The 57,671-nt window shown below is 53.5% G+C and carries 47 protein-coding genes, 2 pseudogenes, 1 CRISPR repeat array and 1 riboswitch (2 of these 51 cut by a window edge); of the genes and pseudogenes, 25 read left to right on the forward strand and 24 right to left on the reverse strand.

What is annotated here, in order from left to right:
• From B5E65_RS05300 to B5E65_RS05325, 6 genes are all read right to left on the reverse strand, one after another.
• On the reverse strand, positions 1-55 hold the 5' end (the start) of the coding sequence (locus B5E65_RS05300) for an OadG family transporter subunit (protein WP_158098522.1). Its footprint begins 371 nt before the window's first position; only the first 55 of its 426 coding nucleotides appear in the window; the start codon lies at positions 53-55; its stop codon lies beyond the left edge, outside the window.
• Between the two features lie 198 nt (positions 56-253).
• On the reverse strand, positions 254-1,717 hold the full coding sequence (locus tag B5E65_RS05305; protein WP_087170728.1) for an ABC transporter permease: 1,464 nt from the start codon (positions 1,715-1,717) through the stop codon (positions 254-256).
• A complete protein-coding gene (locus B5E65_RS05310; RefSeq protein WP_087170729.1) occupies positions 1,704-3,161 on the reverse strand; it encodes a COG1361 family protein in 1,458 nt (485 codons plus the stop codon). Before B5E65_RS05310 ends, B5E65_RS05305 begins: the two co-directional genes overlap by 14 nt.
• Positions 3,162-3,189: 28 nt before the next feature.
• Positions 3,190-3,972 (reverse strand): ABC transporter ATP-binding protein, encoded by a 783-nt coding sequence (locus tag B5E65_RS05315; RefSeq protein ID WP_087170730.1) that lies wholly within the window; start codon positions 3,970-3,972, stop codon positions 3,190-3,192.
• Between the two features lie 17 nt (positions 3,973-3,989).
• Positions 3,990-4,787, reverse strand: a complete 798-nt coding sequence (locus B5E65_RS05320) for a YdcF family protein (protein WP_087170731.1) — start codon at positions 4,785-4,787, stop codon at positions 3,990-3,992.
• Between the two features lie 202 nt (positions 4,788-4,989).
• On the reverse strand, positions 4,990-6,168 hold the full coding sequence (locus B5E65_RS05325; protein ID WP_087170732.1) for a phosphopentomutase: 1,179 nt from the start codon (positions 6,166-6,168) through the stop codon (positions 4,990-4,992).
• Positions 6,169-6,362: 194 nt separating this feature from the next.
• Between B5E65_RS05325 and pyk the strand changes: the two genes are divergently transcribed.
• The gene (gene pyk / locus B5E65_RS05330) at positions 6,363-8,105 is read left to right on the forward strand and encodes a pyruvate kinase (RefSeq protein WP_087170733.1); all 1,743 of its coding nucleotides are present in this window, start codon (positions 6,363-6,365) and stop codon (positions 8,103-8,105) included.
• Positions 8,106-8,115: 10 nt separating this feature from the next.
• Entirely contained in the window at positions 8,116-8,568 is a 453-nt protein-coding gene (locus tag B5E65_RS05335; protein WP_087170734.1) for an S-ribosylhomocysteine lyase, read from the forward strand.
• 89 nt (positions 8,569-8,657) lie between these two features.
• Here B5E65_RS05335 and B5E65_RS05340 read toward each other — a convergent pair whose 3' ends face one another.
• Complete coding sequence (locus B5E65_RS05340; protein WP_087170735.1) at positions 8,658-9,587, reverse strand: RICIN domain-containing protein; 930 nt, start codon at positions 9,585-9,587, stop codon at positions 8,658-8,660.
• A gap of 263 nt (positions 9,588-9,850) precedes the next feature.
• Here B5E65_RS05340 and sfsA point away from each other — a divergent pair, with 263 nt between their 5' ends.
• From sfsA to B5E65_RS05365, 6 genes are all read left to right on the forward strand, one after another.
• Positions 9,851-10,567, forward strand: coding sequence for a DNA/RNA nuclease SfsA (gene sfsA / locus B5E65_RS05345; RefSeq protein WP_087170736.1), 717 nt, complete (start codon positions 9,851-9,853; stop codon positions 10,565-10,567).
• A 248-nt stretch (positions 10,568-10,815) separates the two neighbouring features.
• Positions 10,816-11,928, forward strand: a complete 1,113-nt coding sequence (locus tag B5E65_RS05350; RefSeq protein ID WP_087170737.1) for a sodium ion-translocating decarboxylase subunit beta — start codon at positions 10,816-10,818, stop codon at positions 11,926-11,928.
• Between the two features lie 15 nt (positions 11,929-11,943).
• A complete protein-coding gene (locus B5E65_RS16695) occupies positions 11,944-12,072 on the forward strand; it encodes a hypothetical protein (protein ID WP_275532859.1) in 129 nt (42 codons plus the stop codon).
• 34 nt (positions 12,073-12,106) lie between these two features.
• Positions 12,107-12,196, forward strand: a riboswitch (Fluoride riboswitch).
• A gap of 65 nt (positions 12,197-12,261) precedes the next feature.
• On the forward strand, positions 12,262-13,449 hold the full coding sequence (locus B5E65_RS05355; protein ID WP_087170738.1) for a cation:proton antiporter: 1,188 nt from the start codon (positions 12,262-12,264) through the stop codon (positions 13,447-13,449).
• Positions 13,450-13,529: 80 nt separating this feature from the next.
• Positions 13,530-14,024, forward strand: a complete 495-nt coding sequence (locus B5E65_RS05360; RefSeq protein ID WP_087170739.1) for a MarR family winged helix-turn-helix transcriptional regulator — start codon at positions 13,530-13,532, stop codon at positions 14,022-14,024.
• The gene (locus B5E65_RS05365; RefSeq protein ID WP_087170740.1) at positions 14,021-15,358 is read left to right on the forward strand and encodes an MATE family efflux transporter; all 1,338 of its coding nucleotides are present in this window, start codon (positions 14,021-14,023) and stop codon (positions 15,356-15,358) included. The genes B5E65_RS05360 and B5E65_RS05365 overlap by 4 nt, the downstream gene beginning before the upstream one ends.
• 926 nt (positions 15,359-16,284) lie before the next feature.
• Here B5E65_RS05365 and B5E65_RS16850 read toward each other — a convergent pair.
• The 6 genes and pseudogenes from B5E65_RS16850 to B5E65_RS05390 form a co-directional block, all read right to left on the reverse strand.
• Positions 16,285-16,392 (reverse strand): annotated as a pseudogene (locus tag B5E65_RS16850) (tyrosine-type recombinase/integrase); the annotation flags it as partial.
• Positions 16,393-16,431: 39 nt separating this feature from the next.
• The gene (locus tag B5E65_RS05370) at positions 16,432-16,992 is read right to left on the reverse strand and encodes a hypothetical protein (RefSeq protein WP_087170741.1); all 561 of its coding nucleotides are present in this window, start codon (positions 16,990-16,992) and stop codon (positions 16,432-16,434) included.
• Positions 16,993-17,011: 19 nt separating this feature from the next.
• The gene (locus B5E65_RS05375; protein ID WP_087170742.1) at positions 17,012-17,389 is read right to left on the reverse strand and encodes a hypothetical protein; all 378 of its coding nucleotides are present in this window, start codon (positions 17,387-17,389) and stop codon (positions 17,012-17,014) included.
• Positions 17,390-17,521: 132 nt separating this feature from the next.
• Positions 17,522-20,287, reverse strand: a complete 2,766-nt coding sequence (locus B5E65_RS05380) for a protein kinase domain-containing protein (RefSeq protein ID WP_087170743.1) — start codon at positions 20,285-20,287, stop codon at positions 17,522-17,524.
• Between the two features lie 88 nt (positions 20,288-20,375).
• Complete coding sequence (locus tag B5E65_RS05385) at positions 20,376-21,569, reverse strand: hypothetical protein (RefSeq protein WP_087170744.1); 1,194 nt, start codon at positions 21,567-21,569, stop codon at positions 20,376-20,378.
• Positions 21,570-22,292: 723 nt separating this feature from the next.
• Positions 22,293-23,417 (reverse strand): WYL domain-containing protein, encoded by a 1,125-nt coding sequence (locus tag B5E65_RS05390; protein WP_087170745.1) that lies wholly within the window; start codon positions 23,415-23,417, stop codon positions 22,293-22,295.
• Between the two features lie 190 nt (positions 23,418-23,607).
• On the opposite strand from B5E65_RS05390, the gene B5E65_RS05395 reads away from it, so the two are divergent.
• The 12 genes from B5E65_RS05395 to B5E65_RS05450 all read left to right on the forward strand — a co-directional run bounded on the left by B5E65_RS05395 (position 23,608) and on the right by B5E65_RS05450 (position 38,474).
• Complete coding sequence (locus B5E65_RS05395; RefSeq protein ID WP_206406279.1) at positions 23,608-23,988, forward strand: hypothetical protein; 381 nt, start codon at positions 23,608-23,610, stop codon at positions 23,986-23,988.
• A 101-nt stretch (positions 23,989-24,089) separates the two neighbouring features.
• Positions 24,090-24,320, forward strand: a complete 231-nt coding sequence (locus tag B5E65_RS05400; protein WP_087170746.1) for a hypothetical protein — start codon at positions 24,090-24,092, stop codon at positions 24,318-24,320.
• Positions 24,321-24,375: 55 nt separating this feature from the next.
• Entirely contained in the window at positions 24,376-24,738 is a 363-nt protein-coding gene (locus B5E65_RS05405; RefSeq protein ID WP_087170747.1) for a hypothetical protein, read from the forward strand.
• A 1,086-nt stretch (positions 24,739-25,824) separates the two neighbouring features.
• Positions 25,825-27,315: a Cas10/Cmr2 second palm domain-containing protein gene (locus B5E65_RS05410; protein ID WP_087170748.1), complete on the forward strand. Its 1,491-nt coding sequence runs from the start codon at positions 25,825-25,827 to the stop codon at positions 27,313-27,315.
• Positions 27,316-27,318: 3 nt separating this feature from the next.
• A complete protein-coding gene (locus tag B5E65_RS05415) occupies positions 27,319-29,316 on the forward strand; it encodes an RAMP superfamily CRISPR-associated protein (protein WP_087170749.1) in 1,998 nt (665 codons plus the stop codon).
• A gap of 13 nt (positions 29,317-29,329) precedes the next feature.
• Positions 29,330-30,598, forward strand: a complete 1,269-nt coding sequence (locus tag B5E65_RS05420) for an RAMP superfamily CRISPR-associated protein (protein WP_087170750.1) — start codon at positions 29,330-29,332, stop codon at positions 30,596-30,598.
• The gene (locus B5E65_RS05425) at positions 30,595-30,963 is read left to right on the forward strand and encodes a hypothetical protein (protein WP_087170751.1); all 369 of its coding nucleotides are present in this window, start codon (positions 30,595-30,597) and stop codon (positions 30,961-30,963) included. The genes B5E65_RS05420 and B5E65_RS05425 overlap by 4 nt, the downstream gene beginning before the upstream one ends.
• A 2-nt stretch (positions 30,964-30,965) precedes the next feature.
• Positions 30,966-32,807: a TIGR03986 family type III CRISPR-associated RAMP protein gene (locus tag B5E65_RS05430; RefSeq protein WP_087170752.1), complete on the forward strand. Its 1,842-nt coding sequence runs from the start codon at positions 30,966-30,968 to the stop codon at positions 32,805-32,807.
• A gap of 6 nt (positions 32,808-32,813) precedes the next feature.
• Positions 32,814-34,127, forward strand: a complete 1,314-nt coding sequence (locus B5E65_RS05435) for a TM1812 family CRISPR-associated protein (protein WP_087170753.1) — start codon at positions 32,814-32,816, stop codon at positions 34,125-34,127.
• A gap of 101 nt (positions 34,128-34,228) precedes the next feature.
• The gene (gene cas6, locus B5E65_RS05440) at positions 34,229-34,972 is read left to right on the forward strand and encodes a CRISPR system precrRNA processing endoribonuclease RAMP protein Cas6 (RefSeq protein ID WP_087170754.1); all 744 of its coding nucleotides are present in this window, start codon (positions 34,229-34,231) and stop codon (positions 34,970-34,972) included.
• A 268-nt stretch (positions 34,973-35,240) separates the two neighbouring features.
• Positions 35,241-35,690: a CRISPR direct-repeat array (repeat unit 33 nt; unit sequence GATGCATCCTACACCCCTCACGGGGACAGTAAC).
• Positions 35,691-36,104: 414 nt separating this feature from the next.
• Positions 36,105-37,391, forward strand: coding sequence for a zinc ribbon domain-containing protein (locus tag B5E65_RS05445; RefSeq protein WP_087170755.1), 1,287 nt, complete (start codon positions 36,105-36,107; stop codon positions 37,389-37,391).
• 141 nt (positions 37,392-37,532) lie between these two features.
• On the forward strand, positions 37,533-38,474 hold the full coding sequence (locus B5E65_RS05450) for a helix-turn-helix transcriptional regulator (RefSeq protein ID WP_242957483.1): 942 nt from the start codon (positions 37,533-37,535) through the stop codon (positions 38,472-38,474).
• Positions 38,475-39,155: 681 nt separating this feature from the next.
• Here the strand turns inward: B5E65_RS05450 and B5E65_RS05455 are convergent.
• The 5 genes from B5E65_RS05455 to B5E65_RS05475 are packed head-to-tail and all read right to left on the reverse strand — an operon-like array spanning position 39,156 to position 42,701.
• A complete protein-coding gene (locus B5E65_RS05455; RefSeq protein WP_087170756.1) occupies positions 39,156-39,440 on the reverse strand; it encodes a DUF6809 family protein in 285 nt (94 codons plus the stop codon).
• Between the two features lie 25 nt (positions 39,441-39,465).
• Positions 39,466-41,037 (reverse strand): ATP-binding protein, encoded by a 1,572-nt coding sequence (locus tag B5E65_RS05460; RefSeq protein WP_087170757.1) that lies wholly within the window; start codon positions 41,035-41,037, stop codon positions 39,466-39,468.
• Between the two features lie 32 nt (positions 41,038-41,069).
• Positions 41,070-42,185 (reverse strand): tyrosine-type recombinase/integrase, encoded by a 1,116-nt coding sequence (locus B5E65_RS05465; protein ID WP_087170758.1) that lies wholly within the window; start codon positions 42,183-42,185, stop codon positions 41,070-41,072.
• Positions 42,175-42,414 (reverse strand): helix-turn-helix domain-containing protein, encoded by a 240-nt coding sequence (locus tag B5E65_RS05470; RefSeq protein WP_087170759.1) that lies wholly within the window; start codon positions 42,412-42,414, stop codon positions 42,175-42,177. The genes B5E65_RS05465 and B5E65_RS05470 overlap by 11 nt, the downstream gene beginning before the upstream one ends.
• On the reverse strand, positions 42,411-42,701 hold the full coding sequence (locus B5E65_RS05475; RefSeq protein WP_087170760.1) for a hypothetical protein: 291 nt from the start codon (positions 42,699-42,701) through the stop codon (positions 42,411-42,413). The genes B5E65_RS05470 and B5E65_RS05475 overlap by 4 nt, the downstream gene beginning before the upstream one ends.
• 200 nt (positions 42,702-42,901) lie before the next feature.
• On the opposite strand from B5E65_RS05475, the gene B5E65_RS05480 reads away from it, so the two are divergent.
• The 5 genes and pseudogenes from B5E65_RS05480 (at position 42,902) to B5E65_RS05505 (ending at position 49,291) form a co-directional block, all read left to right on the forward strand.
• Positions 42,902-43,114, forward strand: a complete 213-nt coding sequence (locus B5E65_RS05480; RefSeq protein WP_087170761.1) for a helix-turn-helix domain-containing protein — start codon at positions 42,902-42,904, stop codon at positions 43,112-43,114.
• A 384-nt stretch (positions 43,115-43,498) separates the two neighbouring features.
• Positions 43,499-44,177, forward strand: a pseudogene (gene fsa / locus B5E65_RS05490) (fructose-6-phosphate aldolase).
• Between the two features lie 450 nt (positions 44,178-44,627).
• Positions 44,628-45,710, forward strand: a complete 1,083-nt coding sequence (locus B5E65_RS05495) for a HipA domain-containing protein (RefSeq protein ID WP_087170762.1) — start codon at positions 44,628-44,630, stop codon at positions 45,708-45,710.
• A gap of 282 nt (positions 45,711-45,992) precedes the next feature.
• Positions 45,993-47,618: a hypothetical protein gene (locus tag B5E65_RS05500; RefSeq protein WP_087170763.1), complete on the forward strand. Its 1,626-nt coding sequence runs from the start codon at positions 45,993-45,995 to the stop codon at positions 47,616-47,618.
• The gene (locus tag B5E65_RS05505; RefSeq protein ID WP_087170764.1) at positions 47,615-49,291 is read left to right on the forward strand and encodes a site-specific integrase; all 1,677 of its coding nucleotides are present in this window, start codon (positions 47,615-47,617) and stop codon (positions 49,289-49,291) included. Before B5E65_RS05500 ends, B5E65_RS05505 begins: the two co-directional genes overlap by 4 nt.
• A 1,289-nt stretch (positions 49,292-50,580) precedes the next feature.
• Here the strand turns inward: B5E65_RS05505 and B5E65_RS05510 are convergent.
• The 6 genes from B5E65_RS05510 to B5E65_RS05535 all read right to left on the reverse strand — a co-directional run.
• Positions 50,581-52,008, reverse strand: coding sequence for a sulfatase family protein (locus B5E65_RS05510; protein WP_087170765.1), 1,428 nt, complete (start codon positions 52,006-52,008; stop codon positions 50,581-50,583).
• 13 nt (positions 52,009-52,021) lie between these two features.
• A complete protein-coding gene (locus B5E65_RS05515) occupies positions 52,022-53,944 on the reverse strand; it encodes a hypothetical protein (RefSeq protein ID WP_087170766.1) in 1,923 nt (640 codons plus the stop codon).
• A 13-nt stretch (positions 53,945-53,957) separates the two neighbouring features.
• Entirely contained in the window at positions 53,958-54,785 is an 828-nt protein-coding gene (locus B5E65_RS05520; protein ID WP_087170767.1) for a carbohydrate ABC transporter permease, read from the reverse strand.
• Positions 54,786-54,797: 12 nt separating this feature from the next.
• Positions 54,798-55,706 carry a carbohydrate ABC transporter permease gene (locus B5E65_RS05525; protein WP_242957484.1) on the reverse strand — a complete coding sequence of 303 codons (909 nt, stop codon included), beginning with the start codon at positions 55,704-55,706 and terminating at the stop codon, positions 54,798-54,800.
• Positions 55,707-55,778: 72 nt separating this feature from the next.
• Complete coding sequence (locus B5E65_RS05530; protein WP_158098523.1) at positions 55,779-57,122, reverse strand: ABC transporter substrate-binding protein; 1,344 nt, start codon at positions 57,120-57,122, stop codon at positions 55,779-55,781.
• A 137-nt stretch (positions 57,123-57,259) separates the two neighbouring features.
• Positions 57,260-57,671 carry the final stretch of a sensor histidine kinase gene (locus B5E65_RS05535; RefSeq protein ID WP_158098524.1) on the reverse strand. The gene runs 1,304 nt beyond the window's last position, so the window shows 412 of its 1,716 coding nt (coding positions 1,305-1,716); its start codon lies off the right edge, out of view — the gene reads right to left on this strand; its stop codon occupies positions 57,260-57,262.

Here is a 57,671-nt window from a genome sequence, read left to right on the forward strand (position 1 = left end):
GGTCACTGGGTTCCGGCTCGATCGCCAGCAGAGCGGGGATAAAGGATGTTCCCATAGAACAAGCCTCCTTTTGAGAATGGGACTGTAAAACAATATCTTGTAACATTATAAAAGAAAAAACAGTGTGTTGCAAGACCCATCAGGATTTTTTTAACAACCTGGACAAAAATCACAGACGGACGTATAAATTTGCGTTTCACGCAAAAACCGGGACCCCGAACGGGTCCCGGTTTTCATTGTGCAGACTGGCCGATTACTCGTGGCGGATCGCTTCCAGCGCGCTGATCTTGGTAGCGCGGTGGGCAGGCCACAAACCGCTGAGCACACCCACCAGCATGGAGAAGCCAAGGCCCAGCAGAACCAGCCAGGGCGGGATGATGGACACATCCCCGCCCATACTGGCCATACCGCCCATCACACTGGTAAGGCCGCTCAGGTCAATGCCCTCGCCGCCAAAAAAGGCCACAATGGCGTTCAGGTTGTTGAGCACGGCAGATGCCGCGAAGCTTAACGCCACACCGATGGCGCCGCCCAGCAGGCCGATACTGCCCGCCTCCACCAGGAACAGGGTACGGATCTTGCCCACCTCGCAGCCCAGCACCTTCATAACGCCGATTTCCTTGGTGCGCTCGTAAATGGACATCATCATGGTATTGGCGATATTCAGCGCCGCCACCAGCAGCGCTACCGCCGCGGTGCCGCCCAGGATCATCTGGCTCTTGGCTACGCTTGCCTGCATTTCGTTGCGGATCTGGGTCATGGAGTTGGTCTGTTCGTAACCGATGTCGTGAAGCCAGTTTTCCACTTCTTCCACGTTGTCCACATCGTCTACCTTTACGTAGACCTCCCGGTAACCGTTGTCCTGCTCCCGCATGACACCGCCGGAACCGCCGATGATCACCGAACTGCCGGAAGAAGAATTTTTCTTGCCGCTGAGTTTCTGATAGGCCTGTTCCAGCATCTTCATATCGGAGATGCGCATGGCGATACCGGATTCCGTAAAGTAATGTTTGGAGGTATCGGAAACAAAGGTTCCCATTACCACCAGCTCAAAGTCCTGGGTCTTTTCATTGCCGTTGGAGTCATAGGCCATCAGGCGCAGCGTGAGTTTGTCTTTCTCCACGTCCACAAAGGGCGGGACCGGATTGCCCAGAGAATCGGTCTCCCCTGCCCAGCGCTGACGCTTGCCGCTGTTCCAGCTTTTGCGGGTGTCCTGGAATCCATACCCCATGTTGGCGCCTACCAGCACAGGGATCTTCTTCTTGCCCAGGTTCAGGTCATCCGGAATCCAGCTGCCGCTTTGCAGCTGGAACTCCATCGCCTGCAGCGCGGTCATGTTCACGCCATAACTCTCGTAGAAATAGGCCTCATACCGTTCATTTTTGCCCGCATAAATGCTGGCGTTAATTTCATTGGATGAGTAGAACGGCGTGGCAGCCACCACATGCTCCTGCGCACGGATGGTTTCCAGCATTTCATCGTCCAGCTTGGGGGTTTCCCCTACCGAGCCGTAGGCATAGTTCCAGATCTGGATCTGGGTCAGGTCACCCCAGCTTTGCAGCATTGCCTCGTTGTTGGCATTGCTGGCAATACCCAAGCTGATCAGCACGATGATGGCGAAGGTGCCCACCACCACGCCGATCACAGTCAGGGCCGTGCGGCCCTTGCGGCGGCGCAGGTTATCCGCGCTGAGCCGCAGCAGATCAGATATCTTCATCGCTGTCCTCCAGCTGCGCCAGCTTGGCGGCCTTCTTCTTGCGCACGATGACCACAGCAGCCACACCGCCGCCGATCACCACAACCGCCAGGATGATCCAGACAAACACCGGCACACCGCCGGAAGGCTCTTCCACTTCGCCGCCCATGGTGGGATCCATGCCGGGGTCGATCCAGATATCGCCGCCGCCCATGTTCTCTTCCACGGTGCAGCTGAAGGTCTTTTCCAGGGTGATGATCTCGCCCTGGGCATCCTCGTAGCTGAGTACAATGGTACCCTCAATGGTGCCGGCTTCGTTGGCCATCAGGGAGAAGTCCACCGAGTTTTCGGTACCGGCAGCCAGGTTGCCCAGATACTGGCTCTGGCCGGGGTTGGCCATGTTGCCCTTGAGTTCTGCGGACAGGTTGTTGATCTGCATCTTGCCCTTGTTGACAAAGGACAGGGACAGATAGCCTTCCTCGCCCACCATCATGGTTTCCGGAGCTTCCAGGCCGGTGATTTCAAAGCGGTCGGGCTGGGTAACCGGAACAGATACGCTGGTGGAGCCGTCGGTTGTGGGGGCCGCACCGGTGTTTTTGCCCTTGCCGGACAGGCCCACCGAGAATTTGGCCACGCCGCCGGTAAAGTTGGCGCCGGGCAGAATCTTGTAAGTAACCTGACGGGTGCTGCCGGGGGCCATCTCGCCCAGGTAGACGTTCAGGTTGCCGTTGGCCAGAGTAACGTTTTCATCGTTGATACCCAGGGTGACCATAACGTCGCTGAGGTTTTCGCCGCCATCGGTGGCGTAGATGGTCAGGGTCAGGTCAAAGGGCTCGCCGGCCGCCACGCTGGTGCCGCCGAAGTTGGTTTCTTTCAGGATCAGGCCCGGGGTCTTGGGCTGCGGGGTAGCCGTGGGCTCCGGAGTAGGCTCCGCGGTGGGCACCGGAGTGGGCGCCGGGGTAGGCTCAGGCAGCTGGCACTCGGAGATGGTGAAAATATGCGATTTGCCGCCGATAACCACCTCAATAGTGTTAGATGGGCCGTTATATTTAATATGGTCAAAAACAACAAAGCCCTCTTTGGCGGTATCAATAGTTCCTCCCTGCTGGACGAAGTTCGAGCCCTTCATCTCTGCAGTAGGCGCTTGCCAAGTGCTACCTGCTGTGTAGCTATAGTACACTTTAAGGACAAGTTCCGACTGATACAGCTGAACATCGGTGGTCGGAGTAAACGTTTTGCCATCTTCTCCTCCCATCGTGCCAATCTGGTAAGAATCGACCGAGGTCACGGCAAACTGCTCCGCCTGCGACTGGGAATCATCCTGCGGCTGGGCATCGGCGGCAACGGGCGTGCTGTCCGCCGCGGCGCCCTCTTCGGCAAATACGGGGGTAACGGCGCACAGGCTGCACAGCAGCGCCAGCGCCAAGAATACGCTCAAGATTCGGCTCATTTTCTTCATGGTCATGGTTCCCTCTCCTGTTTTTGTCAGCTTATCAGCTATGCGCCGGTACGGTGGTCTGGGGTTCCGCCGGCGCAAGGTCCACCAGATCTTTAAACATTTCGGCACGGCTGAGGCGGCGGGTCTCCTCGTCCACCACCACGTCGCTCTGCACCTTGCCGTCCATAATGGTGATCACCCGGTCGGCACAGCCTGCCAGCTCCCGTTCATGGGTGACCATCACAAAGGTTATGTTGTTCTCCCGCGCCATCTGCAGGATGCGGTACAGCACCTGCCGGGTGGTGGCGGAGTCCAGGTTGCCGGTGGGCTCGTCGGCGAAGATCACCTTGGGTTTTGCCACAAAGGCCCGGGCAATGCCCACACGCTGCTGCTGGCCGCCGCTCATCTCGGTGGGCTTGTGATTGGCCCGTTTGACCAGGCCCATCTTTTTCAGTTCTTCCTTGGCCAGCTTGAGCCGCGCCTTGCGGGGCATCCCCTTGAACATCAGGGGCAGCGCCACGTTTTCCGCCGCGGTCAGGTTGGGCAGCAGGTTATAACTCTGGAAGATAAAACCCAGATGCGCCTGGCGGAATTTTGCCAGTTCGTTCTCGGTCATGGCGCTGATTTCGTGTTTTCCGATGAACACCTGCCCCCGGGTAGGCTTTTCCAGCCCCGCCAGCTGGTTGAGCAGCGTGGATTTGCCGCTGCCCGACGCGCCGACGATGCAGCAGACCTCCCCCGGCTCGATGGCAAGGTTTACATCGTTCAGGGCAATTACCTTTTCGTTGCCCACCCGATAGACCTTGCTCAGGTTCACGGTTCGGATAATGGGAGCCATCGCTTCACCTCAGTTTCTTAAATCAGTGACAAGATCCCCACAAACGGATGCATCCATCCGGTGAGCGAGGACTTGAATACCCAATAATACAGCACCGCGAATACCTCGCGGAAATAGCAGGGCATCACCGAAATCGGGCTGATGCCCGCCGGCAGGGTGCGCACCTGCGAAAAGCCCGCCTGCCGGGCATAGCACCCGGCGCGGTAGCAATGAAACGCGTTGGTAACCACCGCCACCGGCACGTCGGCGGAAAGGCCCGCCTGCTCCAGCAGGGCGCGGGCGTTGCGCAGATTTTCCTCGGTGGAGGTGCTGGTATCGTCCACCAGGATCTGCTCTTCCGGCACACCTTGCGCCACCAGATAATCCCGCATGGCCTGGCCCTCGGGCAGGGCCTCGCCGTTGCCCTGGCCGCCGGTAGTGACGATCAGCGTTTCCGGATGCTGCTGCCAATAGGCCAGCGCCGCGTCCAGACGGCGGCGCAGTACATCCGACAGGCGCTCGCCCCGCAGGGCGGCCCCCAGCACGATCACGGCCTGTTCATCGCCCTGTGGCTGATTGGAATACCCGCTTACCGCCACAAAGGCGAGCAGCGCACAGAACAGCCCTACGCCGCAGAAAAACAGATTGCGCAGCACACGCCCCACCCCCACCGCGCAGAACGCATCAATGGGGTCATGGAACAGCGCGTAAATCCACAGCATTGCCGTGATGCCGTAGATAACCAGAATTCCGAAATTGAAGTTGGAGCGAAAGGTGCGCAGCACGCTGTCGCCCAGAAAGAGGACGGCAAGCGCCCAGATAATGTACAGTTTCACCTTGTGAATACCCTTTCCTCCCCTGTGTGCCGACCAGCCGGTCGGCGAAGTGTTCAGTTACAAAACGATTAAACCCGGCGAATTATTTCACCGGTCTCTGGAAACACTGTACAAAAATGTAATCCTTTTTTGTCGGTTTTCACCAATAAAATAAAATGCGTTTCCTCCCTCCGGGGAGAGAGGAAACGCAGATAGCTATCGGTCAGCGGCGGATTTCCGGCCACAGGCTGGCGCCGGTGGTCAGCGGAGTTTCCACATCCAGATAATCACAGACCGTGCGGGCGATGCTGGCAAAGCTCAGGCGGGTGCCCAGATCCACACCCGGACGCACCGGTGCGCCGGTGATCAGCAGCGGCACATACTCGCGGGTATGATCGGTGGTCTTGGTGTAGCCCGGATCGCAGCCGTGGTCGGCGGTGATGAGCACCAGATCCTCCGGCCGCAGCTTGCCCAGCAGTTCGGTCAGGCCCTTGTCAAAGCGGGTGGCTGCGTCGGCGTAGCCGTCGATGTTGCGGCGGTGACCGTACACCATATCAAAGTCCACCAGGTTTACGAATGCCAGGCCATTGAAGTCCCGGTCGGCCAGCTCCAGAGTAACCCGCATACCGTCGTCGTTGTTTTTGGTGCGGATGGTTTCGGTATCACCCTGCCCGGCAAAGATATCGTGGATCTTGCCCACCGCGATCACATCCCGGCCGGCGGCTTTCAGATAATCCAGCATGGTGGGGGCAGGCGGCTCCAGCGAGAAGTCATGCCGGTTGGGGGTGCGCTTGAAATCCGCGGCGCAGGTGCCCACAAACGGGCGGGCAATCACGCGGCCCACGCCATGCTCGCCCCGCAGCATATCCCGGGCGATCTGGCAGTACTCGTACAGCTGCTCCACCGGTACCACGTCCTCATGGGCGGCCACCTGGAACACGCTGTCGGCCGAAGTATAGACGATCAGGGCCCCGGTGCGCATATGCTCCTCGCCGTAATCCACCAGCACCTGGGTACCGGAATAGGGCTTGTTGCAGAGCACCTTGCGGCCGGTGCGGGCTTCATACTCCGCAATTACCTCGGGCGGGAATCCGTCCGGGTAGGTGGGCAGGGCCCGGGGGCTCTCCACGCCGGCGATCTCCCAGTGGCCGATGGTGGTGTCCTTGCCGTTGCTGGCCTCCTGCAGACGGGCGAACGCCCCGGCGGGCGCATCGGTCTTTTCTCCGCAGGTTACACCGTCAATATTGAACAGGCCCAGCCGCCGCATCTGCGGGGTATCGAACGCCGGGCTGGCTGCAATGCTGGCCAACGTGTTGGAACCCTCGTCGCCAAAAGCGGCGGCATCCGGCTCCGCGCCGATGCCAAAACTGTCCAGCACAATCAGAAATACGCGTTTTGCCATATATTTTACCTCCTTACAGGCAAATTGTGTGGAAATCGACTGTATTATACCATATTAACCCATGAAAAGAAAGACTATTGCCCGAACGCTTGTACAGCCCCTGTTTTTCGTTTATAATGAATCCGGATATTTCCGCCCGGGCCACTGCGGCCCCTGAGGAACCTATATATAAAGTAAGAGGAGGACAACAAAGTATGCGCAAAACCAAGATCGTCTGCACGCTGGGCCCTTCCACCGACAACGAGGAAGTGCTGCGCGCCATGATCGAAAGCGGCATGGACGTAGCCCGCTTCAACTTTTCCCACGGCTCTCACGAGGAGCACAAGCGCCGGTACGAGACTCTGGACCGGCTGCGCCGGGAACTGGGCAAGCCGGTGGCTACCCTGCTGGATACCAAAGGCCCGGAGATCCGCCTGCGTCAATTCAAGGAAGGCAAGGTTCAGCTGACCGCCGGGCAGGAGTTCACCCTGACCACCCGGGATGTGGAGGGCGACGGCACCATCTGCGCTGTGACCTACAAGAACCTGCCGCAGGACGTGAAGGCCGACGGTACCATTCTGCTGGATGACGGCCTGATCGGCATGACCATCCTGGAGGTAAACGAAACCGACATCCTGTGCCGGGTAAACAACAGCGGCCTGATCAAGAACAACAAGGGCGTGAACGTGCCGGGCGTGAGCCTGTCGCTGCCCTACCTGAGCGCCAGGGACAAGGACGATATCCTGTTTGGCGTGGAGATGGGCTTTGATTTCCTGGCGGCCAGCTTCACCCGTACCGCCGCCGACATCCAGGACATCCGCCGCCTGCTGGACAGCAAGCAGTCCCGGATGCGGATCATCGCCAAAATCGAGAACCGGGAAGGCGTGGACAACATCGACGCCATCCTGTCCGCTGCCGACGCCATCATGATCGCCCGTGGCGACATGGGTGTGGAGATCGACTTCACTGAAATTCCGGTGATCCAGAAGGACATCATCTACCACAGCTTCTCCAGCGGCAAGCCGGTGATCACCGCCACCCAGATGCTGGAAAGCATGATGGAGCATCCCCGCCCCACCCGTGCGGAGATCACCGACGTGGCCAACGCCATCTACGACGGCACCTCCGCCATCATGCTGAGCGGTGAGACCGCCGCCGGCAAGTACCCGGTGGAAGCCGTGCGTACCATGGCCGCCATTGCCCAGCGCACCGAAAGCGACCACAACTACCTGTCCCGGATGCGCAAAGCCCCCAACGCTCATCATCTGAGCATTGCCGCCGCCACCGCCCACGCTGCCTGCACCACCGCCTCCGACCTGAAAGCCGACATGGTGATCACCGTGAGCAAGAGCGGCGAGACCGCCCGGCTGCTGAGCCGCTGCCGGCCGGAACAGCCCATCATTGCCTGCGTAATGGAAGAACAGGTGCAGCGTCACCTGGCGCTGTCCTGGGGTGTAATTCCCCTGCTGATGCCCTACGCCCGCAACACCGACGAACTGATCGACTTCTCGATACAGGTTGCCCAGGAGGCCGGTCTGGTGCAGGACGGCGACCTGGCCGTTCTGACGGCCGGCGTGCCGGTGGGCATCAGCGGCACCACCAACATGATCAAGGTACACCTGGTGGGCGACTCCCTGCTGACCGGCGTGGGTGTGGGCAAGCTGGTGTCCAAGGGCCCCCTGTGCGTCTGCCGCAATCTGGAAGAAGTACAGGCCAAGTTCCATGCCGGTGATGTGCTGGTAGTGCCTTTCACCAACAACGACATGCTGGAATACATGCGGCAGGCTTCCGCCGTGATCACCGAGGATCCGGGCCTGAACAGCCACGCGGCTATCGTGGGCCTGACCCTGGGCAAAGCGGTGATCGTGGGTGCGGCAGGCGCCACCCGGGTTCTGAAGGACGACGTGCGGGTATCGGTGGACTGTGCCCGGGGCGTGGTGCGCCGCCTGCCCCAGTAAGGAGGCACCCATGGAACGCATTGCCAGCTTCTGTGTGGACCACACCACCCTGCGGCCCGGGATGTATCTGTCCCGGCGGGACGGGGATGTGGATACCTGGGACATCCGGATGAAAGCCCCCAACCAGGGCGACTATCTGACCACTACCGAGGCCCATACGCTGGAGCATCTGTTTGCCACCCGGGCCCGCAACAGCCGCTGGGCTGACCACGTGATCTACGTGGGGCCGATGGGCTGCCGGACCGGCTTCTACCTGCTGACCCGGGGCCTTTCCGACGCGGAAGCGCTGGAACTGACCACCGACTGCTTTGCCTTTATGGCGGAGTACGACGGGCCGGTCCCCGGCGCCAGCGAGGCGGAGTGCGGCAACTGGAAGGACCTGGACGGCGCCTGCGCCCGGCCCCAGGCCGCTGCCATGCTGCAGGTTCTGCGCGGCTGGAGCCCGGAGAAAATGCGGTACTGACCGATCAACAGACAGAAAAATGCCCGCCGTGGCTTATGACCACGGCGGGCATTTTGTTGTTTTCTTTTCGTTAAAGGACCCCGTGCCGGTTACTTGCTGCTCTTGCGGGTGCTCTTCTTGGCGGCAGGCTTTTTGGCCTCGGTCTTGGGAGCCTCTACTTTGGCAGCGGGCTTGGTGGTCTCAGCCTTGGGGGCCTCCACCTTGGCGGCGGGCTTGGTCTCGGCCTTGGGGGTAGCCGCCTTGGCAGCGGGCTTGGTCTCAGCCTTGGGAGCCTCTACTTTGGCAACGGGCTTGGTCTCGGCCTTGGGGGCAGCCGCCTTGGCAGCGGGCTTGGTCTCGGCCTTGGGGGCAGCCACTTTGGCGGCGGGCATGGTCTCGGCCTTGGGGGCAGCCGCTTTCTTGGCGGCGGGCTTCTTCTCGGCGGGCTTCGCGGCCGCCTTCTTGGCAGCAGGCTTCTTGGCCGCGGGCTTCTTTTCCGCAGCGGCAGCCTTGGGGGCAGCTTCTGCCTTGGAGGCAGCTTCTGCCTTGGGGGCGGCTTCTGCCTTGAGGGCGGCAGCCTTCTTCGTCTTGGCCTCGGTGATGACCCACAGCTGGTTCTCACCATTCACATCCTGCCAGATCTGCACACGGGCACCGTTCTCCGCGTTCATGCCCACCACATCCAGGCACTTGCCGGCCAGGTTGGACTTGATCTTGAAACGGCCGTCGTTGGTGGGCTCCAGCACCCACAGCTGGCTGGACGCAGGCGCACCCTCCCACTGGTGCACCCAGGTACCGTCGGTCACGCCGCCGTCCACCAGGTCCAGCATCTTACCGGTAAAGCGGTTCTGAATCCGGTACACGCCCTCACCGGCACGCACAAAGTTCCACTGCTGCCAGGGTTCGCCCGCATTGGCGTACAGCTGGATGGCAGCGCCGTTCTCGGTGTTGAAATCGGCAACCTCCAGCACCTTGCCGGTAGCGGCGGTGATGGTGTAGAATTGATCTGCGCTGATAATGGTCTGACTGGTCTTTTTCATTGTTCCTCTCTCCTTATAAGCAAGCATACAGCAATACAGTGCGGTTCCCGGCAATCCGGGAACAGAATACGGGGTCCACAGAAGGCCCGGCCGCAGAAAAACGGCTGTATGGCGCGCTTTGAGAGGGGCGGGCCTTTGTTCCGATTATACCATTTCTGCATTTTGCGTCAAGCAAAACGGCAGAAAAAGCGCCGTTTTACCAGACTGCGCGGTCTTTCGCGCAGCATTTTTGTACTGAAAACCCTACAAAAGGAGGATTTTTTGTGCTATATCGCGATATTGTACAAGCCCGGTTTTGCCGCCGTCTGAACCGGTTTGTGGCACAGGCCGACCTGGGGAACGGCCCGGAACCGGTGCATGTAAAAAATACCGGCCGGTGTGCGGAACTGCTGGTCCCGGGCTGCCGTGCCTGGCTGCAGGACGCCGGCCCCGGCACCACCCGCAAAACCCGCTATGACCTGATCGCTGTGGAAAAGATCCGCCCCGGCCGGGAACCGCTGCTGGTGAACCTGGATTCCGCCGCGCCCAACGCTGTAGCCGGAGAATGGCTGACCGCCGGCGGGCTGGGCCCTCTGGAAGAACTGCGGCCGGAATACCGGCTGGGCGGCAGCCGGTTCGACTTTTTCGCCCGGCGGCCCGGTGGCCAGTCCGTGCTGGTGGAGGTCAAGGGCTGTACCCTGGAACAGGATGGCCTGGCCCGGTTCCCTGACGCCCCTACCCTGCGGGGTGAAAAACATGTGCGGGAACTGACCGAACTGCGGGCACAGGGGTACGAATGTGCAGTGCTTTTCATTCTTCAGATGGAGCAGATGCGCCGCTTTACCCCCAACTGGGATACGCATCCCTCTTTTGGCACAGCACTGGCCAAAGCACAGGCAGCTGGGGTGCAGGTGCTGGCCCTGGGATGCCGGGTGCAGCCGGATCAGCTGGAGGTCGCCTACACCGTTCCGGTCGACCTGACCGTGCCTGGCTCTGTGTAAAATTCCGCACTTTGCGCATAAAGCGCTTGACATTCCCGCCAAAAACATGGTACTCTGCTCTTTGTAAAAGGGAGTAGCCGGCGTCCCGCCAACAGGCAGGCCGCAGCTGTTTGCGTCATGCCGGGCTTTCGGGCCCCGCTTCTGCTATAATCGGCAAGACTTTTACCACCGGATAAGGACATCGGTGGTAAAGGTCTTTTTTTGTCGCCGTGAACGCCGGCTTCTGTACAGAAAAAGGAGTGGATTGAATGGAATACCTGTACGAAAATATTCTTCTGCTGGACTGGAAGATGGTGGTCATGTGGGTGATCGGCGGCCTGCTGATCTACCTGGCCATCAAAAAAGATATGGAGCCCAGCCTGCTGCTGCCCATGGGCTTCGGTGCGATTCTGGTAAACCTGCCCATGTCCGGCGCGGTGACCCAGGGCGCGGAGGAAGGCGTGCTGGACGTGCTGTACAACGCCGGCATTGCCAACGAACTGTTCCCCCTGCTGCTGTTCATCGGCATCGGCGCTATGATCGATTTCGGGCCTCTGCTGCAGAACCCCAAGCTGCTGGTGTTCGGCGGCGCGGCCCAGTTGGGCATTTTCCTGACCCTGAGCCTGGCCTGCCTGTTCGGCTTTGACCTGCAGGATGCCGCCAGCATCGGCATCATCGGCGCGGCCGACGGCCCCACCGCCATCTTCGTGTCCCAGTGGTACGGTTCCAGCTACACCGGCGCCATCATGGTGGCGGCCTACAGCTACATGGCTCTGGTACCGCTGGTACAGCCGGTGGTAATCCGCGCCCTGACCACCAAAAAAGAGCGGCTGATCCGCATGCCCTATCAGCCTGCCAAGGTCAGCCGCACCACCCGTATCCTGTTCCCCATCCTGGTGACCATCGTGGCCGGCCTGATCGTGCCCCGCAGCGTAGCGCTGGTCGGTTTCCTGATGTTCGGCAACCTGCTGCGTGAATGCGGCGTGCTGAACAGCCTGTCCGAGACTGCCCAGAACGTACTGGCCAACCTGATCACCATCTTCCTGGGCATCACCATTGCCAGCCGGATGCAGGCTGAGCAGTTCCTCTCGCCGGACACCCTGCTGATCCTGGCCCTGGGCCTGCTGGCTTTCGTCTTCGATACCGCCGGCGGCGTGATCTGCGCCAAGATCATCAACATCTTTGCCCGCACCAAGGTCAACCCGATGATCGGCGCCTGCGGCATCTCGGCCTTCCCCATGTCCAGCCGTGTGGTGCACAAGATGGGCCTGAAGGAAGATCCGCAGAACTTCCTGCTGATGCACGCGGCCGGTGTGAACGTGGGCGGCCAGATCGCCTCGGTGATTGCCGGCGGCCTGCTGCTCAACCTGATTGCCCGCTGATCGAAAGGAGAGGTAATGATGCTGAATACCGCGCTGTTTCTGGAAAGCCTGCTCTATCTGGGCAAGGGGATGCTGGGCATCCTGATCGTGATGCTGCTGCTGGCCGGCTGCATCGCCCTGCTGAACCGGGTTTTCCACGACTAAAGGCTTGCAATCCCGGCCGGGATACGGTATACTGTTTGCCAGTGGGAATGAAGTCCTCCCCCGCCCGGTCTTCGGCCGGTGCAAACCGCCCAAAGTTTTTTGAGCTGATGACTTCTGCCGCCTTGCGCGCAGAAGCCATCGGCTTTTTTGTTTTGCGGGGCGATACCAAACACTGTGGAGGAATGTTGTATGTTGTTGAGTTTGGCTTGGATCTTTCTGCTGGGCCTGGCGCTGGGCGGGCTGATGCAGAAGCTGGGGCTTCCCAGCCTGCTGGGCATGCTGCTGACCGGCATCCTGCTGGCCCAGCTGGGGGCCATCGACGCCTCGCTGCTGGATATTTCGTCTTCTCTGCGGGAGATCGCCCTGGTGATCATCCTGCTGCGGGCGGGGCTGAACCTGTCGGTACAGGACCTGAAACGGGCGGGGCGCCCGGCCGTGCTGCTGTGCTTTCTGCCCGCCGTGTGCGAGATCGGCGGAATTCTGCTTCTGGCCCCGCCGCTGCTGGGCTGCACCCGTCTGGAAGCGGCCATTCTGGGCAGTACTCTGGCGGCGGTATCTCCGGCCGTGATCGTGCCCCGGATGCTGCGCCTCATGGAGGAGGGCTGGGGTAAAACCAGGGCTATTCCCCAGATGATCATGGCGGGCGCTTCGGTGGACGACGTATTCGTCATTGTGTTGTTTACCGCTTTCACCGGTCTGGCGCAAGGCGGCGGTTTTTCTCCGGTGCAGCTGGCCCGTATCCCCACCTCCATCCTGCTGGGGGTGGCCGTGGGCATTGTGTGTGGTCTGGCACTGAACCAGCTGTTCCGGCGGATCCACCTGCGGGACAGCGCCAAGGTTCTGATCATGCTGAGCGCCGCCTTTTTGCTGGTAAGCGCCGAAGATGCCTTTACAGGGCCGGTTGGCTTTTCCGGCCTGCTGGCGGTGATGGCCATGGGCGCCTCGCTGCAGGCTAAGTACGGGTTAGTTGCCGGGCGGCTGAGCAGTAAATTCGGCAAGCTGTGGGTAGCGGCAGAGGTGCTTCTGTTTGTTCTGGTAGGCGCAGCGGTGGATCCGGCCTACCTGCTCAAGGCGGGTCCTGCCATGCTGGCCGTGATTGTGGGGGCTCTGGCGGTGCGGATGCTGGGCGTGGCCCTGTGCGTGGCCGGTACCCGGCTGACCCGGAAAGAACGCCTCTTCTGCGCCATCGCCTACTGCCCCAAAGCCACGGTGCAGGCGGCGATCGGGCCGCTGCCTCTGGCCATGGGCCTTGCCTGCGGGCCGATGGTACTTACCGGGGCTGTGCTGGCCATCCTGCTTACCGCGCCGCTGGGTGCGCTGGCCATCGACCACACCTACAAACGGCTGCTGCGCCGGGATGAGGGATTCGTGGCATAACCGGCTCAGAGCTTGACAATGGTATGATTTCGTACTATACTCTTTGTACGAAATCATACCATTTTTTATTGGAGGTTCTTATGAGCCATACCGTTTCACAGGAGCTCAAGCGATTCAACTACCTGTTGGGAGAAACCAGCATGGTCTATCATGAGATCAACCGGAAACTGGGCCTGTCGGACAGCACGTCCTCGATCCTGTATGCCCTGTTGGAAGAAGGCGGCAGCCGTCTGCTGAAGGATATCTGCCGGTTTTCCGGATTGAGCAAGCAGACCGCCAACTCGGCAATCCGCAAGCTGGAGCAGGAGGGCATCCTGTATCTGCAGCCGGCAGACGGAAAGAACAAGCTGGTTTGCCTGACCGAAGCGGGAAAGGAACTGGCGCAGCGGACGGTCGGGCAGGTCCTGACCATGGAAGACGAGATCTTTGCCGCCTGGCCGCGGGAGGATGTACAGCGGTATTTTGCCCTGGCCGCCGCCTTTTTGCTGGACCTGCAGAAGAAAGCGGACGCCCTTCCCGACGCGCCCCCGGCCGTTTCGTCTGAAAACACATCTGATCAATATATGCATCTATGAATCAGCAGCATCTTCCCTTGGCACAGTACTTCGGCTACGGCCGGCTGCTGCGCTACACCTTTCCTGCCATCGTGATGATGGTAATAACCTCTGTCTATACGGTGGTGGACGGCTTTTTTGTCTCCAACTTTGTAGGAAAAATATCCTTTGCTGCCGTTAATTTTGTGTTCCCGGTAATCATGATCCTGGGCTCGATGGGCTTCATGTTCGGTACCGGCGGCGGCGCCCTGATTGCCAAGACCCTGGGCGAGGGAAACCACGAACGGGCCAACCGGCTGTTTTCTCTGGTGGTTTTCGCCGCGCTTCTCTGCGGTGTGATCCTGGCTGCTGCGGCTCTGGTATTTCTGCGGCCTCTGCTGGCACTGCTGGGTGCACAGGGCCAGTTGCTCCACGACAGTGTGGTTTACGGCACCATTCTGCTGCTGGCACTGCCCTTTTTCATTCTGCAGTACGAATTTCAATGCCTGTTTGCCACCGCCGGCAAACCCAAACTGGGCCTTGTTGTTACCCTGGCTGCCGGTCTCACCAATATGGTGCTGGATGCCTTGTTTGTAGTGGGGCTCCGCTGGGGGCTGGCAGGTGCCGCAGGCGCTACCGCTTTCAGCCAGCTGGTAGGCGGTCTGATCCCGGTCCTCTACTTTGCCCGGCCAAACCGCAGCTGGCTGCGGCTGGGCCGATTCGTACCCGAGCGGAAAGCGCTGGCTGTTGTCTGCACCAATGGCGCATCGGAATTGCTGAGCAATATCTCCTCCTCCCTTGTGAGCCTGCTGGTTAATCTGCAGCTCATCCGATACGCGGGTGAAAACGGCGTTGCCGCCTATGGTGTGCTTATGTACGTAAGCATGATCTTTCAGTCGGTATTTCTTGGGTATTCGGTGGGCGTGGCCCCGGTGATCGGCTATCAATACGGTGCGCAGAACCGGCAAGAACTGCGCAGCCTGCGAAAGAAAAGCCTTCGGCTGATCACTGTTTTCTCACTGGGAATGTTTAGTTTCAGCCAGTTTCTGGCCCGGCCGCTTGCCCTGATCTTTGTAAGTTACGATCCGGAACTTCTGGCCATGACGATTCACGCACTGGTGCTGTTCTCCACATCGTTTTTGCTCTGCGGCATCGGAATTTTCGGCTCCGCTTTCTTTACGGCGCTGAACGACGGGTTCACCTCTGCGCTGATCTCTTTTTTGCGAATTCTGGTGTTCCAGTGTCTGGCCGTCCTGCTGCTGCCCCGGCTGTGGGGCCTGGACGGAATCTGGCTGTCGGTAACAGCGGCAGAAATCCTGGCGGCCGTACTGACAGGCTTACTGATTTTCTTCAAAAAGAAGCGGTTTGGATATTAACGCAAATTCATAGTAACCGGAAAAGCCGGCGACAGACTGTAGCTCTGCCGCCGGCTTTTCTATTGAGGCTTCATTCCGAGTGCTAAGAAATTGTCGCACCCCAAAACTGGTCTTTATTTATGGCACTTTCTGCACATCATTTTACACGGATTTCGCCATAAGTCTTCTTTGGAACCACTCGCCTAGCGAGTGGTTTTCGATGCACAAAAAAGCACCAGCCTTTCGGCTGGTGCCTTTGGTCCGAGTGGCGAGAGTCGAACTCACGGCCTCTTGAACCCCATTTTATGCGATGGGTGGTATAGGCGAATGCCCCGTCAAAAAAGCGCGGAAACAAGCCATTTTTCAGCAGGCTTGTTTCCGCGCTTTTGGTATGAAACAGGGTCATTCATTACGCATTCATTACGGGTCTTGAATGGACAATTGTTCGGGGCTATTTTGGTACGAGATCAAGGCTCTCCCACGGTATGAGTGAAGGAACGTTAATGAGTTGAAAATAGGCTTTTGGAACCTTCGCCACCGCCAAAACCGGTGTACCGATGTGAGCTGCTACACTCCAAAATTGGTGTGCGTTTGTGACGCTTCTGCCAGTAACCGAATCCACCTGTCCGGCAATGCATACAGCCAGTAAAATCGATGTGCAGTTGCGAAGTCCTTTCGGACGCCCTTATTGTACCAGATTTAAAGCTCCAGATAAATCCATAAAACATTAAAATCGATGTGCAGTTGTGGCATTTCTGCGCACATTGATTCATACCGATTTTGCCGGTTCTATACTAGTGCCGCACATCGATTTTAACAAGCTCTCAGACACACAGCCGTGAACCTGACATGCAAGCTATTCGACTGATGATCTTGAGGTTTCGGATTGGTAGTCAGCTAAACATATATTGCCCCCAATGAGTAATGTTACCTGTCAATCAGATATAATACTGCTTGCTGACTAAGATAGTCCTGGCTTCCACATCGAAGTCATTCCAGGGAAGTACCACCAACTCGCCTTTCCGCAATCCGCTCACCAGTTCCAGATAGGACATCAAAATACGTCGGATTGCTTCCCATTCTAAAACAACATTTTATCGATATATTTTTCTAGCATGCCACTCCTGATAGAGTCCATAAATCTGTGTGATTCCACGCTCATCTGGCACAATCCGAAAATTCTCATAATGCTTAGACTTGTTTTTGTAAAGATGCTCGCGCAAGAAAATGCACTGTCTCTCATAGAGTTCTTCGTTCAGCCTTTCAATTTTGTCCAAAGCTTGCGATCTTGCCGCATCAGTAAGTCGAGAAAGACTGCGCTTAGCGTCTGCCAACTCTTTTCTCATATTCACCACCGGGACAAGGCAGCTATGCAGCCTGTTGGCCAAAGAAATGTCTTCTGCTCTGCAGGTGAAAAGCAATGTCCTCACTTGAGATGCATATATTTCAAACCGACTCTTATAGGCAATCCTGTAGTTTGGGCCAACAGAACGACCGTCTGACATATGCATTCCTATCGTTTTAGACGATTCCTCGTCTGTGCAAACACGGAAGCATTGAACTTTCCCGTTCTGGCGACCTATGCAGACCGCAGTAAGACGAACACCATATGAATCGAATCGAAAAACAGTACCTGTTGAACACTCGGCTTTCATGTTATGTATGCTCCTTTTCTTACACATCTTGCCCACAGTTGAAATCGTATTGCTGCGCCTTTGTCATCCAATCTTCAGGAAAGCCGTATAACTTAAAGTATTTTTTTGGGTGCCGAACTCGTTCCTTACCCCGCTTGATTGGTTTATGCTGCAGATAGCAGGGCATATCCAGCACAGTAACACACCTGTCTTGCGCAAATACAAAACAATGGTCTTGATATAAAATGGGAGCGTACCCCGGTGATGTTTTGTATTTCAAATAGTTTCGTTGGCCGAAAATCGGAGCATTTTCAGCCGTAAATCCCCTCTCTAATGCATTGTTTACAATCCGTTCAGCCGTAGTTCCACGGTACCCCATACGTTCTTTCATGCGTTTCTGGCTGTGCTTAGTCATCATAGAAATGAGCTCCTTTCGATTTGATGACTTCAGTATAATCCCTCAAATATTGCAGCTGTAATTTTCGTTGCGCAGCCAAAAATGGCGAACGCACTACCTTGATCGGTAGTGCGTTCGCCATTTTTCGATGTATTACTGGTCCCACTTAAAATCCGAAGGAAACTCCGAGGGACGATATTCCCAAAGCTCTTGCGGTGTCAAATTCTGACGGCAATACAATTTGTCGGAATTAAGATACATGGAACTATCCTGGCCCACATCCTGAAAGGCATCAACGAGCCAGCGCATTCGCTCCTCAATTTCTCCCCTCTCCGAATTTAGGTCAAAGCAGAATGCATGTGCCCAGCAATGCTTCAATTGCTCGTATTTTAGGCAATACAATTTGTGCAGCGCCGGCGTGTTCGGAATAATGTACTGCCCATCCACATGAAATGCAGCATCCACCACATCATCGAGCGCTTCTTTCGCGGTTGGCGAAGCATTTTTACTCTCCGCTAAATATTCCTGATACATCTTCGCAAACAATTCTGCCGCAGCATTTATCGCGCGCCTCAGTTCGAAGAACTCTTTATCTTGAGCTTCCCAGGTAAACATATATTCATAGGCGATCATGGTCCGGCAGTATTGTGCCATCACCATCAACCCATCGAGTAAAAATTGATGTCGCTTTTGCTTTACAAATTCGACCAACGGCTCAAAAAGAACTACCGGGGACGGTTCCTGTCCACACTCAAACAGGCTGTTCCACAATTCTTCTTCATTTTCGCTTTTGTACTGATCAAACAAGCTGATAAACCTTTTCGCCGCGAAAGTTGCCCAGATTCCTCCATTTCTTTGAATTGCCCACCGCGAATATATCCACAGCACAATACGGGGGTCATAATTCCATTTTCCCCGTTCTTCATCGTATCGTGGGGATATACCACAGATATGGTTCACCATTCCTCGGCAACTATCCCTGTTGGGCTTCAACTGCTGCTGAACCATTTCAAAAATGAGAGGGTGAAGATCCAGCGAGCCTTTTTCACCGCTTTCTTGTACCCACCCCAAATGAATCAGCCGATTCAAAGTATTTAAATCAGCCGAACTAGTCCAGTGACGATAGTCCTGTTTTTGCACGCCTATCCCACTCAGAGTCCAGACATAGCGCATCGCATTTTGTTCTTCGGATGTGAATCTTGCCATGGAAAAAAGGGCTTCAAGGCCCTGACGGATCGTTTCCGCATTGGTCCGCCCATCCTTTTGATAACGGATGATCTCTTTCTGATCGAACAGGTTCGCTTTCATCTGCTCCACAGAGATGCCGGATGCAGCCAACTGTTTGCCCAACAGTTCCGTCATCAAAGTGTGATAGCCAACTGCTCCCAGTACATCATGCAAAACGTGCGCATCTGTTTCGTCAAGATGGGTTCCCGCATTTTTCTCAAACAACTGGAAGAGCTCAGGCTCTTCCAACACATCTACATTATACTGCACAACTTGTTGCTCACCAGCCCAGTCGGAAAAATCTGTGCGAGTGGTCACCAGTACATGACAAGGCAAACTCATCAGCTTCTCCCAATCTTCGCCGGGCAAATCCACATCGTAATTGTCCAGGATCAACAAGGTATGTTCGTTCATCGCAGAGCATACAGCACGAAAGCGTTTTGTTGTTTTGCCTGTCTGCGACTGGGTATCCTGCTCTGACTGTGTGTCCATCTCCGCGTTTTGCAGCGGTAAATCAGCAAGCAAACCATTGATACTGGCAAGCTTTCGATAGCGGCAGAAAGACACCGTATCATAAAGCGCATGAGGGCCATAATTCTCCCACGCATATTGCTTGGCTAGCGTGCTTTTTCCGATGCCACCAAAGCCAGAAAGAATCACGACCTTTTTCCCATTTACAAAGCTCGCCCGGATCCGCTCCAGTTCCTTTTCCCGTCCGATAAACCGGGCCACGTGCTCCACGTTGGACAAAAGGTATGGTTTTTTCTCGCGAACAAGCTTCAGTGCCTCATCCAATTTCTCTGTCAGTGTATCAGCATTTTCAAACCTGCATGCCACTCTGCAGCACAATGTATGGTGGAAGATATGGCGAAGGGCCCGCTTTAATTGGGGATTTTGGCTGTTAAAAAGTGGCCCTTCAAATTCCCATTCCGCAAAGATGCTCCGATCATCACAGCCCGGTTCTCTGCCCATGACCATCCAAAATAAAACGGCCCCTATTGAATAGATATCCGTTTGTTCGCTGATTTGAGAAATCATTTCTCCCCGAAGTTCTGGTGCAGCCCAGCGGGGGGAGTACGAGAGCACCGGAAGCGTTCCCTCCTGAATATCTTTTTTGCAGACCACACTATCCAAATCAAATAACTTAATCGCATTGGGCGCTTCCCGCAGCACCAGAATATTCTCAGGTTTGATGTCCAAATGCAGGAATCCGAGGCTATGATACCTACCAATAGTACCGGCAAGTGCTTTTGTGATTGCGAAAGCTTCTTCGAGTGTTGACACCTTATATCGATCCAGCGTCTTGCCGTAGTCCAACTCCATGATCATGTAGTGGGTATTGTTGGCCTCGCACATTTCCAGAGGCATATGAATAGCTGCATTCCCGGTTTCTTCCACACTTTGGAAGTGTCTCTGACGATTGAAGCCCTCTTGAAAGTGCTCTAATGCTTTTTCTCGTTGGCTTTCGTCCAACCATCTCAATTCCTGACCCTCACGGATCGGCGCTTGCCGGGCCGGATAGCACTCCTTAATCCGCACGCGATGTTTGGGAGAGCCGTCACGATATGCCTCATAAACCAAGCAGTTTGCCCCTTGCCCAATTTGCTGGCCGATAATAAACGCATACTGATTTTTGCTGGCGAGTTCCGTCACCAAAAGCTTTGTGCCACTACGCAAAAAGACTCGTTCCATAATTGTCTCCTTTTCTACTAAAGAGTTTTGGGAAAGCTTCCAGGCGCAGTATAGCAAGCGGCCTTGCAATGTTGTAATTTTCGTTGCGTCAGAGTTCTTCGTCCTCCATTGCCTCTGCTAAAATTTCACGAAAACAGTCAAGCGGGTTGTCTTCCTTCGCCGAAAAGAGAAACAGCCAGTCAAATGGATTTCCATAATAAAGGGGTGGTAATCCAGCCGTATTCAACCGGTCATTCATTTCCTGAATATAGGCATCCAGTTCCAACATTTTGCCGGTTCGTTTTGCCTGCCGCCACAGGTAATATGAGCCAAGCAAAATGATCATTTTACGCAGTTCTTCAAAGCTCGGATTTTTCTTTGAGAAAACAGATGCTTCCGGAAAATTGGTTCGTATCTCGCTGGGGAGGCAAGTATCTTTTATGATGGAACGTTTTCCTTTATTGCCGTTCTTCGCCTTCGGATCGATGTCAGTAATCACACAGACCATTGCCTCATTGGTATCATGAGGACGTCGCCGTTCTTCATTCAGATCCGCATCTTTATTCCCACGGGACTTTCGTGGACCTGTATTCAGAATACTGCTCCAATCAGGTCGTTCTGCGATTTCCCTGTCTACTTCTCCGGTTTTTTCCGCGTTCCCCTTTACTTTTTGAATAAGGTCTTGCAAGACTTCTCTGGCAGACTTGTTTTGTACTGTAAAATTGTAAAAATGCCTTTTCCAGTATTCTTTCAGTTCATCAGATGTTTTTATATCATCCAAGTTTTGTTGCAACACCCGCGTATAGACAGTCTGCTCGTCGGTTCCTTCTGCAGAAGGATATTGTTTCAACAAGCTTTGCCAAACTGTCCAGCTCAATCCTTCTTTCAGGCAAAATTCCGCCGTATACTCTTCCAGCCGGCGTGGATACAAGCCACGATCCAGATATACTTTTTGAAAAAGCCGATTTGTTTGCTCCACATTCAAATGAAGAGCAAATGCTACGCGAAGCATAAGATCCCGGCTATGCTCTCCCTTTTTAGGGCCAGCTTTAGAAAACCAATTTCGTACCGTATTCGGATTGATGTCAATACCCTCCGCTCGGCATCTATCTTTCAAGTATTGTGACGCACCGCTTTCACTAATGCCACATTCCTCCGCAATAAATCGCGATAGACGCGCACCGAAGGCCGCCTTTCCAGAACGCTTCTGCAAGAATTCAAGAACTTTTTCCCCAACGTCGTTCTCGCTTCCATCCAACTCCCACAATCCGTTTTCCCAGACTTGTGTACGGTTGTCCTCCATTGTGTACTCCTTTTACTTTTTGTTCCAACAATGTTTTGAAATTTGACAGCCACAGTTCCGCATTGGATTACTTTTCTTATTGATCATTTCCATCATTTTGAATTCAACTTTACACCGAGCCTATTTTCAAGGCTCACGCGTTTCCGGATTCCGCCCGCAGTACAAAACACTCGGACGGTTGCTCCGCACTGAACTGCTTATCTTTTTCCCTGCCAAGATGTACGCCGTTTGGATAGGTCAGAATAACCGCCACAAATCTTCCGTTTCCAATGGGAACTCAAGCGTTTTTTGCGCACCACGCAAAGGTGTGTCGCTCGGCTTGACAACAAACCTTCTTCCGCCGTCTTTCGGCAAAGCGCAAAACCGTCCTCCTCCCTGTCCCATCCAGAAGCGTTCGGAGCACAAAGTACAATCTCATCGCTGAGCGTCCACTGTGCTGCGTTTGACTGTTTCTGTGAACTTTCCTCAATATTCTCTGGTGGCAGACTCATCTGCGGTTCCGGTTCGGATAAGAAGTCGAGTACCGTGTCCCCCGTAGTCTCGGCAGTTGCGGACCGCGGTACTGCGGCAGTTTCTGGCTTCGCAGCAGGAGCTGGAGCAGATTTCAAATCTTCCAGCCCCGCGGCAAAGGCCTACGATAATTTGAAAGCGATCAAAACCATACTCTGTATGTTGCCTGTGATATTTTGGATGTTCGCTGTCTTTTTTCTTCTGCTTTGCAGTTCAGCGCCCATATTGCTCTGCGGCATGTCTGTATCGCTCCGCAAAATTTTCTGCCAGGTTAGAGGGCGCCAAAATTCGCGCCTCCTCTCCAAACTGAAAGAAATAGACTTTTGCTTGTTGTTGCGTGCAAGAAAACTCAAAGGTATTGTTGTCCAATTCCACGCGGCGTTCTGGCCGCAAATGAAGGATTGTGTCATACAGGCTTTTGCCTGTTTCCGTCAAATAGACCGTAACTTTTTCTTCCCTGTTTACATCAAACAGATACGGAACCCCTTTATTTTCGATCGCATTCCTGATTTCTGCACATTCCTCTTTTGTCAAGCCCCCGCTTTCTCTTAAAAATGAAAACTTCGCTATACGACTAAGTCGCAGGGACGCTATTCGCCATTCTTTTTCGTTGATGCGCCGACTTTTTACTACCAGATAGTTATATAAGTGTTCCGAATCCAAACAATGACCGTAAGGTTTGATATAAAGCGTATAGTTTTCCTCTTTGTTTTTTATTTGGATTTTCATTTGGCAGCGGTCTTTCATAGCCTGTTCAAATTGATCCAGAAGCTCCCTCCAGTAAATGCGTTCTCTCTGATGATAAGGATAGGTGGCATACTCTTCAAGCAGTGCGTTCATGTAACGCCTTACGTTGCCTTTGTAATATTCACTTTCCATCTGGCCCTCTTCAGATGCCAGATAGTCCAAGTTTTCCTTGTTTACACGTATCTGAAAACTCTTTTTCGGTTCCTTCACAGCAATTCTATCCACTGTCTTTTCATTGGCGGACAGATCCAACGAATCAATTTCTTCCTGTTGATCGATCTCTTGTAAAGCGCGAATCAACGCTTCTGCTATGGCTTCTCCCCCCGCAATCTGCTCTAAAGCCTTTTCCAGCCGTTGCTTTTTTTCATTTTGAATTCGACCAACAGAAGCCTGAGCGATCCCGTACAGGTTCAGCAGTAAACGATTTACAAAGCCGGAACCCAGTTCTTTCGTTCCGGTAAAGCGTTCTGCATCCTGCAATAAGACATCATACGCACGTCTGCTCAAACAAATCCTCTGTTTGTTTTCGAACCGATTGGAGGGATCCTCCAACTGCTGCTTATATTCTTTTTTTACATCTTTAAACTGCACAAAATCACCTTCTTGTTCCAGTGCTGGAACGAAATATATCTAATATTATCATTTTTCTTGCTAAATTGGAACAAATCGCTCATTAATACTCCCCCTACAAATTCCATCAGCCGTGCTGTACAATGAACTTGCAATAGGGAAACACACCATCCAAGATGCCCCAGCCATAGAGGCAGAAAGAGAGGGAACCATGAGCCGTATGACCAGCCAGCAGCGAGCTCAATGCCACGCCATCATTCATGCAGCCAGCGCCGGATGCGCTGTAGTAGGCGCCGGTTTGGCCCAAATCCCGATGGCCGACCGTTTCGCCATCACTCCCGTGCAGATCACCATGACCATCGCGCTCGGACGGGTGTTTAACGTCGAGCTGAGCAGAAGCGCGGCCGCTTCCCAGATCCTGTCCGCCATGGGCACCAACCTTGGACGCGGGGTTTCACAGGTGTTGGTCGCACGAATCCCGGTCATGGGCAATGTCGTGAATGCCGCTACGGCTGCCACCGTGACCGAGATGCTGGGCTGGGCGGTAGCGGAAAACTTCGCCAAAGCATACGCCCGGGAACTGGCCGTATAAGGAAGATCCCCATCAGGCATGCCCCTCATACAGGGGGCAATATTTCAATCCATCGAATGAAATATCCAACCGTAAAAACAGCCAAAACAGGAGGAAAAAGTATGCAAATCGAGAAGCTGAAAGTGGCCGAAGTAGGCAGCATGGTGGGAGCGATTGCTCTCGGAGCAGTGCACATTGGGCTGCGTTTGCAGCGGGATCCGGATGGACTTTCCCGTGCCGTGGACACGCTGCAAAAAGGAATGCAGTTTGCGGGCCAGATAGCGAACAACTTCTGCACGGCAACGGGTGCCGAACTGGCAGAAAGTGTATCGCTCGGAGAATTGGTGCAGTGATCCGGACCCTGCGCAGATCCACAAAACCAGTATCAAACGCTCGGGGGGTGCTGTTATGAAAAAAGTACTGTGGGTATCCAGGCACCAGATGACGCCGGAACAACTTGCGGATCTGGAGCGGGTAATGCAGGATCAGGTCGAGTTGCTGCAATACAAGGACACTTTAAAAACTGTAGACGAACTGAAGCCCCTTCTGCCGCAAGTGCAGGCGATTGCTGTTGTTCTGCCTCTGGAAATGGTTGCTCAGTTAATGCCGCTGGCGGGCGATCGTCCTGTGCTGCAATCCGTTTCACGGCGTATTCCCTCGGGGCGGATGCTCCACCTGGCAGACGGCAGGGCCGAAGAAGAATTTGTGTTTGAGCATAATGGCTGGCAGCAAATCGTACATCTGCAACTTCAGCTGAAGTTGCTAAGTTAAAGCGCTTATATCTGACAGGTGTACGCACTCCGTTTAACAAACAGAAGCATATGCCAGACAGCAACAACATCGTTTTGAACATTCTCTCGAGCATCGGCGCCAGACAAAAAGGTTAAAAAGAAAGCTATCCATTGTACGAATATTGCACAATGAATAGCTTTTCTTTTTTGTTTCCTGTGAGGGGTGTGGGGCGCATCTTAGACCATCAAGACAAGGTAGCGCAAAGACAAGACGAGTTACTGTCCCCGTGAGGGGTGTGAAGCGCATCATCCCGAGGTAGATATTGTCGCGTGCTTCTTCCGTTACTGTCCCCGTGAGGGGTGTGGAGCGCATCCCAAAACTTCGGCACCCTCCACCGGCACCTGTCCGGGTTACTGTCCCCGTGAGGGGTGTGGAGCGCATCATTGCCGGATCCATCGCAAAGGGGCAGGAATTCAAGGTTACTGTCCCCGTGAGGGGTGTGAAGCGCATCGAGGGATTCGAATTAAGATTCCAATTTCCTGCGGGTTACTGTCCCCGTGAGGGGTGTGAAGCGCATCTGGTGATGATTGGGTACACTTTACTTGCGAACTTAGGTTACTGTCCCCGTAAGGGGTGTGAAGCGCATCTCAAATAAGCGAGACAAACCTTCTTGTGCGGGCGAGTTACTGTCCCCGTGAGGGGTGTGAAGCGCATCCCGGCACCGACGGCGCGGTGAACGGCACCGCCGGTTGTTACTGTCCCCGTGAGGGGTGTGAAGCGCATCAGCAAATTTACACAAAAGCATTCTGTTGTGTTTGTGAAAACCTTCTGATTCTTACTTATTAGAATAGCACACATTGTATCTGCGTGCAAGACAATTTTGTTGAAACATGACAAAACTGCTCCTTACTGTTTGGAATGCGAATGGTGCGAACCCATGTTTTTTCTACTTTATAAAAGGGTAAAAATTGAAGCTTCGCACCAGATAATCGCTACCAATTACGAATCCATAGTACTTTTCAAATCAGAAAATTCAAAACAAAAAAACGTCAAAGCTCTGTCACAAATCGTGAAATATGCTACAATAAGGACATCAGCCGCCAGTATTCGGGGAGGATATTACGTATGCAAAAGACTCTGATGATCATGGAAGTATCGCAAAAGCAAGCCTATATCTTTGCCAGCCAAAAGCTGCAGCAAAATGCCCTGCGCTCAGCACAGATCAACTATGTGACCAGCGAGGAGTTTTTTCTTAGCGCCGCGCCGGAGATTTACCATCCAGAAAACATGGTGTATGCCGGTGGTGGGCATACGGTTCTCCAGTTTGACGATTCTCAGCAGGCACAACAGTTTGCTGCCCGTGTGACAAAAACCGCAATGATGCGTTTCCCGGGAATTGAGATGTTCGTTCGGAAAATACCCTATAATCATGCCAAAACACCCCGCGAAAACTTGTGTGAATTAACGCGGCAGCTTGAAGAGAAGAAAGCAAGACGTGCCGGTGCATTTTTCCATCAGGCATTCGGTGTTGAAACACTGGACCCGGTGGATTTCAGCCCCAGGCAAAAAAACAGTGTTGCTGAGTGCAGTGTAGGTATCATTATGCCCGAACCGCCACAGGGGGCCGAATTTGCCAGCGATTTTTCCGAGCTTGCCCAGACGCAGGGTGATAATTTTCTGGCGGTAGTTCACGTCGACGGTAATGCTATGGGCAATCGTGTGAACTCCATCTACCAATCGGCTCAGAACGACTGGGATCTTTGCTGCAGCAGCCTTCGCGCATTCAGCGAAAGCATTCAAAAGGATTTTGAAGCCGCCTTTCAAGAGATGTTACAGCAGGTACAGCAAGCTTTTCCTCAACAGAAACTGCTGCCGGTGCGTCCAGTGATTCTCGCGGGTGATGATGTTTGTTTTGTGACAACAGGCTCAATCGGCTTAGAAGCTGCCCGCATCTTTCTGCAACAGCTCGCCCAAAAAGTGAACGATCAAGATAAAAAGCCCTATGCGGCATGTGCAGGCATTGCTCTGGTACACACCAAGTTCCCCTTTTATCAGGCCTACGAGCTGGCTGAAGAGCTGTGCAGCAACGCTAAGAAATTCGGCGCTTCTTTAGATGCTTCCAAGCGTATCTGCGCTATGGACTGGCACATCGCTTTCGGCCAGCTAAAAAATGATTTGGCGCAGATCCGAGAAGATTATGCCACCGAAGACGGCGGCCGGTTAGAATTACGGCCGGTGACGGTAGTCATCCCGCCAGAGTGTGCTAAACAACCGCAAGAGTTGGACCTGCGCTCCTATGCATTTTTCCGAGATCTTTGCCTGCGTGTGAAGAGCGGAGCAGTTCGCAGCAAGGTAAAAGCGCTGCGCAATGCGTTCAAACAGGGTGAACTGGAAAGCACGTTCTTTTTGCAGGACAAGCAAATTCATGACTTTTTGTATTGCGGCGTGGATGCAGAATACGCCGAACCGGACAAGCAGCAAACAAAATTCGAGCAGATCATCCGGCACGGGGACACCTTTGAAAAGAGCGCATTCCGCAGCATTCAGGGGGAACGGCGCTGCATTTTCTTTGACGCCATAGAAATGGTCGATCATTTTGAAAAGCTGGGGGAATGAACTATGCCGGAACGGATATGGCTGAATGTTACAATGACGCTGTTGTCGGATGCCATTTTTGGCGCCGGGTACAGCATTCCGGGCGGAGAGGATATTGCTGTCTGCAAAAACGAGCAGGGCTTGCCTTATCTGAAAGGCTCCACTCTTAAAGGCTTGCTGCGAGAAAGCGTTGAAAACCTGGTCGAATGGACCGGACTCTCAGCGAGTCTTCCCAAAGAACTGTTTGGCGCGGAAGACTGGGAAGGCGTGACAGATGAACGGCGGATTCTGTTTTCCTCGCTTCAGTTGCTCCATGCTCCGAAAGATCCGCAGGAATGCTACCAGAACCGGGTATTTACCGCACTTGAGCAAGGAACTGTGAAGAACGGAACCCTGCGAATGGCCGCTTGCATCCGCGCCGGGCTGGTATTTGGCGGACGAGTATGCTGCGCAAAAGAGGACGAAGAATTGGTGCGGCAGGCTTTTGCCGGTATTAAATGGCTGGGCACTCTGCGCAGCCGCGGGTTCGGACGTGTGGATTTCCGGCTGGAAAGCACCGAATCAACTCAGTCCCAAAAGAGTGCTCTGCATGCGAAATGTCTACGCTATCGTCTGCGAACGATTCTGCCGGTCATGGTACCAAATCTGAGCAAAAGTCACGGAAATAGCAGCGAAACCCGCGGATATTTGCCTGGCTCTGTCGTCCGAGGAATGGTGCTTTCTCAGTTGGCGCAGCAGCAGCCGGAATGGTTCGAGCAGAATCGTCGTGTCCTGCTTTCCGATGAGATGCGCTTTCTGAACGCGGAGCCGACGGGCGCTCCCGGTGTTCTGCCTGCCATTATGAGCTTTTATGATGACAAAACCGACAATGGCGAAGTCGGCAACAAAGTGGTCAGTGTACTGAATAATGATGTAATGGGAAGTAAGCGTGCAAGCCTTGGAAGCAATTGTAGCTTGAACGGCGACACCGTCTATTATTGGAGCAGCCGCACCAGCAGTGCTATGCGCCTGAATCAGCGGGCTGCGGATTCCAAAGACGGCAAGGCACTGTTTCAGGTGCGGTATCTGGAACAAGGGCAGAATTTTGAGGGTTACATCGTTCTCCCGGAGCCTTCTTTTGCCGAAGCAATCAGTGAAGTTCTCCAGGGCCGCGTATGGATTGGCGCAGATCGCTATCAAGGATTTGGCGAATGCGAGGTGGAAGAACTGGAAGCTGTTGATCAGCCTGACTGGGTACAGCAATACGGATACCGTCAGCAAAATGAGATAGGGACAACGCTGTATCTTCTGCTGATGTCCCCTACTGCAATGCGTGACGACTGGGGCGAAAACCGTGGGTTGGATTTGGAGCAGCTGAAAGAGCAGTTGGGGCTAGAAAACCTGGAAATACTGGCTTGCAGTACATCCATTGCGGTCTTTGGCGGTTACAATCGCATGTGGAAATGCCGTACGGAATGGGAACGCATGTATGATCGCGGCTGCATCTTTAAACTTGATTGCAAGGGTGAATCTCCCAAGCTGGAGGCCCTGCAAAGGATCCAGGCGCAAGGGCTTGGAATACGTCGCGGGGAAGGATACGGTCAAGTACTCTTCCTTCGCCCGGAGTTGTTTGAGGCGATCCGGAAAAGAGCACCTCTTGAAAGGACAAACGATACAGAACAGCAGTCGCAACAGCAACTTGTTCGCCGCGCAAAGTACCAATGGATCATGGATCAAAGCCAGACGCTGTATAAAAACGGCTTTTCTAAAAGTCAGGGCGGCATGCTTCAGGCCCTTTGCGAAAAAGCCAAACGGCAGCATGGCGATTGTACCGAGTTGAACGCACATCTTGAGAAAAACCTTACCGCCCGCGGGCCCGCATTTCGAAAACGATACATGCATGTTGATGCTCTGGTGCGGTCTGTGCTGAATGCTCCGCTTTCCGAAACGCTTTCTCTGGCCGCAGTGCCGGACTCTATGGAAGAGCGTCTTCAGCTTTTGATCATGCTGTTTGATCACAGCCGCAAGGCAGTTCAGGAATAAGGTGGTGAATCTTATGGGAGCAAAGTTCGATTGTGCCGCGCTGTACTCAGTAAAGGCATGCTGCAAAAGTCCGCTGCGCACGGGCGGCGAAGATAATGACATGGAGTCTGTGCTGCGCTATGCAGATGGCCGTGCCTTTGTGCAGGGAACATCGCTGGCAGGTGCTCTGCGTGATTGGCTGGAGCAACAGAATGCGGCCATGGCTGATCAGCTGTTCGGCAGCCAAAAACAACCTGGGCAACTGGTAGTGTCCGACGGAATATTTGCAGAAAATGAGCAGCAGATTATGCGTCCCCGACTGAAACTCAATGGCAAGACAGGTACTGCCAAAGATGGTGGAAAATTCGATGTTGCCGCAATCGGTACCGGTGCATGCTTCACCTTTGAACTGGTTTGGATGGGATGGCAGGCGCAGCAGGATGCGCTGAATTGGATTGAGCAGATGCTTGCTGCGCTGCACCAGCAAGAGATCAGCCTGGGTGCGCAGAAAAGTAACGGGTTTGGCGCAGTCTCTCTAACAGTAAAGAAACGCATATTCCAAATGCGCGATGCAGTTGACCGGGCAGCTTGGCTGGAGAATCGCCCGGCCGAGCAGGAGATTTCTCTCCCTCAAGTACAGTGCCAGGGATTTGTCAAGTTCACGGTAAAGGCCAAAGCTGAACGGATTCTGGTTATGGCGGCAGAGCGGGAACTGCGAGAAAACAATCAAGCTGTCACCGTAAATATTTCGGAAAACGGCGAGGCAATCATCCCAGCGTCTTCTTTGAAAGGCGCCGTTCGAGCAAGAGCACAGCTGATCGCCCATCATCTGGGCTGTGACCCACTGGCAGAAAAGCTGTTCGGTAACTCCGCTGATGAATATGGGAATGAATTGCAAGCGGGAAGCGTGATTTTCCAAGATGCAAAGTTCTCCCGGACGATACGGCAGGAGGTCAAGCGAATCCGGATCAACAAATTCACAGGCGGTGTGATTCAGCGTGGCCTGCTGACGCAGGAGCCAGTCAGCGGTGAAATTCAGTTTGAAATAAAGATACCGGCAGAACAATCAGAAGGGTGCGGGCTTTTGCTGTTTGCTCTCCGTGATCTTGGCATAGGGCTTTACAACATCGGCAGCGGCGGCTCGATCGGACGCGGGTATCTGGATGTTCACACCGTGGAAGTAAAAGCACCGAAAGGCCGGACAGGCCGGATAGAGTTTTCGCAGGAGCACACCTGTGTCCTGACTGATCCTGACAAGATACTGGAAGGCTGGATTCAGGCCGTGGGGAGGAAAACCGAATGAAATTTGAAAAGTTAACCGTGGAGCAGGCGCTGCACGACGGGCACGCGCTTCCCTTTGTATTTGCACGGTGTCTGAGCGAAGTTAAATTCGGAATCAACACTGAACTGCCAGCCTCCGAGGAACTTCTGGAAGTGCGTTTTTTTAATAGCGAGAAGGAGATCCGGCTGTTCAGGCGGCAGGGGCGTTTGGAAGCCGTTTGTCTGACACAAGAGCCCGAAGACGATTGTCTCGAGGAAGAATATGAGATTGCGAATCCTTCGCTTTTCGGCACCAGCTTCACACTCAGCAAACTTCTGGATGTGGACGAGGACGGCCAAACTTTTGTAAAAGCTACTCGTTTGACCGGTTGGAAAGGAGGAAAGTAACCATGGCCGAAAACCAAAAAGTAACGGCTCGAGCGCCCTACAATTTTGTTCCATTTTCGTCCAAGGTGTTGATTCGCTATGAAAATGCAGATCAGCTTCCTCCCCATGATCGAATCGACCCTGCATTAAAGACAGGCGAGATTCATGTGACAATCAAGGCAGAAACTCCCATTTTCATATCGGACGGAAACCGTAATCCCGACTTTTTCCGCAATGCGGAAGGTAAGTTTGCCATTCCGGGTTCCAGCGTGCGCGGCCTGCTGCGACAGAACATGATGATTCTCGGGTATGGCTTGCCCAGACCCGGAGAGGATCTGGAGGATTATCAAGTTTATTTTCGGGATATGACTGCCGCCAAAAAGTCTGTTGCGAATGCTCGCCGTGAGTATTATAAAGCAGCACTGAATATTGTAACGGAACAGCATAACCAAAAGCCAGTCAGCAAGCCGAAAAACGTACAAGCCGGTTATCTGCATAAAGAAAACGGAAAATATTATATTCAGCCCATAGCGGGAGAGGTTTTCCGCGTTCCGCGCAGCCATCCGGATCTTGCACAGTTTCCGAGCCGGGATGCCAGCACCTGCTTTGTATCTTACACCGCTTCGAGCGACACGGTGAAAGAAATCAAGCCCGCGGGGACAGCCGGAATGCAGTCCGGTATGCTTCTCTACACAGGAAAGCATGTTGGTCAGAAAGCGAACCCTGTCTATCTGTTTCCACAGGAAGATCCAAGCCAGCCGGCTATTCAGCCAAGCGAATGGGATGTGCTGTCCTATGAGGTTGATTACAAGAGTCGAGCCAATTCTCTGAGAGAAAACAAATCCTTCTGGGCATTACCGGATGAAGGCAAGATGAAGCCGGTTTTTTATTGCGCACTGGACGGCCACATCTACTTTGGCATGACGCGATTTTTGCGGATCGGCTATAAACATTCTCTGCTGGAAGGTCTTCCGAAAAAACACAAAGAACTTCTGAATGAAGACCCCTTTGTCCTGGACTACCCTTCGGCCATTTTCGGATACGCTCGAAAAGCCGGAAGAAATCAGCAATCGTATCGTTCTCGGGTTTCCGTGGGTGATTTTGTTCTGTGCACAAGCGCAACACAGATGCAGGACATCACCACCGTGTTGGGAGAGCCAAAGCCCAGTTATTACCCCGGCTATGTTGTGGACGGAAAAGACTATAATCAGGATGATTTCCGTCTTCGCGGTTATAAGCAGTACTGGATGAAGCCTGCTCAAGCACAGCAATCAGCCAATCCAAACGAAAATGTTCAAACTAGATTAAAGCCACTAAAAGAAGGCTGTGCATTTCGCGGAGTAATACGATACAAGAATCTCTCAGATGATGAACTGGGGCTTTTGCTCTGGACGCTGAAACTGGAAGAAGGCTGCTTCCAAAGTCTTGGAATGGGAAAACCTTATGGCTATGGAAGGGTGACCGTATCAGTAGATAAATTGACCAGTCTGGATCTGGATAGCCTGTACACCTTACAGGGCTTTTGCAGCGATGCAAGGGACGAAACCACAGAAATTGACCGCTATATCCGCTGTTATGACGAATATGCCTCCAAACGTTTGGATGTCAAAAAAGGGAAGAAAAGTGTCTCGATCCGTTCGATGCGTGAGATAGAAGACTTTTTCTTCATGAAAAAGCCCGTACAAGAGCCCGTTCAGGCATCTTATATGGAATTGAAAGAATTCAAAGATATCTCTGCCCCTTTGCCGGATGTAACACAGCTGCGGAAAGAAACAGTGGAAAGTGCCCCTAAGAAAGCAGATTCAGAAATTGATCCTTTTGAAAAGTTGCTTGCGATGTATGGTTCCAAAAATAAACGGAGGTAAAGTCAATTGGCAAAGAAAATACTGCTGTTCGTCAGTGGGAATATAGGCCAGGAGGCGGAAGAGTATATTTGCCCGGATGGTACTGTGGTGCAAGGCGGCTTGACTAACGAAGCACCGGTAAAATACTTGCTCAAAACATATCCGAATGTCCAAGAATTGATCTGCGTTGTCACTCCGGAGGCAAAAAATGCATATCAAGAATTGAAAAAACGCCTGAATATGGTAGCTACTGGTTTGTCGTATGTGGAGGTTCCGTTTCAGGAATCCATGAGTATCGAGCAATGTCTTCCTGGTATCATGGAAAACATCAAGCAGAATGACGAGATCCTGCTGGAAACCACCGGCGGTTTCCGTAATGCGGTCATGTATATGATGCTGCTCAGCCGGCTACTTCTGTATGTGGATTCCCCGATTGTTCAGGCCGTATATTCCCGCCGGCCAGCGCCCGGGAAACAGGGCAGCATCGAAGATGTATCCAAAATTATCCGTCTGTTCGATCTGATTAATGGAATGCAGGAGTTGAGCTCTTTTGGTAGTGTCCGAACGCTGCGGCAATACTACGGGCAGGCGCCGGAAGACGCTCGGATCGCCAGCTTCCTGGAATCAATGGAACAGCTGAACGAATCGATTCTGCTGTGCCGGGTAAAGCAGATCTCTGAAAATCTGAAAAATTTTCAAACCAGTTTGATCGAACTGAAAAATTGCAGCGACCCAATCATGCAGGCACTGCTCCCTGCTTTCAGAAAAAAATTCAACGGAAAGCTGAAAACAATTGACCTGATTCGGTGGTATCTGGAAAGCGATATGCTGCCGCAGGCTCTGACTCTGTACACGGAAAAAATCCCCGAGCGTATCTTGGGCAAGAACCGGCCCCTGGAAACACGCGAAGGGCAGAGCCCTTGGCGTGTGAAACCGGAACATGCGTATCGCGATGAAGCAACAGATGAATTGCTCGAGAACGTGTTTATGCTGTCGTGGAAAAGCCAGAAAATTAATCCATATCAAACCGAGAAGAGTCATGGAAAATACAAACAAGATTGGTACCCTTGGACATTGAAACACCTGAAAAAGCTGTTGCCGAATGAGCAGTATGACGTGAATTGTAGCATGGAAAAGCTGCACCAGATTTTGTGCGATTATTTGTACATCAAGGCTCTTCGCAACTTGACCAATCACGCCAGTGAAACAGTGGACTCATTCAAGAAAGAGCAGGAAGAGTATCTGTGCGAGCAGGGGTATCCCGCACTGAACGATGTGACATTGCCGCAAGTTAAGAAAATCATGTTCAAAGCATTGGCGCGGTTGTCTACCATCCGGTAATTTGCCAGCCAGGCGAAAGCGGAGCGCAATTCGCTTTCGCCTGGCGATTGTAATTGTGGCAAAATTAACTCTCGTATAAAAGGCAGAAAGAAGCAAAGATTATGGCAGCCATGACACGATATCAGATTGAATTAACACCCAGCTGCGGATGCAAGCTGGATATAGGATGGGCCTATCGACTGTATGCGGCGCTTCTGGAGCAGCTTTCTCCTGAGCAGGCGCAGCAGATTCATGAAGCTCCTGTAGCGCCGTTGGGACAGCATTTAAGATTTGAGGCTGGCCGATGGATCTGGGAAATCGGCCTGCTGGGTGAGCAGGGAGAGCAGTTCCTGCGCCCTGTTCTGGAACAAACAGACGTTTATTCTCTTAAAGACGGTGCAATTAAACTGCGTGCGAAAATTTTGCAGCAAGAAACAATTGACAGCCTGGAAAACCTTCTCGAAATCAGCCCCGCAAAGGGGTGTCAGCATGAACTTTATTTTCGTACGCCAACGGCTTTCAAAAGCCAAGGTGAATACCTGAATCTTCCCAGCGCCAAATTGTTGCTTCAAAGCCTTGTAAAAAAGTGGAACGGCAATTTCCCAGAATGTCAAATAGAGGACACTGACGGGGAAGGTCTGGTGGTGATGTCCCATAGGTTGCATTTCCAGGTTTTTTCGCTAAAAAGTCAACGGTTTTGGCTGAAAGGAAAAGCCGTTACAGGCTTCACGGGAAAAATTGTTCTGGAGGACAGGAACCAGGGGTTTCATTCGGAACTGGTAAACGCGCTCCTGTATTTTTCGCAATTCAGTGGAATAGGAATAAAAACCGCACTCGGTATGGGCGGAGTGGAATATCGCCGGTAAGAATAACGGCCAATCTCTTTAATTGAGAGTTTTCTCTCCGGCGAATCCAGCAGGACGCGCATCACGGTCTTGGTGCGAAGCTCTTTTTTCTCACTGCTGTCTCGTGGCTTAAAACATGGGGTTCGCACCAGACATCGTTCAAATATTATCGCTTTTTTCTGGGATTTCTCACAAAACCAACTTGTGTTCAAGTAAAAAGTCTGCTAATATAATAGCAAGACTTGGAAAGTCTATTAAATGCATCGATAAATTTTTGTGCAATTTTGCCGATGCATCCTACACCCCTCACGGGGACAGTAACGTGGTAGCAGTGGTCAGAGCAATGTTCTTTGCGGATGCATCCTACACCCCTCACGGGGACAGTAACGTGATGCAACGGAGAAAATCGTCCTCACAATTTCGAGATGCATCCTACACCCCTCACGGGGACAGTAACATAAACTTTTCTCCGCTTTTTTACGACAGAATATCCAAGATGCATCCTACACCCCTCACGGGGACAGTAACCTCTCGCAGAAAAACAGCTCTCGACCCAGCCGACTGGGATGCATCCTACACCCCTCACGGGGACAGTAACTGGATCGAGGCAGTGGTGTTGGATTCATCCACATCCGGATGCATCCTACACCCCTCACGGGGACAGTAACCCCTTCTTCCTCAAACTTCAGATGCCGTTTATCCCAGCGATGCATCCTACACCCCTCACGGAGTCAGTAACCCAGCAAAACGCTCTGTTTGGTGATCGTGCTGTTGATACATTCCACACCTACTGTTGAAACACTAACAGGGCATTTCACAAGATCAATAGTACTCGGATTGCGGTGTACCTGATTCCTTTTCCCGAGCAGGATAAGGTTTCTTGTGCCATCTATATTTCATAATAAGTTCAGTGAAAGAACTGTTACTTTTCTGGTCGGCAAACTTCAGTTGCCGGCCTTTTTGATTTTCGCGCTCTCCTGCCTCTTCCCCCTCGCAAAGAAGAATCTTAGGCTTCCATTTCAAATAGCGATGTTTGGGGACAAATTCTGCACATCTTTCTGATGATGGACATTTGTCTGTCCAAGGCGTAATGGTACAGTACCCTTATAAATACAGGGGCAACGTTTCCCCTGTAAAAAGGAGGAACGATCATATGCCTTTTTGCCAACGCTGTGGTTGCAAGCTGGAAGACACGGCGCGTTTCTGCCCCTCCTGCGGGCAGGCCGTCGCTTCCGGCAAAGAAATGCCCGCAAACATCGAAGAAAAAATCAAAGGATTTTTGCAGATTACCCCCGAGATGGAACAAGAACAAATGGAGGCGTGGGAAAACCCGGCGCCCCCTGCCGGAAATTTGAAAAACCGGCATTTTCGGGAGCAATTTGCGCGGATCAATGCAGGCAAACCGCTGGAACTCAAGTACAACCTTTTTTCGATGGTCTTTGGCCCGTTCCAGCAGCTCTATCACAAAAGCTATTCTCTTTTTGCCAAAACTTATCTGCCGGTTATGCTGCTGCTTGCGATCGACGCCGGTCTGTCCGCCTATGCGGGTCTGACTTTTGATCCCACACTGCTGACCATTTCCCTCGCATTGAATGGCATCGGACTTTTTTGGGGCTTAGGAGTAGCAATTTTGAACGGGAAGAACTATGTCCATGCTCTATATAAACAAACAGACGGCAATGCTGACGCGATTCCAGCTTCACCTCTCTCGGTGGTTCTCGGCTGCGTCATTTTGGCAGCATCGATAGGGCTTAGCAACTGGTTAGGATACTCCCTCGCAATGGAACAATGGGAGGATGAGCTGCAAAACTTCCCGGCCTACACCGATCAGGAAACCATGCCGCAAGATGGATGGAGCGAGGATGCACTTATCGCCACCACAATAATCATGCCAAACGACTATGTGGTAGCGCCTGCCGAAACACCTTGGTACGGCGTATGGCAGGACCCTGTGCGAGGCTACCGGTTCACCTACGAGGAAAGCCTGAACTATTGCAGCGAACAGGCCCAGCAGTTGGAAGGCGGAAGCTACCAAATCCGTCAAACGGACAACTATGATGACTCTCTTTTCGCCCAATATATCTGCGCAGCGGATGGCACAACTTTGGAAGAATATGATGCGGCCGGCACATTTTTAACCAGTTATTCTCGGCCTGATGCTCCTGATGGTACTTCCCTTCCCCGGGACTGGTGGGGTATTTATACTCTCGTCAGTGATTCTTCCGGACTGGCATCAAGCACCCTCACCATCGACGCATACCAGTTTGGCGGTTATCTCTACACCGAACTTGAACAGCTTGATGATCAGACTTTCAAATTCTTCCAGAGCGTGGCACCGGATGGCTGGTACGAAACCGCCCGGTATGACGCAGCGGAACAAACTATCGCCCTCTTGGACGATACGGGGACAGTGTACGCCTTGTACCATAAGGCAACGTAATTGGGGGTACAGGCGCAAAGTAGAAATACATTAATTCAAGTTGAAGCTCTTGTCCAAGAAGGAGTATAATAAACATGCTGACGGAATGCCTGATTTTATATTCAGGCATTCCCTTTATACAGATGAAACGGAGGAGTTGCCGTGTCTGCCAGTCGTGTAGATCGTTTGCTGTGGATGCAGCAAAAACTTATCGAGAACGGCGTCCTTTATAAACGCCAGTGCGCCGAGCGGTTTTCGATCACCCCAAAGACTGTCCAGCGGGATATTGACACTCTTCGAGGATATTATAGTGAAAGCGGGAAGGATCTGTCCTACGACCGCAGTGCAGATGGTTACAAACTGACGGACACCGACGCCATGCGTCTGACTAACAGCGAAGTTTTAGCTGTTTGCAAAATCCTCTTGGAAAGCCGTTCTCTGGTAGAAGCTGAAATGGATCCTATCCTTGACAAACTAATTGCTTGCTGCTCTCCCCGCACCAGTATGAAGGCCGTAGAAGAACTGGTGGCAAACGAGCGGTTCCACTATGTTCCGCCCCATCATGGCCGTAAGTTCGTTGACAAATTATGGGATTTGGGGCAGGCAGTTCAGCACCATCAGGTGTTAGAAATCGAGTATCGTGGCACCCATGATCACACTGTACGCCACCGCCGGGTGCAGCCTGTCGGCATCCTGTTCAGCGAGTACTATTTCTATCTGGCAGCTTTCATCGAAGGCATTGATCGAAAAACACATTATGACAACCCGGAAGACAAATCCCCTACGATTTATCGAGTGGACAAAATTGAAGTCTATCACCTAACTGACGAGCATTTTTCTGTCCCATACAGGGATCGCTTTCAGGAAGGAGAAATGCGCAAGCGAATCCAGTTCATGTATGGCGGTAAACTACAAAAAATTCGCTTTTTGTATACCGGACCTAGTCTGGAGGCTGTACTGGATCGGCTTCCCACTGCACGAATCACCGGCGCAGCGCCCGATGGAATGGGCAGCTGGATCGAAGCAGAGGTATTCGGCAGCGGCATTGATATGTGGTTGCGAAGCCAAGGTGAATATATAACCCGGTTGGAAAAACGAGGATAAGATCTGAGGCCGCTATTTGTTTATTCATTGTTAAGTCGGTTTCACATCTGATATTAAAAGATAACCGGTGTGTATGCCCAGACATTTCGTTGTTTAGATTCAATATTCACACCTATTCTTTACTATCTACTAACAGATGGAAGGTATGAGACACTGTATGAAACAGATTGCTCATACCCTCTATCTCTTATTTGGGTAACTGATGTTTTGTTGGCGTTCAGCTGAAATAACCCGCCATTTGGGGACATCTTGCTACAAAAACATTCTATCTGATAGATGATATTAAGTGAAAGTATCGTCAAAAAAGCGCAGAAACAAGTCGTTTTGAACTGACTTGTCTCCGCGCTTTTTGTATAGGTCAGACCATACGCGTTTATTTATGAGTTTTGGATGGAGAACTATTTCAGACCGTCGTGTTACAAAGATAGTATCAACAATTTTGGCAAATTGGTTTAGCGTCATTAATGTACGTTGCTCGTCATGCGTAAAACGAGTATACCATGGGACAAGCTCCCCGTGCTCGGCCCTTCGTAGGTTGATAAACAGAGAGGTCGAAATAGCAGAGCAGAATGCTGCGGAATAATGGTAAAGGCGCATGCCTCAATTTGAAACATGCGTCTTTATTATGAAAGCCTTGCAACAGCACAATACACACTAAAGGTAAGACATCTTATATAGAAATTACTGGGGAATCGACAGCTTTTCGCCCAACGACTGGGCTTCTTGAATAAGGAGCAGCCCAGCGGCAAAGCCGCTGCAGAAGTGAGACTGGCACTCCAGGCTGTGCTGTTCAAAAATCTTTTCGGTAAGCTGGTCTACCAGCAGGTAATCTTCCGTGTCCAAACGCCGCTTCAGCTCATCGCGCAGTTCGCCGATTTCCTTGCCCAGATCCCAGCTACCGGGAATATCATCCACACAGGTCTCACTGGGGCGGAAATTACCGCTATAAATTGCTTCCATCATCATTGGTGTATGACACATCCTTTCAAAATCATACAAGCTGCTTTTCAGCATGAGTAGCCAAACTAAAGTTATAAGGGGCACTGGGTGACCCGTCAGGGAAAAGAGGCGCAGGCAATGCGTTCATCAAGGGCAGCATCGCCGCCATGTGTTCGGCAAAGCCGGCGGCCAGCAGTACGCCCCGGGTGGGCTGCACACCGCTCAGCACTAGGCCGTCCCAGTACATCCGCAACTGATACAAATCCTGCGGTTCGCCCTTGCCCGCCTTGAGTTCGTAGATATCGCACTTGCCAGACTTCGTCCGATCAGTCACGTCGATGCGGGTGCCGGTGGGCCAGACAGTCACCTCGCCGGTCACATCGTCTTCGGGATTGGTTGCTTTCAGCATCTGCATCCAGCGCAGGCGCAATTCCTTTTCTCCGGCCGACTGGGCATTCTTTACCGGCGGATAAGCTGCCAAAGCCTCAAATACCTTGTCCCAATCCGGATCGGTACGATCGATGCCGGTCTTGTTGGTGAGGGTCGAAAGCACTCCCCTGGGCAACTCGGGGATCAGCAGTTCGCCCACAAAGTCATTGTAAGCGTTATGGCGGCTTAAAGCTGAACCGTCCTCTTTGCGCCAAATTTCGCCGAGTTGGGCCGTTGCAATTACCCGCTTGCCCAGCCGGATGTCGATGCCCTGCGTAGGCTGAGATCCCTGGTAGTAGTAGCGCACCTTTCCGCCCTGTACCAGATGATCCCGCATAGAGCGATCCAGCAGACCGTACACGTAGGTCAAGGTTACGATCTGGCCACCCAGTTCGACCTGGAAGTGCTCCGTGTGCGTCATCATCATCGGAACATGAATCGGAGGCACCAGCACAGCGGAATCGCCAACCGTTACTACGATCTTCGCGCTGGGTTCCAAGGTTTCGCTGTCCAGAGCCAAAAAGCCGCGATATGCAACTCCCAGATGTTCGATGAGCCAAGTGCGCATTGTAGCCAAATCAGTGAGCCGACGGTTGCCCTGCCGCTGCATAGTACGGGCAATGGTCATGGGTACCCGAACACAGACTACAGTAGAGGGATCGGCCCAGTGCAAATTCAGCCCCGATGCCAGGTCCAGCGTATCCACCTGTTCGACAATCATGGTGAGGTCGAAGGGACCGCTAACCCTGTAGTAGTTGCCGGGCTGGCTGCGGGTATAGATACACCAATCGCCGGTGCCACCGGAGAGACAGGCCAGCGCGTTGAGAAGTCCGAAGCCATGCTCATTCAGCCGGTTGGTACCCGTGGGCAGACTGCCAAGCTGCAAGGCATTTGTAAGAGCGTCCAGGTCCATGCCCCGGCCCCAGTCTGCGACCGCCAGATTCAGATAGTTCTGGTCGTTATCCGGGGCCAGCGCGATGCAGATACGGGCCTTATCTCCGGGCAGCGCGGCAGCCAGAGCGTTGTCAACGACCTCGCAATTGCCCTGCGGAAAGGTCATTCCCTGACGGGCCAGTCCGTCAAAGGCTTTATTGGTAATGTTGATGTGAATCTCGTGCCGATCCGGGGAAGAATCAGCCGACGGAAGTTTCGGCAGGGGGGCGGGTACGGTGTTTGTAAGATTCATTTCATTCATAGGTGATTACCTCGTTTCTTGTAGTAGATTGGTCACACAATGGATTCCAGCGCAGCCACAGCGTCTGCCAGGCTGTCGTCGGAGATATGCAAATAATGGTCGGTGGTTTTGATGTCGGTGTGTCCGGTGAGCCGTGCAATGGTCTCCATGGGCACACCCTGGCTCTGCAGCAGTGTTACATAAGTGTGCCGGCAGCAGTGTGGAGAGGGGGAACGAACATTGGGGTATTGGGCCAGCAGCTTATAGTACTTACGCCGCACGGTGTAGGTGGCGTAGAGCAGGCTGTCCCGGCGGGGCGCGCACCAGAGAAATGCCTGGCCGCCGTTCTCCCGCAGCCACAGCGGGATGTGGCGGTATTTTTGTGCAACGGGGACCACCCGGCGGCTGGTATAGCTCTTGGGCGAGCCAAGCTTAGGGATGCCGTCTACCATCTTGACGGCCTTGTTCACGCGCACCACGCTTCCGTCCGCGGCAATGTCTTTGGGGGTCAGTGCCAGCAGCTCCTGCATACGTAGGCCGGTAACGAGCATCAGTCGGATGCTGTTGCCCAGCAGGTCATTCGGCAGGTCTTTTAAAAGAATCTCAACCTCTTCAACAGTGAACGCATCCTTTTGATGGGTCCGCTGGCTTTTGCTGAGCCGCTTGGTGGTGCGGAAGGCCCGGCGGGCATAGTTTTTAATGACCAAGTCGTCGGCCTCGGCTACATCCAGGATCTGGATGAGCAGTGAGCGGCACTTGCTGATTTGAGAGGCGGAATATCCACAGGATTCCAGCTCATTGATGAACCGGTTGATCTGAACGGTCTTCACAGCGGTAAGCCGCAGATGACCGAAGGCCTTGTTCAGCAGTTTGATGGTGTAGCGATAATTGCACCAGGTGGATTCCTCTACCTGTGAGCGGTAAGACTCATACCAAAGGTTGGCATAGTCGGCGAACAGTGGCACTTCCTGCGCCTCGACGCTGCCGGGTTCAGGTTTGTTCAGAAGATACTCCCGCATACGGGCCAGAGCCTCCGCTCGGGTAGGGGCGGTAAAACTCACGATGTGTCGCTTGCCCTCGTCGGTGAAGCCGTCCATGATCTGACTCTGCCAGCTGCCGCTGGGCAGCCGGTGGACGGAGCCTTCACCCTTGCCGCGCTTACCCGACACGGAGACCTACCTCCTTATCCGCGGTACGCAGGTCGGCCGGCATACGGGTGTGCTTGTCCACCCAGGCCAGAAACGGCTTCGTGGGGATGCGGATGGAGTTCCCCAGCCGGCAGACCGGGAAGTCCTTGCGGTGGGTAAGCTCATAGGCTGCGGTGGAACTGATACACAGATAGCTCTTCACGTCAGCCACGGTGAGGTAGTTCTTTTCAAACGAGATATCCTTTTTCATGTCAGTTCTCCTTTATATAAGATAAGGTGTGGGTTTTGAGAACTGCCCTTTTCGGCTTGTGCAGTACAGGCCAGTGTGGTATGATGAAAGGGCAGAACGGACTTGTTTGGTTTCGGGTCGGTTTTGCGTTTGCCGTGTCCGGGTGGCCGCCCGGATGCGGCTTTTTGTTTGTATATCTGGGGGGCGCGTGGGCTCTTGATAGCAATACGATTGGCGCGATGGGCGAAGCGCTCACTGCGGTGAATGCTAATGCTGCCGGCACTGTAGATGTATTGAGTGCGTTTCATGCTTTCGCCTCCTTTGTCTGTGTCGTTGTATATAGTATACACCAAAATAAGTGTACATTTCAACGGTGCATATTCACAAATATTTGTGCATATGCGCTACTGGAATTTGCTGATGTGCACAAATGCCCCTGAAGTCGATATACACTTGACATGGTGCAGAGGGCACCCGTATACTAACAAGTAGAAGGAAGGTGTATGTTGTGCCGATAAAATATGATAAGTTGTTTTCCTTGCTCAAGAAAAAAGGATATACGACCTATCGCATACGCAAAGAGGGGCTCCTTGGACAAGGAACTCTGACTGCATTGAAAAATGGTAAAGGTGGATTGACGGAGAAGTCCATTGAACGGCTTTGTCAAGTTCTGGAATGCCAGCCTGGTGATTTAATGGAGTTTGTTCCCGATGAAAAATAAGTCGTTTTCTGACTGAAAGCATATCCAGATGAGCAACATAGGATGGCATAGTCAAGGCTCCGCAGATAAAAACCTCAAAGCTGTTTTACCCTGCGCCTGCGGCCTGACCAAAGAGGAACTGGATGAGGATTACAAGAAGAACACCGGCAAGGTAATCGTGGAGACCTTCACGGGCCGGCGCATTGACCCGGTGCATCTGCCCGCGGTCATCTGCCGCAGTCACGGGCTTTTACCTGGGGCAAAACGGCGGCCCAGGCGGTGTATCACGCGGTGGTGCTGGAGGAGGTGGCCAAGATGGCCGCCTATACCCGCCTGGTCAGCCCGGGCGCGCCCCCCGCTCCCGCCCATGGGTGGAAAAGCACTTCATGCGCAAGCATGGGCCCAATGCATATTACGGGCAGAAGAAATATACAATGCGTTTTTTCCATTGATACCGCCAATGTGGACGAGATCCGCGCTGCCAACAATATGGGCGTGATCGCGGGCGTTATTACTAACCTCAGTCTCATCACCAAGGAGGACCGGGACTACGCCGAGGCCCTGAAAGAGATCGCCACCATCGTGGACGGCCCCATCTCCGGCGAGGTGAAGGCCACCACCACCGACGCAGCGGGCATGATCAAGGAAGAGCGCGCTATCTATGCGCTGGACCCGAAACACATGGTGTGAAGATCCCCATGACCGCCGAGGGGCTGAAGGCCATCAAGGTGCCTTCCGCCGAGGGCATCCCCACCAACTGCACGCTGATTTTCTCCGCCAACTAGGCGCTGCTGGCAGCGAGGGCGGGCGCGGCCTATGTGTCGCTCTTCCTGGGGCGGCTGGATGACATCAGCCAGCCAGGCATCGACCTCATCCAGACCATCAGCGCCATCTTTAATAACTACCCCGACCTGCACTGCGGAATTATCGCGGCCAGCGTGCGCAACCCCATCCATGTGACCGACTGCGCTCTGGTGGGTGCGGACATCGCCACCGTGCCCTACAAGGTCATCCGAAGCACCCACTAACCGATTCCGGCATTGAAAAGTTCAAAGCAGACTATGTAAAGGTGTTTAGCATGTAAATGAGTAGGTCTGCTGTTTACTAAGGCAGGCAGTATATAAAACATCCCGAGCATTGAGGATCGTTTTGGTTGACCCAGTTTGTAACAGATTCAGCAGAGTCGTGTGTACATATACACATGGCTTTTTGCATCCTACCATATAACTGAGTGCCGACAGTATCATCTTTACCGCAGTGTATAAAAGCCGTTTCAAATTGAAGCATGCACCTTTACGATTATTCCGCAGTATTCTACCCTGCCGTCTCAATCTTTCTCGGCTTATCCCACAATTTTGCATGTTCTTCGCTGGCACACCACCATTCACCACTTAGAACGTGTTCATTGGATACCAACAAGAAGAAAACGACAGGCTTGCGATTTTCCTTCTACGCTGGCCACACCAACAGATACGGGATACACAGCGCCAATTCTATGGTATAATGACAATTAAAGAGAAAAGGGGGTGCGCTAATGGACTGGATTTTACTGAACAAAGATACGCCATTTCTGAAATTCTCCACCTATCAGAACGAATTTGGCGATGTTTCAGCCCAGGAAACGGCCTGGATTTCTCCCTTGCGGCCCATCGGATACAGATCTCTTTTGGGTTTCCTAGAAGGGCGACGCGCTCCCAAGCATCGAAAACACATTGAACAACTTCTTGCGCAATACGGCTGCCTCACACTGGACGGTTTTTTGCAGGTCAGCCACGCGCTTTCCCTCAATGATACCTTTTGGGTAAAACAGGAAGATTCGCCGTTGTGCTGGCAGGCTGTGTCCCTGTATCAGAATGACTTTGATGAGATCATCGCCGAGGCCGCGCTGAACGGCTCCTTCAGCGAGCAAAGCCTTTCTTCCACTTCGCCGGAATTTGCTACAGACGGGTATTATGCCAAGTGCTGGAAACGGGAGCAAGACGGCATCTATCTCTATAAAGCCGGCAGCGCCACCTATGAACTGGAGCCATTATCTGAATATCTGGCTGCTCAGCTTTCGGGTATCCTGTGCCCTGGTGCAGTTCCGTATGATATGCGATTTCATCATGGGCGACTGGTATCTACCTGTCCCCTGTTCACCAGCGAATCTGTCGGCCTTGCCAAAATAGCTGCCATTGCCCGTGAAGACCGGTCTATATCCGGCTTACTGGAGTATTTCCGTTCGATCGGCAGTGAGGACGCCTTCCGCCGCATGATGGTTCTGGACGCCATTATCCTGAACACAGACCGGCATCTAGGAAACTTCGGTGTACTGTTTGACACGGATACCATGCAGGTGAAAACCATGGCGCCGGTATTTGACAATAACCGTAGTTTGCTGTTTGATTTGGATTCTGATCAATTGAATCACGCAGAGTGGTATATAGCCCATCTTACCCCACGGCTGGGATCGGACTTTATTGCCCCAGCGAGGGCCTTGATGACAGAAGATATCCGCAGTGACCTGAAAAACCTGTATGGCTTTGCGTTCCGGGAACATCCGCAGATTCCGGTGACGGATGACCGGCTTGAGAAGTTGAGTACAGTTGTGAACAATCAGATTCAGCAGTTGCTATGATCTTTTGAAACGTGTAAGGCTTTTTCTTTCGCAAATATCCTGCAATATAAAAGAGTCATTTGGTGTTACCGCATCTTTGCGGCTTTACACCGGATGACTCTTTTTTCATTAAAGGGCCATCGTTGCAGCTCACAGGTGCAAAGTCATTCAAATGGCTTTATGAAGCCATTTCCAGGCGTTTTTGAAATAATACGAATTGTAATATTTTTATGAACACGTGGACATTTCAATTCCTGTGCGTACTAATATAAATAAGGGGCAAAAAATAGGAGGTACAAAAACATGGCTCATTCTCACAACGATTTTCCCATTTCCGGGTACTGGGGCCGACAGAAAGTTCACCACAATACAAATCGGAACAAGATGCAATACGACGCCCGCTATATGCTCAAAAACCCTGCCACAAAAAAGGTCTACACCAATGCACAAATACTGACAGACCTTACACGGCGCAAGAAAGAGTATCCCGGTCTAGCTCTTTTGCTGGAGCCATGGATTGCGGAAATTACTTCCCGCGCCCAGAAAAATCCTGATGCGGAATTCTCCCTGCACTGCAGTGATTCCACCGAAGAACGCGCACTGGCCCGTTTGAAAAAGATGCGCTGGAACGAGTTGGAAACCTTGGCACAGCTGCTTTATCGCCCGCTGTACGAGCGCAATCTGAAATACGGTGATGTGACGGTACGTGACTTTGTGACGTACCAGGCCAATACACTGTATGCCGGAGAAACGCCCACCACGCGTACTCGTCTGATTGGTTCCTTAAAAAACTATATTCTACCTGAGATTGGGGAGAGCAAACTGAACACATTGGATGCCGGTCGCCAGAAAAAAGCCCTGGAGACTGTCAACAAGAAACTGTCCGTCGGCAAAACTACCCGCAATACCATTATGAGGGCGTATCGGGGTCTCATTCTGGCGTTCGAAAGCAGCGGCTGGACAGGCTGCTCCGCCGGTCTGCGGCTGGTTGACCTGCTCAAAGGTCCCACCGATCCGAACAACGCTATCATCAGAAGCTGCCGTGTCGCTCACTTGGACGATACTCAGCGTACGGCGCTGTTCCAGCTGCTTTCTGATTCGGCACATCTGTATGACCTGTTCTGGATCGCGCTGCTCTACTCTGGAATGGACCCGGCCGACATCGCCGGACAGACCTACGGCGATATTGAGGAGCTGACCATGCAGGATGGAAGCTGCTGCTATACCGTCCTGATCAGCCACCGGGTGCGAAAGTTGAGCGACCGATATTCCACGCTGCAAGCAACCAATGAGAACTTCCCTATTTATAAGTTTCGCCGTCTCGTGCTCACTCCCTGGGCCGGACAAGTGCTACTGCGCCGACTGGAACAGCTGCGCGGCCTCGGGTTTTCCACTGACCAGATCCGGGAAATGCGCCTTTCTGCCGAAAAGCCTGGCGACGCCATCGTCGGGCCGGATGAGCTCGCCAAGCGCCTGCGACCGCTTTTGCAGCAGGCAGGCATCCCGGATATTTCTCCCACCCGTACCGATAAAAAGGGGCGTGCTTATCGCCAAGTCATTAAAGAAGATATAAACCTGTTACTGCGGGATGTCCGCCACCTGGCAAAGCAGTGCGGCGCCGATGATGTAATGCTGCATACCATGTTTGGCGAGCAATGGTCGGATACAGACGAAGAGGCATATCTGGATTTGCTGGGTGATTCATACGCTGTAGCTCGCTGGCAGCGACTGCGACGCTGGTCTCCCCTTGCGCCGACTCCCCTGTCTACTACCGGCAAAGGATGTCTGGCGGGCTATACCCATGTGCCTGCCCGCCACATTCTACAGGTAATCAACTCCACCGGCCATCCGGTGACATTGACCCTGCGTGCCCCCTATGCGCTTAGTGCGTACTGGGCCCGCAACGAAAAAGAAAGGAACGCATCATGACCAAAAAATCCCCTCCCCCAAAAGAATTCTCGTATCAAGGCGTAGATTTTCGTATTTGTTATGCATATCCATCGGCAGACAAACACAAGGACGCCCCCTGCCGCGGCCGCATTAATCCGTTGGACCCTATGACCGGCAAGTGCCTTACAAAGCGGCAGTTGTTCGGCAAAGATAGCGACTCGCCAGTTAATCACATCGTACATGGCAAAGACCCCTGGGACATCTACAACAATCGAGAGAAGGAAGCCAGCTATCTGCTTTCCATGATGACGCAGTGCGGTTTACTGGTCGGTGTTGCCGTGGCGGATCCCTCCGCGGTCGCTGATCTCGCCGAATTGGCCCGGAAGTACAAACAGACCCTCTTTGAAATGCATTCAAAATGGGCAAAGTCCACTGTGAAAAGTTATAGTGGTCAATACGACTCGCTTGTGGAGGAGATGACCGGCCTGCGCGCCGGCGACCTGGATGATGCCGCTTACAAGCAGCTCCAGAATAAAATCTGCCGCAACGCAGCGCAAAAGGCTCTCAAACACCACACGTGGGCATATGGTGAAACCCCACCTCCCTCTGCCCAGAGACGGTTGAGCCTGTTGTATGATCTGATCCGCTGTCTGAAGGCAGAAGGCGTGTCCATTCCAGTGGTGCCGTTTCCGTACAACGGAAAGCCTTCCCGCCAGATGCTGCTTCTGGACCGGACTGACCACGCCCGCGCAATTCCGGATGGAATCCTCCGTGCCATCTGTGCCGACCCGGTCATCCAGGGCCAGGCAGAAATTCTGGCTGACGCTGGTCTGCGGATTGGCGAATGTACTGGTCTTTTGTTTGATTCCTTGCGCTGGCTGGACACCTCGCAGGGCCGGATGTATTATCTGGACATCAGCGGCCAGGTAGATGATGACGGCAAGCGCACCGAGCTGCCTAAAACCAAAGATTCCTACCGGGTGGTTCCTCTCTCTCGGGAGCTGGGAGAGGCTCTTGCGCGCTATCGGAACGAGATGGAAACGAAGTATGGCGACCTTTCCCTGCGTCTTATGTGCGGACAAGCCGACGAAAACGGGTTTGACGACAGTCCCGCCAAAGCAGCCGCCTGGGAAGCGCAGGTGCGCGCACGAATCTCGATGCTGCTGCGTAAGTCCTCCGCCTTCCAGGCGATCGCTGCCAATCGCGTTTATCTTTTCGACAAACAAGCCCAAGATGCTGAGCTGTACTCCCAGCTTTTCGCTCATTCATGGCGGCGCAATTTCTGTACCGAGTTATATTGCTCCAGCGGACTGAATTCGTCGAAGATTCATCGGCGGATGGGGCATGTCTACAAGCCCCTTCCTCCCCAAAAGGCCAGCGGCCTCAATCCAACAGAGCTGTGCCTAATGTGTCTCGAAAAGCATGTGAGCCCCACGCTCTATCATCCGGCCAATCCTCTTCGCTATGATGCGGACGGGCCTTTCCAGGCCACTGAGGTGCCCTCCTGTTGCATCGAGTTGACCTTGAAGCCGGGCGATTCCGTTGAGCTGACGGTGGAGGACACCGAGCCGGGCACCGTAACCCGCATTTCCGGTGAGGGATTGACCATTCAGCGCTTGCGTCGTGATGAGCGCCGTAATGTTACTTACGATTATGGCCTTCTGTCGTCTGCTGAAACCATCACCGTTGTGAAAAAGCGTAACTTGGTATAATACGGAGGTTTCTGCCTGCGAACTCAAATTGACCTTTCCGCCGAATTTTTGCTTTGAATTGATTGTTGAGGATATCGAACCGGATACTGTGTAACCCATGTTCTCCGCAAGGGGTTGTCTATCCATCATATATGTCCTGAAGAACGCTATGCCCCGACCTACAGCTACAGTCTGCTGACGGTGGAAAACTTTGCTGTTGTGAAAAAGCATAAATTGTTAGACTAAGGAATTCCATGGTATAAAAGGAGCTGATGCAAAATAGCCAATCCTAAAAATAGTCAGGACCCCCGGCTAAGCCAGGGGCTTGAGTAAGCCCTGGAAGGGCATCGTACCGGCAAGCCTCTCAAGAGGCACTGAATTATCCACCTCTTGCATCACTTGCACGGCAGCCCGTAAACGGGCGTTGCTTTTCCAAAAATCAACTTTCGGGCAACCATAACGTTGCTGTTCTTTTCTCGCTTCGCTCGGTACTTGAAGCTAAAGCTTTTTGACACGCCCCGGCAGAGCCGGGGGTTGCCTTTGCGCTTAAGCAAACAATGCAAAAACTGACCTCAAAAGAAGTGTTTAGGCTGCTTTTGAGGTCAGTTTTAGTTGTTTGCTTTCTCCATTTTTGTGTAGGCTACTATTGTGGTTTCATTTTGCAACATTCCTCTTTTGTATACCAAAACACCAGTTTTGTGTAGCTTTAGAAGCATGGTAAAGTCCCGCAACCAGCTTGAACAAATCCCATAGAAATAGCTAGCAACAAAAATCCAACTGCTGTAGAAAAGCGGACTACAGCAGAGAAACTTGCCATGAAGAAGCAAAATCATGCACATATTCAAGTACTATTGCCAGGGAGTAAAACCATGCTGGTAGAGGAGACCACAGCGGGAAGTTTCAGAATGTTAGAGTTTTTCAAGATAAACAGGTGATAAAAGGCTACTTGCGTGTGAGGAGAGGAAAGGACGAAAGCTGGAAGCCTAGACCTGTCCACAACCGCAAGGACGACCAAGAAAAGCCGCTGCGCTAAGTAACATTGCAACAGGGCAGGCCTATTAGCTCCAACTGCTTCATATGAAAATAGGCAAATGTATCACCTATTACTGATGGGCTAAACAGATATGGAGAACGCTATCCCTCGTCCGGTGCCGGAGCTACCGGAACGTTTTCTCCGAGAGCGGCCACCCCACAATACACTGTCTATCCAAACATAATCAGGCCCCCGGCTGAGCCAAGGGCCTGACTGTATGGCTATTCAGGAATCCAAATGGAGCAACTCGCGATTTCTGATGGAGTGGTGTCTACTGTCAGCAGGGCAGTACGCCCTGCAACTCCTGCTCAGCCCAGCGGGCGAAGCCGGGGTTTTCCTGCCGCAGATGCTCCATAAGCAGTTCATGCAAAGCAACAGCTCGGGACGTCCAGACGGCAGCCTTGAGATTCAAAGGCTTTTTTTGCTCCGGGTCCTGCAAGCGGTCGTAGAGCAAGATCTGGCTTTCCTCACCCGGCATATATCCTCGCACGATCACATAGGTCCAGCGGTCATCCCGGACGGCCCGCCATCCCACATCCACCGGTAGGACACCGATAGCACGGAAGGCCTCGATGAAGATGTCCCTGCTGACATAACCGGCGATGAAGCTGTAGTTTTCAGTCACCGTCTGACAGGCGGCTAAATCAGCGGCAATGTCCCGGCTTTCCTGCCATTCCGGCGGACGGATATCTAGCAGGGAGAGCAGGGTGGGCATCAACTGTACGGTACTAATGCAGCTTTCGTTGCGGTGGGGTATCAGCTTGGGTGGGAAGCGCAGCAGCATCGGCACGTTCACCGATTCTTCGTACCAAGTATGTTTGCCCACCAGCCCGTGGGAACCCAAATGTTCCCCGTGATCCGCGGTCAGCAGGATCAGTGTGTCATCGTACAGGCTCTTTTTCCGCAGATAGGCAGTCAGGCGACCAAACTGCTCATCCAGGCCGGACACACAGGCGTAGTATTGGCGGGTCTTTTCCTGCATAAGTTCCCGCCCCGCAAAGCCCTGTTCGCCGGTATGGTTTGTATATTTGTCCGTTTCCACATTCTCCATTCGCAGAGTCCGGCCCTGGTACAGGTCCAGATACTTTTGCGGCACCTGGTCAAAGGGAGTATGGGGCGGATTCCAGGCTAGGAACAGCGCAAAGGGACTACCGGCACTGCGCTCGATAAACTGGAGCGCCCGGTCGGTCTCGTGGATGGGTGACCATTCTTCCGCCTGGATCTTGCGAGGGGTGTCCTCCCAGTAATGCTGGTGCATATGCTCATTCCAGGCATTATAGGCATGCCAGTAGTCGATGTGGTGTCTGCGGGGGCCCGGCGGGGTATAAGCGTCCCATCCGGACGCGCCAGACTCCGGCGCGTCGCAGTAGTTCAGCTCTGGCTCGTCCAGATGCCACTTACCGATGTAGGCCGTAGCGTAGCCGTTGCGTGCCAGCACGTCGGTGAGGCATTCCTCCTCTTCCTGCAGGGCGATGTTGTAGCCTGTCATGCAATTGCCGTATACGCCGTTCTGCACCGGGTACTTGCCGGTGAACAGAGCCGCTCGGCAAGGTGAACAGAGCGGGCAGACAGTCACCGCATTTTGGAAGGAAACGCTATCCTGGTAAAACGCGTCAAAATTGGGGGTGATGACTTGGGGATTGTTGTAACCGATGGTCTTGTTCCGCCACTGGTCCACCAGGATCACTATCAGATTCTTTTTCATAGCGCATACCTCCTCAGGATTGGCTGATGAGCAGCAGTTTCAACTCCAGCGGATGCAGACAGAACTGACCGTCGATCCGGGCACCGTCGGTCTGGCGCAGGACATGGCGGGTCTCCACCGTGACCAGTTCCTCGTCCAGGCCGGTGTTCAGCAAAGCCAGCAGCCCCTGCTCCCCGTCCTCGTAGTAGAAAGGCGCCACGTTCACCCCGTCCTGCAAGGTAAAGGGCTGGCCGTCCCGCCACAGATACCGCAGGATGTTCCGCAACAGGAAGGCCCGGCTGCGGTGAGCGAAAGTCCAGGCGCTGATCTGCCCGGACAGCACCGCCACTCGACCCCTCAGCTCGTTTTCATACAGGCAGGCGCCACAACCGATGGGTTGGTATTCCACGTCCAGGATCTCGGTGAGCGGGCGGGCCTCCGGCCGGGGGATGAGCAGAGGCAGATGGATATTGCGCAGCCCCAGGCGCAGCCAGTCAGTGGGGAGCAAATTGCCGGTGAAATCGCCACAGAAGTCCCGGTCGGTCAGACGCTCGGCGGACACTTCCTCCAGCGTCTTCTCACTGCGGCATCCCAGATAGCGGCCAAAGCCGCGCCGGGTTAGGCAGTCAAAGCCCTCCGCGTCCAGCAGCAGGCCACCCTTCAACAATTCGGTGATCTGCCTGTCAGACAAGGTTTCAGCCACACTACCGGTCAAAAAATTGACCTGCTGGGCTGAAAAAGCGGTGGGGATGCCCAGCAGCGGGAACAGCACGTCCCCCTCTCGGCGGGGAATCATTCCCTCGGCAGTGTGGGTGGAATTATGCTGAGTTTGGGCGGATTCCGAACTCCAAAGCAGCCCCAATCCCGTCGCCTGTTTGCCCCGGCGCAACGCTGCGATCTGTTCTAGTTCCGGGCGTAGGTCGCGGATCAAATCGCAATAGCCCTGCTCCTGCTCATAAGGGGTGCCCATGAAGTCGAAGATGTTCATGGTGATCCCATCTGCCCCCGCCAGCATATGCAACTTCATCTGCAGGGCAGTCATACGCAGCCCCTTGGTGTAGCGGGTATGGGGCCAGTTTTCCACCTCGCTGACGATTTCAGCATTTTCCAACTGGGCCATACTCAGCGCCATACCCTGGTGGATTGCCACCAGTTCGCCATGCAGACAGTCGCCGTAGGCCCCGCCCAACGGGCGGGACAGCGGGCGAGTATCCCCCGCGAAGGCCCGCAGCAACTGCGGCATATCCCGCCCCTGCACCGAGTGGTTTGGTTCACCGGAGTTCATCAGCCCCACCCGTATGGCGGGATTCACCGCATGAACGGCCTGTTCGATCCCCCGGGCGGCCTTGAGCTGCCCAGCAAAGTTGATCCTTCGCCAGGCGGCACGCACTTGTTTGTCTTGTTCAGAATTACCCAGCACATGGTCCCGCAGACTCTGCGCGGTCAGGGACAGGCCGCACTCCCGGGCGGTCTGCTCCACATGCAGAGGGCAGAAGCACCCCAGGTAGCCGCTGTGGTTGAGGGAACGGAAATCGTCATCCACAAAAATAGCCTCAGGCCCGCTTTGGGCGTACAGACGCACTACCTCCCTGGCGTAGGCTTGCCAACCCTCGTCCAGAAGGCAGTAGGTGGAATGGTTGGGCTGCAGGCTCTCGCTCACAAATTTCGTGTAGGGCAGGGTCAGGGCTGGGGGTAGCTTTGCGTCACAGTGGCCCGCGATGGTGGCCAGGTTGATTCCAAAGCCGATACCCTCTCGGCGCAAGCGCTCACCGATCTTTGTATAGATGGCTGCCATACGTCGGTATTTTTCCAACGGGAAGGGGGACATCAGGATCTGGTGGCACTGTTCCTTGAGCAGCACCCGCTCGATACCGGCATACCGGCACAGGGCGACAATGTCTTCCAGCTGGCGCTCCCATTCAGGCTCATGGATGACAACGCGTAGAATATAGTTCATGGAGAACCTCCGGTCAGTTTTTCATGCCGCTGGTGGCGATACCCTGCACAAAGAACCGCTGAGCAAAGACGAATACCAGCAGAACTGGGATTAGCACCAGGGTGGCGCCGGCCATCAGCAGGCCGTAGTCCACCGCGTTGCTTACCTGAAACATCTTCATACCGACCGACAGCATCTGCTTTTGGGGGTCGGAGATGAAGATGTAGGGGCTCATGTAATCGTTCCAAGCCCAGATAAAGGTAAAAACGATGACGGTAGCGATGGAGGGCCCCGCCATGGGCAGCACGATGCGGGAATATATGCGGAAATGGCCGCAGCCGTCAATGATGGCTGCCTCGGACAGTTCGTTGGGGATGGAGATGAACGCCTGGCGTAGCATAAACACGAAGAACACGTCAAAGATTGCCGGCAAAATTAAGCTCCACATGGTATCGGTGAGGTGCAGGCTTTTGAAAATCACATATTTGGGGATGATGACCGCATCCGGCGGGATCATCATAGAGGAGAGCAGCACCAGGAACAGGGTATCCCGCCCTTTGAACCGCATTTTGGCAAAGGCGTAGGCAGTGATGGTGACTATGAACAGCTTGAGCGCGATGTTGGTCACGACCATGACCCCAGTGTTGATGTACCAGCGGATGAAACTGTACTGCTCGGAAAACAGCTCGGTGTAGTTGGACCAGATAAAAGTTTCTGGGATGAGCTTGATGGGATAGGTAAAGATCTGGTTCAGCGGCTTAAAGGAAGAGGACAGCATAAAGATAAAGGGAAAAATATTGGCCAGCCCCAGCAGAATCAGCACGATGGTCCAGATAATGCGGGGCAGCTTCTTTTTATCCATGGAAAACCCTCCTTAATCCACATATTTTTTCTGCAGCTTCCACTGCACGGCGGTGACCACCATCACGATCACGAACATGACCATCGCCTGGGCGCTGGCATACCCCATCCGCATGGTGGAAAAGGCGGTGTTGATGATATTCAGTGGTAGCACCGTGGTGGCGTTGCCGGGGCCGCCCGCCGTCATGACTTGGATGATGGTGAAGTTTTTGAGCGAACCGATGATGGAGGTGATGGTGAGCAAGAAGGTGGTGGGCAGGATACTGGGCAGCGTCACATGGAAAAAGATTTGCCGGGTGTTGGCGCCATCGATGCTGGCGGCCTCCTTCAGCTCCACCGGCACGTTTTGCAGCGCCGCCAGGTAGGTGATGAACTGCAGGCCCACCCCTTGCCAGATCGCGATCATGGCCACGGTGGGCAGGGCGCTGTCCGAACTCATCAGCCACATGGGCGGGTCCGCGATGCCCAGCGCCTTGAGGGTCATATTGATCGGGCCGCTGATCGGGTCCAGCAGGATGGACCAAACCACCGCCACCGCCACCATGTTGGACACATAGGGCATAAAGATCATGCTGCGGATTAAATTGCGGGCGTACAGCTTTTTGTTGACTAACACCGCCAGCGCCAGACCCACCACCAGGATGAAAGGCACATACATCAAGGTGAACAGGACACTGTTCCAGAGCGAGCCCAGGAACATCTCGTCGCCAAACATCTCGGTGTAGTTGGACAGGCCGATGAACTTGACCTTATCCAGGCGGCTGATGTATTTCAAGTTGGTGAAGCTCATGAGGAAGGACATCACGAGCGGCAGAAAATGGAACAGAGTGTAGCCAATGAGATACGGCGTGATAAAAAGCCAGGCCAGGCGTGTTTCCCGCGCATTGTACAGCCGGGGGACCGGTTGAGATAATTGTTTCACAGAAAGCCCTCCGATCTTCATAAATACAGGCTGCAGCGTATGGCTGCAGCCTGCGCTTGTTAGGTTGTTTGTTTACTGTTCGGCCGTATCCTGAATGGCTTTGTCCGCACGTGCTTTGATGTTGGCCATGGTGGTATCCAGGTCCTGCTCGCCGATTGCATACAAACCGCCCTCATCCATGAACGCTTTGTTAATATCGGCTGCGGCAGCACCCACGACCTTCTCGTCAAAGGGCCGTATCTCCGGGTTGAACCAGGCGGCGCGGATTTCCTCCACCGTAATGCCGTCATTGGCCAGAGAGGGAGCCAGGCTGCTCTCAATGTAGCTGTTGATCTCCTCGTCGGTGAGATCGACCCGGGCGGGAACACGGCCGCCGCCCATCAGGTACATATTCTCCGCAAACAGCGCAGCGCACTGGAACGCCAGCTCTTTCTGCTCCGAAGTGGCAGGCACATAGAAGTTGGACACGACCACGCTGGTGGAGGGTTTCTCTCCTTCCGGATAGGGCATGGGCAACATACCAGCCTTCCAGTCGCGGGGGTACTTCTCGGTATCAGTCAGCCAGACGGTGGTCCAGCCGCCGGCCACGCTCATGCCGATGTTACCGGAGGTGAAATAGTCCAGTGGCATCTGCTTGCTCTTCTGAACCAGATACTCTGGATTCACGTGCTCCACATTACCCAAGTCATAGTAGAATTTCAGCGCCTCTTTGAACAGAGGATCATCGTAGTTGGAGGTGCCGTCCGCCTTGTAGTGCTCGGCGCCCTTCTGCATGGCGTACATGTAATTGTAGTGGGCCCACAGCGGGTTGAAAGCGCCGTAGATGCCCTCCGCCTCGTTGGTCAGCTGCTTGCCGACACGGATGAATTCTTCCCAGGTCCAATTTTCTGCGGTGGGATAGGGAATACCAGCCTTGTCGAACAGCGCCTTGTTGTACAGGGTGACCGCGGTGTCCACAAAAGCAGGCATACCGTACAGCTGGTCGTCAAAGCGGGCGGGATACTGGCCAAAAGTCTTTTCCACGTCGTAGCCGGCCTGTTCGGCATAACTATCCAGCGGCTCCAGCACGCCGGCATTGTAGTAGGGGATGGCATTGGCGTAGGCGGTCATGAACAGATCGAAGCTCTCGCCGCCCATCAGGGAGATCAACAGCTTGTCCGCCTCACCGGCAGCCGGATCCGGCAGCACAACCGTTTCCACCTGAATACCGTTCTCCGCAGCCAGATCAATCAGATTTTGAATCTCTTGACGCCCCGCCTCCGAGGCCTTGATGGCCCAGCGCAGCGGCTTGGTTTGGCCGGAGCCCGCGGATGTTGGGGTGCTGCCCACCTGTGAAGAAGAGTTGGCGCCGCCACAGGCCGTCAGCATTGTCAGTGCCAAACAGAGGCACAATACAATAGCTACTAACTTTTTCATGGTAATTCCTCCTGTTCGATTTCTCCGGGCTGAGCCCAGTATGAGGGTCGTTCTTTCTGTATCCAGCATACCGCAAGCGAACAGGCGGTGTCTATCTGACAAAATTTTGGTTTATGGTGTTTTTTTACGAAAGGACCTTATACCGGCTGCACCGGGATCCGGATCTCAGTGCAGGTTCCTTGGCCTAGGCTACTTTGGATGGTCACACCATACCGATTACCATAGTACAGCCGCAGGCGCTGGTGCACGTTCACGATCCCGATGCCGTTGCCCTGGCACTTCTCCCGCTCCGCCCCTTCTCTATCATACATCACAGACGGATCTTCTAGCTTGCGGACAAGACTACACAGCTGCTCCGGCTCGATGCCGTTTCCGTCATCCTCCACATAAAAGACTAACCCGTCCCCTTCCTGCTCCACATGGATATAGATAGTTAGGATGCCCTCTGCGGGCGGCATCCCGTGCAGGATGGAGTTTTCCACCACCGGCTGCAGGATTAGTTTTAGGGTCCGGCAGACCAGCAGAGCCTCGTCATCCCAAGATATCTTC

It is taken from the genome of Gemmiger sp. An120 (genome assembly GCF_002160955.1).
Taxonomy (GTDB): Bacteria; Bacillota; Clostridia; order Oscillospirales; family Ruminococcaceae; genus Gemmiger_A; species Gemmiger_A avium.

Coding starts and splice junctions, on each gene's coding strand:
- B5E65_RS05455 (WP_087170756.1), bottom strand. CDS start 39,440: ATGATGATGGAAGCAATTTATAGCGGTAATTTCCGCCCCAGTGAGACC.
- B5E65_RS05380 (WP_087170743.1), bottom strand. CDS start 20,287: ATGGAACGAGTCTTTTTGCGTAGTGGCACAAAGCTTTTGGTGACGGAA.
- B5E65_RS05420 (WP_087170750.1), top strand. CDS start 29,330: ATGGGAGCAAAGTTCGATTGTGCCGCGCTGTACTCAGTAAAGGCATGC.
- B5E65_RS05515 (WP_087170766.1), bottom strand. CDS start 53,944: ATGAACTATATTCTACGCGTTGTCATCCATGAGCCTGAATGGGAGCGC.
- B5E65_RS05460 (WP_087170757.1), bottom strand. CDS start 41,037: ATGAATGAAATGAATCTTACAAACACCGTACCCGCCCCCCTGCCGAAA.
- B5E65_RS05310 (WP_087170729.1), bottom strand. CDS start 3,161: ATGACCATGAAGAAAATGAGCCGAATCTTGAGCGTATTCTTGGCGCTG.
- pyk (WP_087170733.1), top strand. CDS start 6,363: ATGCGCAAAACCAAGATCGTCTGCACGCTGGGCCCTTCCACCGACAAC.
- B5E65_RS05340 (WP_087170735.1), bottom strand. CDS start 9,587: ATGAAAAAGACCAGTCAGACCATTATCAGCGCAGATCAATTCTACACC.
- B5E65_RS05375 (WP_087170742.1), bottom strand. CDS start 17,389: ATGATGACTAAGCACAGCCAGAAACGCATGAAAGAACGTATGGGGTAC.
- B5E65_RS05370 (WP_087170741.1), bottom strand. CDS start 16,992: ATGAAAGCCGAGTGTTCAACAGGTACTGTTTTTCGATTCGATTCATAT.
- B5E65_RS05430 (WP_087170752.1), top strand. CDS start 30,966: ATGGCCGAAAACCAAAAAGTAACGGCTCGAGCGCCCTACAATTTTGTT.
- B5E65_RS05365 (WP_087170740.1), top strand. CDS start 14,021: ATGAATCAGCAGCATCTTCCCTTGGCACAGTACTTCGGCTACGGCCGG.
- B5E65_RS05305 (WP_087170728.1), bottom strand. CDS start 1,717: ATGAAGATATCTGATCTGCTGCGGCTCAGCGCGGATAACCTGCGCCGC.
- B5E65_RS05505 (WP_087170764.1), top strand. CDS start 47,615: ATGACCAAAAAATCCCCTCCCCCAAAAGAATTCTCGTATCAAGGCGTA.
- B5E65_RS05470 (WP_087170759.1), bottom strand. CDS start 42,414: ATGAAAAAGGATATCTCGTTTGAAAAGAACTACCTCACCGTGGCTGAC.
- B5E65_RS05315 (WP_087170730.1), bottom strand. CDS start 3,972: ATGGCTCCCATTATCCGAACCGTGAACCTGAGCAAGGTCTATCGGGTG.
- B5E65_RS05410 (WP_087170748.1), top strand. CDS start 25,825: ATGCAAAAGACTCTGATGATCATGGAAGTATCGCAAAAGCAAGCCTAT.
- B5E65_RS05405 (WP_087170747.1), top strand. CDS start 24,376: ATGAAAAAAGTACTGTGGGTATCCAGGCACCAGATGACGCCGGAACAA.
- B5E65_RS05400 (WP_087170746.1), top strand. CDS start 24,090: ATGCAAATCGAGAAGCTGAAAGTGGCCGAAGTAGGCAGCATGGTGGGA.
- B5E65_RS05350 (WP_087170737.1), top strand. CDS start 10,816: ATGGAATACCTGTACGAAAATATTCTTCTGCTGGACTGGAAGATGGTG.
- B5E65_RS05530 (WP_158098523.1), bottom strand. CDS start 57,122: ATGAAAAAGTTAGTAGCTATTGTATTGTGCCTCTGTTTGGCACTGACA.
- B5E65_RS05495 (WP_087170762.1), top strand. CDS start 44,628: ATGGACTGGATTTTACTGAACAAAGATACGCCATTTCTGAAATTCTCC.
- B5E65_RS05445 (WP_087170755.1), top strand. CDS start 36,105: ATGCCTTTTTGCCAACGCTGTGGTTGCAAGCTGGAAGACACGGCGCGT.
- B5E65_RS05355 (WP_087170738.1), top strand. CDS start 12,262: ATGTTGTTGAGTTTGGCTTGGATCTTTCTGCTGGGCCTGGCGCTGGGC.
- B5E65_RS05325 (WP_087170732.1), bottom strand. CDS start 6,168: ATGGCAAAACGCGTATTTCTGATTGTGCTGGACAGTTTTGGCATCGGC.
- B5E65_RS05335 (WP_087170734.1), top strand. CDS start 8,116: ATGGAACGCATTGCCAGCTTCTGTGTGGACCACACCACCCTGCGGCCC.
- B5E65_RS05510 (WP_087170765.1), bottom strand. CDS start 52,008: ATGAAAAAGAATCTGATAGTGATCCTGGTGGACCAGTGGCGGAACAAG.
- B5E65_RS05425 (WP_087170751.1), top strand. CDS start 30,595: ATGAAATTTGAAAAGTTAACCGTGGAGCAGGCGCTGCACGACGGGCAC.
- cas6 (WP_087170754.1), top strand. CDS start 34,229: ATGGCAGCCATGACACGATATCAGATTGAATTAACACCCAGCTGCGGA.
- B5E65_RS05385 (WP_087170744.1), bottom strand. CDS start 21,569: ATGGAGGACAACCGTACACAAGTCTGGGAAAACGGATTGTGGGAGTTG.
- B5E65_RS05500 (WP_087170763.1), top strand. CDS start 45,993: ATGGCTCATTCTCACAACGATTTTCCCATTTCCGGGTACTGGGGCCGA.
- B5E65_RS05475 (WP_087170760.1), bottom strand. CDS start 42,701: ATGAAACGCACTCAATACATCTACAGTGCCGGCAGCATTAGCATTCAC.
- B5E65_RS05395 (WP_206406279.1), top strand. CDS start 23,608: ATGAGCCGTATGACCAGCCAGCAGCGAGCTCAATGCCACGCCATCATT.
- B5E65_RS16695 (WP_275532859.1), top strand. CDS start 11,944: ATGATGCTGAATACCGCGCTGTTTCTGGAAAGCCTGCTCTATCTGGGC.
- B5E65_RS05360 (WP_087170739.1), top strand. CDS start 13,530: ATGAGCCATACCGTTTCACAGGAGCTCAAGCGATTCAACTACCTGTTG.
- B5E65_RS05520 (WP_087170767.1), bottom strand. CDS start 54,785: ATGGATAAAAAGAAGCTGCCCCGCATTATCTGGACCATCGTGCTGATT.
- B5E65_RS05415 (WP_087170749.1), top strand. CDS start 27,319: ATGCCGGAACGGATATGGCTGAATGTTACAATGACGCTGTTGTCGGAT.